Origin of the sequence: Algibacillus agarilyticus (assembly GCF_003286125.1) — a bacterium.
Taxonomy (GTDB): domain Bacteria; phylum Pseudomonadota; class Gammaproteobacteria; order Enterobacterales; family Alteromonadaceae; genus Algibacillus; species Algibacillus agarilyticus.
On the sequence record NZ_QMED01000030.1, the window covers coordinates 1 to 57,671 of the forward strand.

Below are 57,671 nucleotides of genomic sequence, written 5' to 3' on the forward strand. Positions count from 1 at the left end.
ATCGATTTCCACTTTGGTTGGAACAGTGAAAGGAAAAACAGCCTTACAAGTATTTAGGCAGTTTCAATACTTAAAGCAAAGGCCATATTGGGGAAATCATTTTTGGGCGCAGGGTTACTGTGTAGATACAGTAGGGGTAGATGCTGAAATGATAAGAAAATATGTTAAGTATCAAGAAAAAGTAGAAAAAAGCTTAGAACTCAAGTTTTAGTATATAACGAGCGGTAACAATGGCTAACTCGAGAGTTAGCCTCAACATGTAAAGCCCTTCTAGGGCTAAATCAAAACCACGTCCTTTGGGCGTGGATATTTACTCAATCGTGTTGCATTCAATCACGAACTTATTAGGGTGGCTAGCAACGGGATTTGGGGTAATGGATTTTGTTAAATACAAAAAAACTAATGCATTAAGTAACTTATATACATGGAGGTTTGAAGTCATGATTTTGATAATATTTTCATTTTTTACAATTTATTTTTTAAAGTGCCTAACCATACATCACAATAAATAATTTTTTGCCACTACGTAGAACAAAATTATACTAAAACGCTCTTTAGCCAAAAGCTAATTATATTTCGATTGTTTTCAATAAGTTTTAAGTGGGGAGAAATCGAGTGACTGTCCCGCATGATTCTTCCGCAATAGGTCCAATAATGCCTATTATGTAAATGACTCGTTTTTAAACGCTATTTGTGAATGACAGATAAAAATATTAGTATTATACGTGATGTCAATCGGAGGTTGTGTTGTGCCAATTAGTCCAATTAATGAAAACGCTTGGGATGATATTATACAAATTCAGAACGCAGCCTATACCGATATAGAGCCTGAAGATGTAAACGTTCTTAAAAGTAAATGGTATTCATCGCCACAAACCTGTGCTGTATTTACCAACCATAACGGTAAAGTATTAGCTTATTTATTAGCGCATCCATGGGCGAGTAAAACACCACCAACATTAAATCAAACAATTCCGATAACTAACTGCTCCACTTTATTTATTCATGACTTAGCATTAGCGCTTGAAGAAAGAGGAAAAAACAGAGGTAAAGAATTAGTGCACTACCTCATTGATAATGCCAAGGCTCAACATTATGAAAAAATATTATTAGTAGCGGTTCAAAACTCAACCGGCTTTTGGGCTAAGTTTGGTTTTTTAGCTGTGCCCAGTGATAAAATTTGTTCAAGTTATGGTGAAAACGCGCAATTAATGATGTTAAGGTTAGCAACATAAGGCGTTTACGCGAAAAAAATAATGGGTTTAGGTTTACGCCACACAACAATTGTTGTCCACATAACGCAGTGTCATATGCAATGCGGGTTTGAGAGTTTTATTCAAAAGATAGTATGAAAGATTTAATGTTAGTTAGAGAAGCAGACGAGCGTGATCGCCAATTTATTTTTGAGCTATCACCAAACTTAGCTGAAGTTGCAAAACTAGAATGGCACGCTGATGATGTTGTTCAAAAAATGCAAGACGATTATATTTCTGAAATGCTTGCGGTAACACTCACACCCAACGCTACCTTTATTGCCGAACGCAATAATGTGCGGCTCGGGTTTATTCATGTACGTACCCAAAAAGATGATATTTCAGGTGAAACGTGTGGCACCATCCCGCTACTTGCCGTTACGCCTAAATCACAAGGTTTAGGTGTTGGTAAAATTTTAATTGGTTACGCTGAAAACTGGGCTAAAGATTTAGGATGTAGGTTATTGCATTTGGAAGTTTTTTCTAATAATAAAAACGCAAAAGGCTTCTATCAAAATTTGGGTTTTCAGCCTGAAATACTTCACATGATAAAACAACTATAGCGTAATTTGCAGATAACAAGATGTTGTTGACGTGGGGGCCTAGAACTAAAACTAGTGGCTGTCCTTGATATTTTATGTTTCGTCCTAAAAGCTTTTCTACCTTTTGCTCCACTATTTTATCATCTAATGATAGAGCCTTATATTCATCAATAAGCTTTGTTAAGCCTGAATTTTTTTCACCACGAAAATATTCAATATTACGCTCTATTTTCTTTAAGATCTTAATGAGGCTGACATCATTAAGCAGATAAAAAATCTTCTTTGTCAGTAAATGGTTTTTTCTCTTGCGGGAAGTTCACAAAGTAACGTAAACCACGCTTACCTTCACCTGACGGGTAAAGCAGGATAATTGAGTGACTGTCCCGCATGATTCGCATCCATCGTTAACTTGCTGATTATTATATCAATTAAACTGTTTAATAATTAGACGGATTGATCATAAGTAATTGGTGTTTAGACCAAAAAGTGATCAGATTTTTCACACAGCCTGAGCCTGAAGCGGACAAAAATGGAGAGTGATTTTTACTTTCGTTTAAGGCGGCAAAGATACGAAAGCGGACGTTCCCCACAGATATAAATATGTATTGTGTGACTATAAATATTACCAATTAATCAAATTAAATAACTGGAAAAAAGCCTCAAGTATCGGTTGTTCAACTCATTGGATAGGCATGACCCCAAAGCGCCATTATCCAAATAAGGCAAGAATAATTTTCTAAAAGACAAGTGATAAAATCAATAGTTTGTTTGAACAAAGAGCTTATAAAAATTGCCCAATAATTTATATTTTGAACTAAACTAAGACAATACCCTCAGTGAAACAAGTGGATGCTATAGCACTTTGCTTTATATCAAATACGGATGAAAAATGTACTTGAATAAATTAAGCTTACTTCTCAATAAATATTTCAAGTTAGAAAACCAAACAGATATAAAACAACAAAAAGAAAAAATAGATAACCTTGCCATAGCTAAAGAGCAAGCTGAAGCCGCTAAGTTTGCCTTAGACCAACACTCACTGGTATCAATAACTGACTTAAACGGTAATATTCTCTATGTGAACGATAAGTTTGTCGAAATCAGTGGTTATCAAGAAAACGAACTTCTTGGTAAAAAGCACAACGTACTTAATTCGGGCAATCAGCCTAAGCCATACTGGCAGAGCATGCACCAAACGGTACTAGCAGGTAAAGTTTGGCATGATGAAGTGCGTAATCGAGCCAAAGATGGCAGTTACTATTGGGTTGATACAACGATAGTCCCTAATTACGACAGCAACAAAAAAATCAAAGGCTTTACGTCCATCCGCACGGACATCACACAACAAAAAGAAAATATAGATAACCTTGCCATAGCTAAAGAGCAAGCTGAAGCCGCTAAGTTTGCTTTAGACCAACACTCACTGGTATCAATAACTGACTTAGACGGTAATATTCTCTATGTGAACGATAAGTTTGTCGAAATCAGTGGTTATCAAGAAAACGAACTTCTTGGTAAAAAGCACAACATACTTAATTCGGGCAANTTGATACAACGATAGTCCCTAATTACGACAGCAACAAAAAAATCAAAGGCTTTACGTCCATCCGCACGGACATCACTCAACAAAAAGAAAATATAGATAACCTTGCCATAGCTAAAGAGCAAGCTGAAGCCGCCACAGAAGCTAAAACGCAATTTTTAGCGACGATGAGCCATGAAATCAGAACACCAATGAATGGTGTGATAGGCATGACGAACCTGCTACTTGATACGCCGTTAAATAAAGAACAGCACAATTTTGCCAAAACGGTTAAATATAGCGCGGAATCTCTGTTGACTATCATTAATGATATTCTTGATTTTTCAAAAATTGAAGCGGGTATGTTAGATCTTGAGCTTCTTGAATTTGATTTAGAGTTGTTGCTGCATGACATTGGCAGCTGTATTGCTTTTCAAGCTCATAATAAAAATCTTGAACTGATATGCCCTGCTAACCTTATACCGAATCAGTCATTTACTGCTGATGCTGGACGTCTTCGACAAATACTCAATAACTTAATTGGTAATGCAATTAAATTTACCGAAGAAGGAGAAGTATCCGTATATTGTAATATTCAAGAACAGACAGAGCAGCATACAAAACTCCTATTTGAAATTAAAGATACTGGAATTGGCATCACTGATGAGCAACAAAACAAACTTTTTCAACGTTTCAGTCAAGCTGATGGCTCTACTACACGTAAATACGGAGGTACTGGGTTAGGACTTTCTATCTGTAAACAGTTAGTTGAATTGATGGACGGTGAAATAGGTATCAATAGTGTTGAAGGTAAAGGTTCAACATTTTGGTTTACGGTAACTATGACACACACTACCCCCCCTACAACCAATAAAACATTTGATAGTTTAAAACATCAGAAAATACTTGTTGTAGATGATAATTTGACAAACAGAGATCTGCTAGGGAAACTGCTCACTAAATGGCAAGTTGAGCATACGTTAGTTGAGAGTGGTCATAAAGCGCTAGAAGAATTAACCAAAGAAAGCTCAAAAGGCTCCCCTTACCATATCGCTATTTTAGATATGCAGATGCCTCAAATGGATGGTTTTCAGTTAGGCACTGAGATAAAAAAAGATAGTAAACTGTCTAAAGATACTCGTTTGATGATGTTAACGTCACAAGGACAACGAGGAGATACAGATAGATTAAAGGCCGTTGGATTTAATGGATACCTGAATAAACCGGTCGATCAAACAATTCTGTACAATTCATTGATGACAATATCAGGCATTGGCTCATCAGAAAAAGAGTTGGTGACGTCAAACAGCTCACGAGAACTTCCGCAATTTGCAGCAAGAGTACTGGTGGTCGAAGATAATGCAATTAATCAAATAGTAGCTCAAAGCCTATTGAAGCAATTTGGTTTGCAAATTGATATCGCTGCTAATGGTGAAGAAGCGTTAAATTCTTTGGAAAACTTGCCATTTGATTTAGTTTTTATGGATTGCCAAATGCCAGTGATGGATGGTTATGAAGCGACTCAAAAAGTTAGGGACTCTAAATCAAAGGTACTTAATCGAGAGGTACCGATAATCGCCATGACTGCGAATTCAATGGAAGGAGATAGAGATAAGTGTCTAGCGGTTGGCATGGACGACTTTATCTCTAAGCCAATAAACCCTAATAAGGTGCAAGAAACATTAATGCGCTGGCTACCCAAGTAAAATTCTAGAGTACAGAAGCTAATATTTTTGAATCGAAATGTTCATATCTACTAACAGGGTTACGTAGTTATTAGATAAAATCAATGTTCTTAATATCTATTTTGTGCCTGAACTGTTGATTTCAAGAAAGCTTAATGACAACTTCACGCGTTGAGATCAGCTGAGTTAACCACTTGTATTATTCTCTGGCGCTCAAAATCCGTTAATCGATTGGCCGGTGTCTTAATCGCATCGATTCGACCATCTTGTGTCTGATTTGGCTGTGACCAACGCTGTAACGTTTTTGCACTAAACCCCAGTAATTCACAGGCTTTGGCCTGTCTAGCGCCAGCCGCTTGCGCTTCGGTAACCAATGCCTGCAACTGTTTACACTCGTCAGACAGTGTTAATCGTCCTCTCTGGAACCCCAAATCGCATCCGCTTTTTTTTTAAGAGCCCATAAAGCCGCTGTTTCTGCTAACGCTTTGTCTTTACGATTGAGTTCTTTTTGCAGCTGCTTAATTTCGTTTTTAAGGCACTTTGTTTCCTGCGTCTTTGTTGTGTGAGTTGTTGTCACCGCTACTTGGGTAATATCCTGTTTCCATTGTTGAACATGGTGCGGGTAAATGCCTTGTGCTCGGCAATATTGGTTAATCCCTTCATCACCTAATGCTGCACAGGCAATAATGGCATTTAATCGAGCTTCAGGGCTCCAGTCTTGAGGCCGCTTTTCATTTTTCATATCATTACCGCTAGGTAGTGCATCTAATTGATTATCTTTAGCCAGTTTAATCCATTTTTGTAATGTGGAGTAGCCAACATTAAGTGCAATGGCCATCTCTTTCAAATTAACATGACCACGCTGATTTAATGCTTTTTGAACTGCTTGGATCTTAAATTCTTGGATAAATTTGTAACTCACTGATGTTCACCTCTACTAGAAAGTTACTATCGAGGGCAAGGTTTATTTGTACCGGTCCTATTTATGCTAGTTTTTAGTCTATTAGCATTACTCATTTTTAAAGTTAAAACGTAGAGCCCAAAAAATTCGCGCTTTTGCCAATGATGACCACATTAATGAGGCATCACTTTAGATGACCATCATCGATATGGATACTGTTCCCGCTCACTATTTGATTCTCTTAGGCTTTACATTGTTATACCGCTCCGAGTTCAAATCACTTACCGATGGTTTAACTCATTTCATTTTTATCTCAATTTATATCTTTGGTTTTTACGTTTAATAAAGTCATCCATTCGCTAATGGATTTATTATGAAATAGGTGCTTTAATGGATGAGGTGATTATGACAATAAGTGATCGTGGTGCATTTAGTACCATAAATATCAATTTATAGTGTCTATAACAAATCGAGTGGCTGTCCTTGATATTTTATTGATATTTTATTCGCCCGCCGCATATTTTAATTGCGGCTCTTTCTTCGTTTTTAACGTCTTTCAATTTGTTGATTCGTTGTAAATCTTCTTCATTTTCAACTATCTAAATCGTATTTTAAGCCACTTAAACATAACAAATAGTGTTGTGTGTAGGCCAAACACCGATAAATTTATGTAAAAAGTGTTTGACTTTAAATCTCAAACTACTACATTTGTAGTTATTTGATTACTACAAATGTAGAAGTGGTTTGATTCTAATGCGTGAATAGGGTTTGGGTTGATAGCGCTTTCGACAAAGTTCTCACGATAAAGCGATCTCGATAAAAGCAATGTTAACGGCAATAGGGTTGTACGCATTAATATGCAAGCTTACATAGCGCAAAGCTTGCCAAGGATAATGAATGAAATTAAGTGAATTTGAATTAGATGTTATGCAGATTTTTTGGGAGCAAGGGCCATGTTCGGCCTCTGCAGCCCATAAAGTGATCAGTGAATCAAAAAAAACAGCCTATACCACGGTGAAAACTATCGTTGATCGGCTCGAAGAAAAAGGTGCCATTAAGCGTGTTGGCAATGAAGGCCGATCTATTGTTTATAGTGCAGCGGTTAAACAAGAAGCCATGAGTCAAAGCGTGCTTCCTGATTTTTTAAAGCGTTTTTTTGGTGGTAATTCCCGTAATTTAGTTGCCCATTTAATTGATGACGAAAAGCTAAGTGAAGATGATATTGAATATTTGCAACATTACTTAGCGAACAAAAAATCAAAGAAATAAGGAGCTCGATATGGATTATTGGCTGACTAACTTGTCGATAAGCACTATTGTTTGGCTAACCCTAAAATATACTAAAGATGCGCCTTTGCGACTGCATTTATGCTTAATTAGTTTAGCGTTAATCTGTTGGTTATTACCTTGGCAAATGATCCAATGGCAAAGCAATATTATCGCGCCGATGGTATTTGAGCATTTAGACTATTTGTCATTTATGACCGACTGGCAACAAAATGCACAATCGAGCAATCACGCTGTTACTTCGTTACAAACGGATCCACCGATTGACCCAAACAGTCAATTTAGTTTATTGAACTTTTCACTAACAACAATACTCAGTTGGGTGCTTGCATCATTATGTGCGGCGGGTGCTGTTAGGTTAGTTATTGACATATTGCAGCACTTTAAGCAAATAAATGGTTGGCACCAGCAAGCACTGCCCTACCAAAAAGTAATCGATCTACATGCGCTATCGCCGGTTTCTTCTTTAGGTCGATATGTTCAAGTTAAAGCCTTACCTAATGGCGCACCCGGTATGACTACAGGCTTTATTGCCCCTGTTATTTGGGTCAATGTGTCATATATAAATGATGACAAATTAGACGCTATTTTGCGCCATGAACTACATCATATCCGTCATTTTGATGTGTTGTGGAAATGGGGGCTTAATATCATTAGTCGACTATTTTGGTGGAATCCCATTATTACCTATTGGGCTCTACAAGCCGATCAACACATCGAATTGATTTGTGATCAAGCCTGCTACCAACAAATGGGAGACGATTACGGCCAAGCGTTAGCCGCCATTATGTTAGCGCAGCAACAGGAACCAAGTGCCAAATTCGTGGGTAGTAATATGATGCCGGCGATGACACACCAAACTGCCTTCAATATTAGAAGGTTACAAAAACTTAAAAAGGAAAATGTGATGAAAATGAGAACTATCCTTGCCGCTATGGCCAGTATACTTGTCAGTTCGTTAGCGGTTGCTCAGCTTAATACGTCGACTGTAGCATCAAGCGCACAGATGAGTGGTAAGTGGGAATCAAGACCGGCTAATATTCAAATATATACGGATAATGCAGCCTATAATCAGCAAATTGACGAGTTAGTCGCATTAAGTAAACATGCTAAAAGTGAAGATTTTTCACGGTTAAACCAAACCTATATTGCGGTAACTAATTGGTTTGAAACACGCGACAAGCTTGATAAATATTTTGAAAAACGCATGTGGAGTTCAGTACTGACACTACAAAATTATTTGCTGGATACAATGGAGCGTCATGAAGACCGGTTAGCTTTGCTACAAGCTACTTTTCCCAATGAAGCTAAAATGCCATTGTTTTTCCGCCATCATTTAAGTACTGCTTATATGAAAACAGGTCAACCGGCAGCCGCGATGCACGTTTGGTCTTACATCGATTTTGAAAAACACACCACTAAGCCGGGTACCAAAATATTAGTTGGGCAGATTTTTTTAGCTAACGAAGACTATCAAAATGCCATCATGATATCGGATAAGTATTTAGAATGGGTTGAGCGTACCAACAAACCCGCAGCTAAACGTTTAGCTTTAGTTAATAAGTATCAAGCGTTACGTCGTTTAGGTGAAAACGATTTAGCCGATAATATAGCTGAACAATTCGCAAAACAGTTTGGTATTAAAATTCCAGAACAACCGTTACATATACCAAAACAGTGGGCTCCGGTTTTAGGTTATATCTAAGCCGCCACGCATTTAATAATAACCATACTCACAACGATTAAATAACTTTTTAGTCCCGTTTATTTTTGTATGCCCATTCTAGGGTAGGGCTTCGGCTTGCCCAAAATACAGTGCAAAATAAACGGAGGCTTTATTTAATCATTATCGTTTTTAGTTAGCCTAAAACCCTTGGTTAAATTTGTTATACTTTATCGTTAGTATTTTCTTGATACATTTTCGTTTTGTCGTCCGCCTCGCTCGGCTTTTGGCAACCCACGTTTATTTGAAGTTAAATACAATCTCGGTTAATGTTGGTCAAAATTTAAATAACACGAGTCAATCTACTCACTCGTGAAACGCAAGGATACAGCATGTTGCTAATCGGCACTCTTTTACTATTGCTCATTGGTCTTATCCACTCCTACTTAGGTGAAAAATACCTCTTAATCCGTTTGTTTCGGCGTGATAATTTACCCAAATTATGGGGTAGCGATTGGTTCACTAAGCGTGTTTTAAGGTTTGCTTGGCACTTAACCACATTAGCGTGGTGGGGATTTGCCGCTATTCTGTATATATTGGCAGATCCTAGCGAAGATAGGCGAAGTGAAATACTTTTAATTATCACCGCTGTTTTTGCTTTAAGTGGGGTAACTTCGTTGTTGTTTTCGCACGGTAAGCATCTGTCATGGTTGTGTTTTTTTTTAATCGCGGCAATAAGTTTTTATGGTGCCGCATACCGTTAACTTAACCTATTTTACCGCCTCTTTGTGTGAGGCTTATATGCTTTAAGGATATCAAGCATGGTTTCAGAAATGGCATTTCCATCAGAAACAAAAATTAATGGTAAAGAGTCAGACTCGTATTTTCGAGACTCTTTTAAAGTTGAAGTTAATAAAGCGAACTTAGATGCTAAACAGGTTTATCACAGTATCTTTGGGTTTTTACCTAAACCCGTTCAATGGGCGCTAATATTTCGAAATTCGATTGTTAAGCACTTTGGTTTGTCAGTCGCTAACACTGAAATGAGTTTACCCTTGGCCGATATTCAGGCTGGCAAACAAGCGGGGTTTCTTATTATAGAGTCAGTCGATGACAGCGAGGTAATATGCGGGGCTTATGAACCTAATATGGACATGTGGTTATCGGTTTTAAAGTTGTCAGAGCATGAGTTTGCAATTTCAACATTAGTCAATTTAAAAACTAAAACGGGTAAAGTCTATATGGGGTTTATAAAACCATTCCATAAACTCGTGGCCAAATACAGCATTAAACAAGCACTTAAAGCGGGTCGTATATAACGATAAGTATGTCGTCAATACAATAAAAATTATTAACAGCCAGCTGCAAACCCTGCAGAGCAGGCGAAAATAAACCCTTGATTTTATTTGGAATTACATCATTTTATCGATGACTGTCCCGCATGAACACACGCATGAATATAGGTATATCAAAGATTTAACGCTTATTTTTTCCAACATTATTTGTGTAAAAGCCTGTGCTTGAGTAAAGTTTATTTAAACGTTTACTGGCTTTATTCATTTCTACTTAAATATTTGCATGATCAACAACGTTTAGAGTAATGAATTCGAGGCGGATGGGTATTAATTTAAAAGGTGGGTTATGTCTGGTTTACTACTGCTTTATACAAACCCCAAACAATTTTTTTCCGATCAGGTTGCCGTACAAAAAACGTTATCCCTTTTTATCGTGAGTTGGGCATATGGTATTTTTCATACACTAGATCGACTCGATCGTCATTTACTAAAAGAAAGCTTAAATAGACCTTGGCCGGGCTGGGAGCTGGTATCGCCCTTAGTCGACGGTAGCTGGTTAAATTTTTGGGCTTTTTTGATTATTGTCGGCTTGATGGCTGGCGGAGTCGCTTATTATTTAGGGGGATGGTGGTATAAAATTCGTTTGGGTTGGGCTGGTGCAAAAAATATTGATAAACATCAAGCGAGGCATATTCATATTTATGTTCAATTTGTTATGTCATTTCCGAGTTTGATTTTTTTAGTTGCGCAAACATTTATTTACCCTGATTATCGCACTGCATGGCAAGCTGATATTATATGGTTGATGTTATTAACTGTTTTTCCTTTTTGGTCATGTGCTACAAGTTATTATGCCGCTACTCATATCATGCATTTAAAGCCGAAGCTGGCATTTTATTGGTTTGTATTGTTGCCAGCTTGTATTTATATTATGAGTTACTACAGCTATTGGTATGTCATTGAAGCCATTATTGCTAAGTCGGGTTAATTAATTTATCAGGGTTAAAAACGGCAAGTGCTGGTCGTTTGGCAATATTATCTATATATCGTTGTAAATGTTTGAATGAAGAGAGCTGGTTGTCGTTAGCTAAAAACGCTAAATTTTGCCATGCAAATATATCAAGCAACGAGAATTTATCTTGATACCAATAATCTTTATCAGCTAAATGTTGTTCCATTACGGGTAATTTGTTTTTTAGTTTACTTTCTAATTTATTACGTATTGATAGGTCATCACCAAACATTTTTAATCCAATTAGCCCTCCGCATATTTGATCGAAGCTACTTGAAAAATAAAACAGCCACTGATTATATTCTTTGTCTTGCATATCGATTAATTCAGGTGCAAATTGCTGACTTAAATAATTACATATTGCCCCCGCTTCAAACATGGTTTCACCATTTTCAAATTCTACAGTGGGTATTAAGCTATACGGGTTTAACTCGTTAAAAGGCGCTTTTAAGTGTTCACCTCTCGTTGCATCTAATTGAATTACTTTATAGTTTATAACCTCTTTTTTTTGATTAATTTCGTTGATTAACCAGCGAACTTTTAAAGAACGATCAAAATGAAATAAATGATAGATTTTCATGATAACTCCATTAATATTAAATAAGTAACCGATCGGTGTAAAATAGAGTAATACGATTATTTATTTGCTTCAATAATTATTTACCAATTGGTGTAAAATAAATTAAACTAAGTCGTTTTTATTTATTGTTTGCAGGTTGTACTTATTATGGCGCGAAAAAAAGCGTATCAAAGACATGAAATTCTAGAAAAAATAAGTCATGTGTTTTTAACTAAAGGATACGAATCAACCAGTCTTGCCGATTTAATGGCAGAAACCGGGCTAAACAAAAAAAGTTTATATAATGAATTTGGTCATAAAGAGGCGTTATTTTTAGTGGTGTTACAAGATTACATCGAAAAAGAATCGGCCAGTTTACAGCCCATTTTATTAGCTAAGCCTGGCGGGATTAGCAATATCAAACGATTTTTTTTACATTTAGCAGATAAATTTTTAGAGACAGGGTGCTTATTAACGTTAAGTTTAAATGAAGCCAGTTGCATTTCGGATGATGCGCTTGATTTAATTAACCAGACCTTGTTGTCACTCGAAAGTGGATTTAAGCATAACTTGCAAGCAGAAAGAGTATTTAGCGATGAGCAGGTTCGTTTTTTTGCCCGTAATATATTGGCTTTAATGCAAGGCATTACAAGTTTAACTCGATCTGAAAAACTACGAGAAGGCAATATTGACGCGGCGTTAAATTTTTTAGATTGGCTGTTGGTTAGCACAGTAAAGGCGTCAGATGAGAAGGGTAGATCAAAAAGGTTAGATGAAAAGGAAATCACGTAGTTTTAAATACAAGCTTAAGTCATTAACACCTCAGAATATAGAACGCTTAAATATGGATTTAAAAACCTTGTTGGTTGAAGCTTACATTGATTTTAGTGGCGTTATTTACAAACGCTCACGAACTGCGTTAATTTAAAATTAAATAAAATCATAGGTTTAATGATGCCTGTCCTGCACGATTGCTTATTTAGGTTCATTGCCTAGAGCAAAGAATGAGTAATGTTAGAGCTGTATAGCAACAGGAGGGATTTATTAAATTACATATACCAATTGAAGCCATAACTTGGGTAGACAAACCTTTGGGATTGAAATGAAAATAAAATTTTATAGAAAAAATGAAGCATTTGGGGATTTCTCTAATTTTTCTGAACATCCAATAAAACATATGGGAACCCTTTGGCCAACTGTGGAGCATTACTTTCAGGCAAGCAAATTTATAAGTACGGATGATCAGCTAGCTGTACTCTCAGCTCACAATGCGTTTGAAGCAGCAAAAATAGGTAGGCAGAGTACTAGAAAAATAAGAACTAATTGGGATAGCCTTAGGTGCGGAATAATGAAAGAAGCTCTGAAAGCCAAATTTACTCAACATAATGATATCCGAGAGTTGTTGCTTTCTACTGGAGATGCGGAGTTAATTGAGCATACTGATAACGATCATTTTTGGGCTGATGGTGGAGATGGGACTGGTCAAAACATGCTGGGAAAGTTGCTTATGGAAGTCAGAAAAGAGTTATCAGATGAACCCCAAAAATATATGCAGCCACCATGGCTTTATTTTCCTAATGCAAAGTGCTTTGCTCCTGATTGGCGTATGGGGGAGCATGAGTCTTATCTTGATGAGTGGATTCTTTGGTGCGAAAATCAAAACCAGTGTTTTTTGAAAGAATATTTTACTAATAACAAACCGCCAGTGGATTGGTTGAATGTAACCCGTCGGTTCTTTGTCGACTAAATTTAAAGTTTTTCCGGGAACCCATGCAAAACATCATTTGACGAATTAGAACCGGTGTTTTTTTTATTCGGGTTATTTATGAAATTTGAACGCATGCCCTGTCAATTAATTAGACCATTACAAAGCATAGTTAAAGATTATCATGCTGTAAGTGTTATCCGTTCTACATTAAAAGCGAATAGGTGATTTTAGTAAAAGCTAACGGTGCTAACATGAATCAAGTATCAATAAAGCTCGCATATTCGCTAGAGCAATTAAAGTAATTGCAAGTAGCGGCATTATTGCTGTGCAATCAAAAATGCTAGAACGCACCGATAGAAGGTTTAATGATGCCTGTACTGCCGATCATTGATTTGGATCGTTCCATATAGGAAAAGCAAAATCCAATCCCAATTCTTCATACAGGTCGATTATATCGTTAAGTAAATCAAAATTTACATCTGGCGGTACATCTATTGCGCCTAACGAAAACAGTGGAAAGCCCTCATGACTACAACCTAGCGCCAGAATTGACTGCTTAAATCCGGAAATATCTATACTTTTATTATTCATGAACCAAGCAACAGAATGCCCAGATCGCTCAATAATTTCAAACCAAATATATGCTCGTTAACTGGGTCTTTTTCGGCTTTGAAAATATCGTTATAAGCACTATTTTTAATAAAAAATAGAGTGTTTTTTTATTGATAATTATCTCCAGATTTTTCACACCATATTTCTTCAGTACCAACTGGCGGCCATCCACCTTCTATATCTAATGCGAATAATACTTTTTCTATAACTACGCTTTGGTGAGACAACTAACGCTGCAAAATGATTTAAAGATTCATGGTTCATCTTTGTTCATTTAACGTGTTTTTGTGGTTCCCCTGTTGGCCGTTATTTATCATGATATTTTAAATATTAAACAATGCGTTTGTTTTAATATGGGATGAGTATTGTTGGCATGACAAAGGTATATACGTTTATGCGTGTTGATTTAATTTTAACTTGTTTATCATTCATTTTACGGATGTCGAAAATATTCAATACTTAAAATAACGTGAGCGGTATTTTATTTCCAAACTTTAAATCATGAGGAATATAAAATGACGTTACGTGCTAATTATTTTGAACTTGCCCCCGGTGCAATCAACATTTTGATGGAACAAGAAGCTTATTTACGTGAGCAATTTCTTGCATCAAATGACATAACGGTTTCAACTTGGGAGTTGGTTAAACTGAGAGTTTCGCAAATTAACCAGTGTGCGTTTTGTATTGATATGCATAGTAGAGCCGCATTAGACTGCCATATAGCGCAAGAAAAGTTGATAGGGTTAAATGCATGGCGCGATATGGATTGTTACTCAACCCATGAACAAGCCGCGCTTGCATGGGCCGAGATTGTGCTGACTGGTGATCGTATCGAAAATGTGGTTTATCAAAAAGCGGTTGATGCGTTAACTGAAAAGGGGATCGTTGATTTAACCATTGCGGTTAATGCGATTAGCAGTTGGAATAATATTGTTAGGGTGTTTAAACCTAAGGTCGGGAGTTATAAATAAAAATAGTGGTGTAAATAACGTTTTCGATTTTAAATTATTCCGGCCTGTTGGGCCTTTATCTGCGATTGTTCAAGGTATCTGGAGTGCGGCGACATTAGCGTCTCAATCGATTGAACGTTCATTGTATTCAGATGCCGGCAGTGGGATCATATTTAATTTATCGGGTCAGCTTATTTTAGACAATGAGGTTATACCTGAAGGCGTTATTATGCTGCCTGTTAATAAGCAAGTTGCAACGATCACAATACCCGCGGGGGCAAAATTGGCCGGGATCCGTTTTTTGCCCGCGATTGGTTATGGGGTTTTAGGCCAGCATTTTGATAAACCCACATGGTTATCGCCTAAAGACGATAACTTATACAATTTGTATCAACTTTTTCACGTGTTGCGTTCAACTCATTTTGATGATGATTTAATTGACGTTATTCATCAATGGGCTTTAAAGCGCATTGATTTTACTAATGTGATCCCAACCACGCTTGAAAAAGCGTTTGAACACATTGATCAAGAGCTCACTTTAGCTGAATTTAAACAGACCACTGAGTTAAGTCAGCGCCAAATCGAACGCATGTTTAAATTATGGCTTGGTATGACGCCTAAGCATTACCAACGTATTTTACGCATTAAAAAAGCCATTTGTTTTTTGCGTCTTAATCAAGGTGCAAATTTAGTCGAAGTTGCACAAGCATTTGGATTTAGTGATCAAGCTCATATGACCCGAGAGTTTCGGTTGATTGCTTGTATTACGCCAGGTCAAATACAAAAAAGCTAATTAAGTCAATAAGCTATAAATGGTTAGCATCAATATATAATACAGGAAGCCTGATGGATAAAGGAAAATTAGAAAAACTGGATGATTATGTACTCGAAAATTCACTTCGAGAGTCGGCATCTTTACGTGCATTGCGTATTGAAACAGCAAACGACCCTGAATCGATTATGCAAATTCCGCCTATTCAGGGGCAATTTATCGGGTTTATCGTAAATTAATTAACGCTAAAAGAACAATCGAAATTGGTGTTTATACGGGGTACAGCACTTTGTGTGCTGCTGAAGCTATGCCAGACGATAGTTATACCCTAGCTTGTGATGTTAATGAAGAATGGGCACTTAAAGCCCAAAATGCATGGCGAAAAGCGGGGGTTGAACATAAAATCGATTTTAAATTAGCACCGGCAGTCGACACGCTTGAACACGCGTTACAAACGGGGCAGGGAGGGTCTTATGATTTTGTTTTTATTGATGCCGATAAAGAAAACTACGATGCTTATTATGAGTTATCGTTGAAGTTATTAAAACAAGGCGGTGTGATTGCCATTGATAATACATTGTTATTTGGCTCTGTTATTGATTCTTCAGTCTTGAGTGAAAAGCTCAAATCGTTGCTGCCTGAAAAGTGTATTCAAGCCGTTCGTGATCTCAATAAAAAAATACATACTGATTCAAGAGTGGATATGAGTATGTTGCAAATTGCCGATGGACTGACTTTAATTAAAAAGCGCTAGCTGAAACGCTGAGCCCGTTGCGTGTTATTTTTACGAATGAAATTAGAATGGATGTTCCAGTAAATTGTGTCCTGTAAGTGAAGACTTAAAATTTAATAAATCATGGGTTTATGAGTGCCTGTCCCGCATGAGTGCCCGCATGAGTGCCTCCTTTTGAGTGACTTATGTATTACTTTTTTGTAGTCTTACATGCAATGAAACTTTATCTTCCATTATTTTAATTAACATTGGATCCATACGTTCATAATTATCTGGTATTGCTAAACAAACAAACTTCTTATTTTTTAACAAATCTTTAAATTTTTTCATTACTTTGTTTCTATGCGACTTTTCCATCACGAAAACAATATCAGCCCATTCAATAAGATCACCACTAACTGTTGTAGCTGCATCTTTATTTGTTCCGCAGCCAATTGCATCAATACCATCGTACTGTGAAAAAACTTCTTCACCAGTAGGACTTCTTAATCTATTTTCACTACATACGAATAGCAACTTCATGACGAGATCTCGTGATACATAACGAGCTTGTAGTATAACTCGTTCTTATTGTTATTTTTAATTGCGTTAAACAGTATCTGAGTTTGTCAGCTGCTTCAATCTTATTTACCGTATTTTTTGAGGGTATTTATGCTGATTAGCTATTTCAGGTGAGTGTGATGTGGGTAGGTTTATGAGTGCCTGTCCCGCATGAGTGTTTGCGTAAACCACCTTAATGCTTGCGGTCCACCTCAAGGCGTGTTGTTATATGATTAATTTGTAATAAAGCTATTACCTTTTGCTAAGCTAACCATATTAACTTCCCGATTCAAATCTTGAACAGGGCAATCTACGCTTGCTAAAAATCCATTCATTTCTTGGTATGTGTGCCAGATAACATTGCCGTTGCTCGTATTAATTAAAAATGAACTGTCAGATTTATTTGCAAGCCACCCGTATATATATTTATTTTTACAACCTTGAACACCCATTATATTGCCTGTCACTACGGGCAGAAAATAACCGTTAAATACCCAGCCATGTTGACCATATAAACCTTGCAGCCTATATCCATTACCTAAATCGAAACTCTTAAAAGATGATAGATAAAGAGACAATAATAAAAGTATCGGAAAAACTATAAATTTTCGCATATTCAGATAACGCTTATATAGGGCGGGATTTGCGCATTTTGTTGAATAGATGAGCAAAGAACGTGAATTGACCATAAAATCAGCACTATAAATGAGTATAGGGCAATTTGAATGGGAGTCGCTTCACTTTCCTAAATGAAACACCCTCGGCTCTGGCATCCTACTTCGCTTTAACGACTATAACCTTATGGTCGTGTGTGGAGCCGCAAGCAGGGTGTTGTGGGGGCGGAGGGTTAGATACCCTTGGCTACCCGATTAGAGCTACGATTACGTACGCCAGTTGATGTCAATTTTTTTATGTGTTGCTACGCAATCACGCAAATATAAATTAATCAGACTTTGGTATGGAACCCCTGACTCTTCCGCCATGTCTTTAAAGTATGAGATAACATCTTCCCCCAGACGCATAGTCACAGACTTTTTTAATTTGCTTGCGTAAGGGTTTTTACGCGACTTCATTGCTGATAAATCATATTCATCTTTCATAATTAATGCCCTCGCTGATAGTTTTTGCTTTCGTTCTTTGTGGCTTTTCTGGCGGAAATAACTCTAATGGTATTTCCATCGTCACGTTCACAATGACAAATAAGTAATAAATTTGTTTCATTACTCATTCCTAGCATCAAAAAACGATCCTCGGTATCTGAGTTCTCTTGATCAAAGAATTGCACTGCAAATTCATCAAAAAATACGGACTTAGCTTCATCAAAGGAAATCCCGTGCTTTTTAATATTTGTTGCAGCTTTGGCTGCATTCCATTCGAATTTAATCATATGTACATTGTATGTACGCGAGAGGCAAATGTCAAAGTAGCTCTAACACTTAATAGTGCGCATTTTCTTGAATATAGTCTTCTCGCTCAGGTTTTATGGTTCATTGTCAGCGCTTACTCGCCCCAATCACATAGTAGAGCATATGCTCATAGGGTCTCGAAGCTTGACGGCTTCCCCTAAAACCCGATCGCTTTGACTATAGGTGAGCAAAGAACGGGATTTGACCATAACCCCAGTGCCACAAATGAGTATCGGGCAATTAGAATGGATGTCCCAGTAAATTGCTATTGATCCTATTCGGTTTTGGCGTGCTAGCGAACTTTTGAATACTTCTGCAGCTTCAATCGCACCATTTTTAATGCCCATTTAACTTAGTCACACTTAAAAAACAATTGCTTTCAAATTAATAAATTTATTATCGATAAATAAACATAAAGATCATACCTTTATTAATATGTTATATTTATTTAATGGTAGCTGTCAACTATGTTAAATGTGGGTGATAGGCAGTTAGAAATTTATTCTCGTAAGGTAAATTATGCATAAAGTAAAAATGAATACTTGGCTTTTGGCTATTAGCTCGATGGCGGTAGTGGGCTGTGCTGCAGTGTCTGACAATTCTTCTCAGCCGCCGGTTGCAAAGAGCTCGTCAATGTTTGTAAAAACCGATGGCGTGATCCCTTTTGATGATAAGTATCGTCGTAAATGGGGCGCGGCTGTTGTGTCTGATGTAGACCAAAATGGTTGGGAAGATGTAATAACAACTCAACATGGTACAAATGCGTTAATTTATTGGAACGAAGGCGGTACATTTTCTGAGCCTGTTGTTTTAATTAAAGGTGATACTCATGGGCTCGGTGTGTCGGATTATAACGGCGATGGCAAAGTTGACATCGTTGTTGCACAAGGGGGCGGTGATGGCGGTAACCCAAGACAACCAGCTTATTTTACGGTGAGCAAAGACCGGACCATAGAACGCTTAGGCACCTTTAACCACTTTAGACCGGGTCGTGGTCGTTCTATCAAATTTATTGATGCTAATAGTGATGCGGCACTGGATTTACTGGTAACGGGCTATGCGCCTAAAAAGGCTAAAAAGCTGACCACTAACCAATTATATGGCAATGTAGGAGGCGAGTTTCATGATCCCATTACTTTGTCTATTCCGCATGATGCTTTATCAATGAAAGCTTTTACGACCGATGTTAATAATGATGGAAAAATTGATGTTATTGCACATAGTGGCAGAGACTTAACGTTATCAGTGAGTAATGGCGATGGGACTTTCACAGACTCAACCGAAGCAGTATTTGGCGAATTAGCGCAACTTAAATTTGTTAATAGCATCACAGAAGTTGATTACGATAATGACGGTGATTTTGATCTGTTTTTAAATCGTAGTCCTTTCCAATTTGAAGAAGAAGCCTACTACAACTCAGAGACCCGAGACTTCGCCTTTTTTGCCTTTCGCGATAAGTTCATGTTTGATAACTTAACGATTGAAGGTGACAACTTAGTTATTGAGAATATTCAAGAAACGTGGGCGACTTACGATATTCAACTCGGCCAAGCTCGTAAGGTTATTGAAGCAACAAGAACTGAAAATTACACCGATGGCAAATTAATTATCAAACCGGAAGAAGCTAAAGGCTGGCCTGAAGGTGAAGAACTTAAAGGTATGCACATTGGTTACTTAGGCAATGGTGAATGGCGAGTAGGTGGCTATGTTAAATCAAGACTGAGTGCGGTTATTAAAAATGTAACTTCACAACCAAAAGAACTTAAGCGTAAACCTTTACCCCCTAAGTTATTAGAAAACCAAAACGGTAAATTTGTTGATGTGACTAAATCATTAGGCATTAATATTACTGAACAAACAACTAATGCAGCTGCGGGCGATTTTAACAACGATGGTTTTGTTGATTTAGCGATCACTCCTTACGGTAACATGGCGCATAATGTGGCACATATGGTGTTTATGAATAAAGGTGGAAAGCGCTTTGAACAGCATATTGATGCGGGTTTAGATTCAGAAGAAGTGGGTGCAACCGGTGTGGGCATAACAACTATTGATTATGACCAAGATGGCCGATTGGATTTGGTATTTGGTAACGAGCGAGGCCGTTGGTATTTGGCTAAAAACCAGTTACCGGCAAGTAAACTGGGTCAATACATTGTCATAACCGTAGCGGCTTCACCAAAAAGTAACGCGCAACCTATTGGCGCCCGCGTTGATATTTCTGCATGCGGCTTTAAACAAAGCCAATTAGTGGGGGCAAGTGGTGAAAGCTTCCATCATATGCTGAAAACCCGCTTACATTTTGGTTTAGGTGATTGTGACGTGATTGACAACATAAACGTGACTTGGTCAAACGGCGAAACTAAAACGTTAACAAACGTTAAAGTGGGTCAAACCGTTGCATTGTAAATTTGATTGTGATGGATAATTAACTTGTTGGGTTACTGATGTTATATGTTGAGACTGACTAAATTACACTGCTCAACTTGAATCCGCCATATTAACTATTTGACAAATAAAAGCCCCGCTAGGCATAAGCCAGCGGGGCTTTTTAATCGTCCTTTTTATCCGCCGATATTTTTCAATGTGGCGTAACGATTGTGGCGTAACGATGACTGTCTTGTACGATAGTTATTACAATTCTTGAATAAAAGACCTAAAAAATGCATAGTACTGGCCAAAATAAAAACATTAACAAGATATACATAAAAGGAACTTACTATGCGGAATTTAATTGTTGGTTTGGTCACCCTAGTGACGGCTGTGTTTACTGGAAATAGTTATGCTAATAACCAATCGGAGTTAGCTAAACATTTATATACAGCTAACGCGCCTAAACCTGCACAACGAGTGGCTCCTCAATACCCTCGTGCCGCGGCAAAACAAAGAAGAGAAGGCTGGGCAATACTCAATTTTGTTATTGATGAACAGGGGGAGGTTTCTAATATATTAGTAGGCGAAAACTCTGGTAGTGAAGATATAACCAAAGCCGCGGTACAAGCAGTGCAAAAGTGGCAATATACGCCAGCGATGGAAGATGGCAAGCCTGTGCAGCAGTGTGCAAATAGTGTGTTTTTAAGTTTTAAGATGGGCGACAAGCGCACAAAGGGCTTACCAGCAAAATTCAGAAGGCTTTATAAAAATGCCTTGCAAGCTAAGTCTGATGAAGATTATGAAGAGCTTGAAAATTTGCTAGAAAAAATGAAAAGTAATAAATATCAACATCTTAGTGAAAACTCTTACTATCATTTGCTAGCGGCCGACTATGCAAAGCTTAAAGGTGATAAACATAGTCAAGTGCAACACCTACAATCTGTCATGCATTCACTTGAACTCCTTGTGAATGAAAAACAAAAACTGTCAGTGCTTTATCAGGTTTTTGATCTCCAAATACAACTTAAAAGATACAATACTGCTTATAAAACGTATAAAAAATTAATAAAATTACCTGCAGCAAAGCCGTACCTTGATGAACTTAAGACAACCATAGAAAAAATTGATGGCATAGTGGCTAGCAATCAGAGTTTTACCTATCACGGAAATATTAAAGATAAGCGTTATTGGCAGCTTAACATGTCCCGTAAAGAGTTTAGCTTAACTGATGTTAACGGAGAGTTGTCTAAGCTAGAATTACGCTGTGCGAACAAGCATCATGTTTACACAATAAAAGATAGATCAACTTGGAAAATTCCCGCGGGTTGGGATCAATGTCGACTATTTGTCTTTGGAGAGCCTAATGCTAGCTTCAACGTTACAGAACATCCATTTTCTGAGCATAGCGACACTTAGGCAAACTTTAAACCTAAAGAGCATGCTGGCGTTTATAATTAAAAAAGTAAACGCATTCAATGGCATGTGAAAACGATGCAACGATTTAAACATCGGGTTCGACAGTTAACTAACCGAAACTGGGGTGTATCGATGCACGATTAAATAAACAAGCTTAACCAATATCTTCGAGGCGGGATCAATTACTTTGGCATAGCAAATTGCTACCAACGGTGTGTTTATTAAGACCACTGGATAAGGCGCGGAGTTAGCATGTGGTTCTTGTAAATATTAAGGGCGGCAGTGGCGCAAGCCACGAACGAAAGTGAGGAATTTGATTAAGCGAGGTCTAAATGTACAAGCAGCAGTCGCTTGTGGGATAACAAGCAAAGGCCATTTGGCGTAGCTCGAAAACCGTAAGCGCTTAATCAACCGACGTACTTACCTGCTCAATTCGCGCGCATTTTTATACTTACTGTATTTTTAACAAATACGCTAACACATTGCTATTTATATAGTTTATTTACAAATAAAAAATTATCAAAGATAAAAATGCTCGATTTGCGTATTTTCTTGAATAGGTGTGCAAAGAATGGGAGTTGACCATAAACCCTGTGCCATAAATAAATATTTTGTTTAAAAACACCATCTGTATTTTTAAACATCATCACGAATATAGGCTGAGTGTCTTGATTGATAACAACCTGTTCATATAGTGGCGAGCCGAAATTGGGGTGCACGTATGCCATATGCGTTGATCAAAACTAACCCTGTACTTACCCATAAAACTACCGCAATATTGAAGTTCGTTATCATTTTTTCAATGTTTACTGTTACAAAATATGAATACCTCAGCAGATTTAAACACCATTGCTATTTTTAGCCCTAATGGTGGTGGCAAGCAAATGTTTAGTCAACGTTTAATTGACCAACACCAGCAACAAAACAAAAAAATTGGCTTAGTGTCTTTTGAAAGCCAACAACAAACATACGAACACGAACTCAAAATTGATTTGTCCGACATTACCAACGAGGTTGACCCTGGTACATTAGCCAAAGATTTTTTACCGGCTGACCAGCTCGGCCATCCGTTGATTAAATCAATGCACTTAACTCACAAATTAAATACCGGCTATCGCAGTTTAAGCTCAGGTGAAAGTCGAAAATTGTTATTACTCAAAGCCATATTTTCGGGTTGCGAAGCTATTATTTGTGATAACCCGTTTGATAGTTTAGATAGCGACTCTTGCCTTGCTTTATCGGTGGCGCTTGAACAGGTTCATAATAGTGGCGTGCACGTTATTTTAATGTTGAGTAACCTGATTGATTTGCCTACTTGGATCCCACAGCTCGCTTGGTTAAATAAACAACAGCTCGCCTTGGTTGGTGCCAATAATTCGAATAATGTGCGCATAATTCATAATAATTTTGCTGCGTTAGTTAAGCAACAAGGCGAATGGCCGCAAAACCATAAAAGGTTAGCGGATTATCCACATTCTGAAATGGCTAAATTAGTTAATTGCCAGGTTATTTATAATGACAAAGCCATTTTTTCATCACAAAACCTGAGCATTAAACCCCTGCAACACACGTTAATTACCGGTGCAAATGGCAGCGGAAAATCGACGTTGCTGCAGCTTATTACTGGCGATTGCCCGCAATGTTTTAGCAATCAGGTTACGGTATTGGGTTACCGTAGAGGCAGTGGTGAAACAATATGGGATATTAAAAAGCACATTGGGCTAGTAAGTGCCGATTTGCATAGAAGCTACCGCGTTAATTGCAATGTATTAACGGTTGTTATTTCAGGTTTGTTTGATTCTATTGGCGTATACAAACCGGTTGAAAATAACCATATATCGTTAGCCAAACAATGGTTAAATAAAGTGGGCTTGGTGGATAAAAGCCAAACTTTATTTAATCAACTTAGTTATGGTGAACAAAGGTTGGTGCTTATTGCACGTGCTTTAATTAAAGTGCCTTTAATGTTAGTACTAGATGAACCCACGCTGGGTTTAGATGAGAGTAATCGTCACCGCATATTGCAGTTTTTACAAAGCATAGAGCAACAGGCTTATTCTACCATTCTGATGGTTAGTCATCGACAAGATGAGCATTTGGCATTGTTTAAGCAAAAAATACAGTTAGCTTAGCCTGTGTTGATTTTATGGATGTTTGTATACTATTAGTTTAAAGGCGTTAGTTCCTTGCTTTTTAACTTAATTATTAACCCGATGAGTTTTGATTTATGAACTTGGTTCCATTCGCACAGCTTGAGGCAACAGGTGCGCTTGTTGATGTTTCTGAGGTGCTTAACGGCAAAAAATGTGGGTGTATTTGCCCAAGCTGTAAACGACCTTTAGTGGCAAAGCAGGGGGAAGTATACGAATGGCACTTTTCTCACGATGGCAAATTTGATAAAGAGATTGAGCAGGTTGAATGTGATTATTCATGGCATTCTGCAATCAAGCTTATGCTCAAGCAATTAATTGTTGAAGGTCAAGATCTTGCGTCTCCAGAATACAATCTTTTTATACCTGAAATCGGCGAGTCTCGCTGCGTCACGACCGCAAAAATGCTGAAATATGTGAGTGCTGATATCACGGTGGCTGGCTTAGATGCCGTTATTGATGTTGAAGGCGTATTATTAGGGATCTTTTTTGCTCACAAAGGGCGATCGCTTGGTGATTATTCAAATAGCATAAAGGGCTTAATTGAAATCAATTTAGACAAACTGCAGCTTGAATCAAAAAATAACAACACTGTTAACAGCACCAAAACACAATTAAAAACGCTGCTTTGTGAGCCGAATGTCGCTAAAACATGGTTATTTCATGTAAGAGAAGCCAGTGTATTAAATAACATTAAACTTGAGCTACAAAAGAAAGAAGCCGAAATAAAACGTCAATGCGAGCAAGCGCGTTTAAAAGAAATTGAACAGGAGCAAGAGCGACAACGGCTTAATGAATCTGCCAGACAAAAATTTAAACAAAACGCACAGCGCAGAAAACAAGGTGCGCTGATGCACGATTCATTAAAATTTAAAAATGACAAAGACAACGTTAAATCATCACAAAAAAGACAATATTATTGTGTCGCTTGCCAACATACCTATCAAGGCACTGAAATAGGTATAAACCCTTGCCCTAAATGCAGTAGCCATTTTTATCGTTCTGAAGTTTAACCCTGATTAAGCATGAAAATAGAGAAGGTTATAGTCAAAGCGATCGGGTTTTAGGGGCAGGTTTCTAGTTCCAGACGAAACCGAAGTACTTACATCCATGTAAGCAAAGCAGTCAAGCTTCGAGACCCCATGAGCATATGTTCTACTATGTGATTGGGGCGAGTAAGCGCTGACAATGAACCATAAAACCTGAGCGAGAAGACTATATCTATCAATATATAAATTGGTTTGTGTAACCAGGTAGCGATATTCAGGCCTGTAAAGCGGCGAGGCGTGAGCCTCACCTTATAATTTGAGGGTGTTTTCTATTTTGGTGATGGGTTATACACTAACGTGTACTCACCACTGTAATATAATTTTTGTTCTTTATTTGGCAGGGTAACGAGTGCCGTTGAGTTATAGGGAATTTCAAAACGCCATGTGACTTGGTTGCCAGTTCGTTTCCAGTTACTTTTAATGGTGCCGTAACCTGTTGTGTAGGTCACATCGGCAAATTGTAGGTCTTTGGCAAACACGGGCTGTAAAGCAAAATGTTGGAACCCAGGGTTATCACCGATAGGACGAATACCCCCTAAGCCTTCGTAAAACCAGCCATCGTAACCACTGTGGAACGGATGATTTAATGAACGACCAGGTTCTTGTATGCCTATTTTTTCCATTTTGATTAAGCCCTTGCGCTCCCATAGCGTAGTGGCATTTAGCGTATCAAGTTGGTAGGCATAGCCAGGATAACCTTCCGCTTTAAAAATATTAAAAGCGGTATCACCATACCCAAAATCACTTAATGCGCGGTATAAATAAGTTTGGCCAAGTGCACCTGATGATCCGTGTCCTTTCCATTTATCGGTAACATCTTTATTGAGCGCATCTGCAATCGATTGACGTAAATGTTTTGGAGCCAGATCAAGTTGCAGCGCTAAAGCGTCTGCTGTTTGACTGCCGTAATCGCCGGTTTCTTCCGAATAAAATTCTTTATGCAGTTGTTTTTTGATGCTGTCGAATAAATTAGCAAAGTATTGTGCTTCTTTAGGTTTATCAAGTAAGGTCGATATTTTTGACATCAAATTTGCCGCATGTGCGTAAAAGCCTGAGCTCGTGATCGTCGGCGAAGTATATTGTGGGTTACACCGTTTACGACTATCACCGGGTTTAAGCACTGGGTCACACCAGTCGCCATAACCAATACGCAATAAACCATTTTCCATTCTTTTTTCTCCGGCATACATGTATTCAAGCATGCTTTCATATTGATCAGCTAAGGTTTGTAAATCGTCATGATGACGATAATGTTCCCACGCAACCATAATTTCAGCTGCGGCCCAATCAAAATTGCCACCGTGTGAACGTTTACCTGGAACAATCGCCGGTGCAACATGACTAGACGTTTGGAAGTCGCCTAAGAATTTTTGCCAAAAATTGTTCATGTTGTAGTTGTAGTTACCGGTTATTAAAGCGGCATGTGCATCACCTGTCCAACCTGCTCGTTCACGAATAGGGCAATCCATCGGTACCGCCATTAAGTTACCTTCGTAGCTCCATAAAGCCATATCATGTACACGGTTAACTAATGGATCAGAACTGTTAAATGTGCCGGCTATTTCAACATCACTCCGCACTAAATGTGCAGTCATGGCATCTAACGGGGGCTCTTCGGTTAAACCTTTCACTTCAACATACCTAAAGCCATGCCAAGTAAATTTTGGGGTCCACGTTTCAGCATCATTACCTGACGCTACATAGCTGTCTACTTGTTTTAACATTGGAGCGCCGCCACCCGATTTTTGGCTGATCATGCCATCTTTATGTGCCCATTCGGCATAACGAAACAGAACTGATTCGCCTTTTTTTAAGCCTAATTTTTTGATGTTGATGGTGGGAATGCCCGTAAAGTTTTGACCAAAGTCATATACCCAAACATTTTTAAGCGGATTAAATATTTTTGTTGGGGTGACTTCTTTTACAGCGCGGATCGCAGGCAATAACTGTGGCTCTAAGGTTTTGGTTGGCCAGTGGGTTAGTGCTTCAACAGGTGTCCAGTTGTTTAATTTCGCGGCATTATTATGCCAATTAGCCACTTCAAAAGCCGCATTATAGTGTTCACCCGAAAATACACCTTCTTTTAAAATAGGAGATGGGTGACTTAACCACTGCTCGTTTGACGTGACAACTTGGGTTGTACCGTCATTATAGGTTAATTCAAGTTGTGCGATGAATTTAGGTTGGCCATAAGATAAATTGCTCGCTTTTCGCTTGTGAGCGGCTTTGGCGTCGGGATTACCCCATTTACTAAAAGCAATATCTTCGCTGTACCAGCTGCTGCCAAGGTGAACGGCTATCGTATTCGATCCTGAATTAACTAATGGATTAACGTTATCGGTATTATATAAAATGCGTTCCTCATAATCGGTTTGACCGGGATCCATGATGCGATCGTCAACTTTGTTACCGTTTAAAAATATTTCGTAATAACCGGCAGCCGTGCTGTGTAATTTGGCTTTAATCAGGGTTTTATTGTTCGGAACCGTAAACTGATGACGGAAATAACTTGCTGTCGGCTCTTGTTTGAGTTTTTCTAAGATACCTTCTTGCGTTTTTCTTTTATTTTTCTTGAGTTTGTCAGTGTTTTGTTCTTGTATATTAGCGGCATGGGTCATCCAAGCGAGTGCTGGTTTATCTATTTCAGCAATAACCGGATCTTTCACTTGGATCCATTTTGCTTGCCAGTCTGATTGAGTGGTTAAGCCCATTTCCCAGCTTTGGATATCACTCCAATCGCTTTTGTTATTATCGGCAGACCAAACGCGTACACGCCAAAAGGCTGTTTCATTGCTCTTTAATGTTTTACCTTGGTAAGCAATGTTAAGTGATTTTTGTGAGCTTACTTGGCCACTATCCCATAAATCGGCTTTATTATTGGTTAATAACGCTTTAAGGCTCGCGACTTGAATTTGGTATTTTGTTTGGGTAACAACGTTCGCATGCCAAGAGAGTTTGGCTTGTTGATTATGCACATTTAAAGGTGCATGACGACCTTCAACTAATAAGTTACTGGGTTTAACAGGCATATTTTGTGACGGTAACGGTTTACTTTGAATGTCTGCTGAGGTGACTTGAGTATAGTCTTTAATAATAAAGGAACTACATGAGGCTACAAACAAGAGTGCAACCAATATAAGCGTGTTTTTCATAACTGCCCTTGATATTTTTAAAAATTAAAACGTGCGCATAATGCACGCCGTTTAGTTGTTATACCCAAGTCATTAATACAAATGCATGTTTTACGCTAGGGCGTGTTTACCTTTGTCGTATCGATTTTGTTCAATTCCAAAGCGTTTTGATCGCGGCATTGGCTTGATGGCATAGTGGTTCTACGTCAAAAGCCAATAACAAAGAGCAAAACGTTTTGGATTGAACCCAAAGGGCAGCGCATTTGCCCTATTTCTACTACGTTATCGCTTTTTTATGTAGAATAACGACACCGCAATCGCTCTGCCTTGTATAAATCGTGCAAATACGGCTGCAAAAGCATACACAAAAGATAAACACGCCCTAGTAATTCATGTGGTTTATGGGCTTCTGTGGTAATAAATTTTGATGTAGCTTGGGTATATCATCAGAACTGCCCATCATAAGATAAGACACCATCGAGAAAAATTGATACCCCCTAAAAGGCGATCAAATCGATAATTTTATAAAAAGTGGATGTGCCCCCATCGTTTATATTCAAGTTACTTGAGAGTTAACCCTCAAGTAACTTGGTATTAACTTAAAGTTTAATCAATGAATCACTGTTTAAGTCTTTAATGCTTTTTGCTCCGGTTAATGTCATGGCCACTCGCATTTCTTTTTCGTATAAATCGAGTAAGTTTTCGACACCGGCTTGGCCTTGTGCTGCTAATGCATAAACAAATGAACGGCCTAGTAAGGTTAAATCTGCGCCTAAAGCCAACATTTTTACGACATCTAAACCAGAACGTATACCTGAATCAACCATAATTTTTAAGTCACCTTTTACAGCATCTGCTATGCCGGGTAGGGCTTTAACGGTTGATAAAACACCATCTAATTGACGACCACCATGGTTTGAAACCACAATACCATCGGCTCCAAAACTCACTGCATCTCTGGCATCTTGCACATCTAAAATACCTTTGATAACCATCGGGCCATCCCAAAAATCTCTGATCCATTCAAGATCTTTCCAAGAGATAGACGGGTCAAAATTTTCACCTAACCACCCTATATAATCTTCGAGTTTTGTTGGTTCACCGCGGTAAGTTGAAATATTACCTAAATCATGTGGTTTACCAAATACCCCTACATCAAATGCCCATTGTGGATGAAGCATTGATTGAAATACACGTCTTGCTGCTGCGTTAGGGCCGCTCATGCCAGAATGCATATCGCGATAGCGTGCGCCGGGTACGGGCATATCAACCGTGAAAACCAGCGTTGTTACACCGGCCGCTTTTGCGCGTTCTAATACGTTTTTCATGAAGCCGCGGTCTTTTAATACATAGAGCTGAAACCACATAGGACGATCTAATTTAGGTGCCACTTCTTCTATTGGACAAACTGATACCGTTGACATGGTAAAGGGTATACCTTTGTTCTCGGCTGCTTTAGCGGCTTGAACTTCTCCACGGCGAGCATACATACCGGTTAAACCAACAGGTGCAAGCGCGATCGGCAAATCTAATTTTTCGCCGAAGATCTCTGTATTTAAACTCAGATCCGACATATTGTTTAACACGCGTTGTCGCAAAGCGACTTCTGCTATGTCAGTTGTATTGTGTCTTAGCGTATTTTCACCATATGAACCACCATCGATATAATGAAATAAAAAAGGAGGGAGTTTGGCTTTGGCTGCTTTTCGGTAATCAGTTGATGCAGAGATGATCATATTTACTGTCCTACAGGTATCTAAACAAGATAAGGTGATTAAATGTATATAGCAATCGTCGTTAATGGTTGATCTCTTATTAACCGTGATTGGTATTAGTGCAAATAACCTTCATTTTTAACAGCTAATTAAATAATAAAATTCAAAATAGGTCATTTAATGTGTAAGTATGACTGCTGTTAAGTGATTTTTAAAGTTTTGCTAATTTAAAGCTTTATTTTTATTAGATAAACAGAAATAATGAAAAACATTGTTTCCAAAATTGACATAATCAATGCAAGCTAACGATTTAATCTTATTTTCTCAAGTTATTGAACTGGGTAGCTTTAGTAAAGTTGCTGAAACCAATCATTTAACTAACTCGGTCGTTAGTAAGCGAATTGCCCGTTTAGAGCAAGATTTGGGGGTGCAATTACTTTATCGTACTACACGCAAACTGACCTTAACGGAAGCGGGTCGAGCGCTGGCGCAACGAGCTAAAGTGGTTAACCAAGCCACGCTAGAAGCCATTGAAGCGGTGTCGGGTTTTGGCGAAAATATAACCGGACATATTAAAATATCAGTACCGACGATATCGGGTGATTTATTATTGGCGGATGCAGTTGCAGAGTTTTGTCAATTACATACCGGATTAACCATTGATATGTCGCTTGATAACCGATTTGTTGATTTGATTGAGGGCGGATATGATTTAGTGATCCGTTCAGGGCACCTTGATGATTCTAGTTTAATTGCCCGTCATATTATTGATTCAGAGTGGGTTGTTTGCGCTTCACCTGCGTATATTCGTCAATATGGTTTGCCCGCCCAACCACAAAACCTAGCAGAACGAAACTGTTTGCAATATGTATATCAAACAACTGGGGCAAGAGACTGGGAATTTAAGTCGAACAAGGGCAGCTATTTTGTCAAAGTATCGGGTGGTTTTTCGAGTAATAACGCAGCAGCATTACGAAAAGCGGCATTAGGCGGCTATGGTATTGCTTATTTACCACGTTGTTTGGTTTATCATGATATGCAAGACGGTCAGCTTGTCGATTTGTTTCCATCGCAAGTCGGAAAAAACTTAGGTGTTTACGCCGTTTATCCTTTTACCAAACAATTACCAAACAAAATAAAATTATTAATCGAGCATATTAAAGCGTATTACCTTGCACGTTCTCAATATTTTGTCTCGTCTTAAGCACTTAATGCAAGTGCAACTATTTTATTTATTATGCACTTAAATGCATTTTTTACTTTTACTGTCTTGTTTAAACCCTTCATAACCTGACTATTTTATCGATACAGTTCGTTTTTGCTCATCACTCACATTTACTTAGTCAAATATAATCATATTAAATCTTTTAATTTACGCGAGGATGTTATAATCTTGTTAAAACAAGACGTTTGTACTTATATTTCGGTTATTTAGTGCGGTGAACGATTAAAAATTATTTATACATAATTTGTTTTACTTCTTCGTTTTTTAGCTAACCTTATATAGACCTAGCTTCTTCAAAATACGGGTCCAGAGCGCTTGACCGGTTTTATTTGAAGGCTATACGTATTTTTGTGTTTGACCGATAGTTATTTTTAAAGATAAATGAACATGTTATCGCGCGTATTACTCAAGGATGAAAGTATGTCGTTTTTACCTTAATCGAGGCCATTTTATGCGCTTAAATTTTAAATCTACAGTGATCCTATCTGTAACCGTGCCTATTGTCATTGTAGTCATGACCTTAGTGTTGTTGGCTTACCAAAAATTCACTGAAGTTGCTGAAAATGAATTAATTCAGTATGAGCAAGATATCAAGCAAGCTAAACGTGAACATTTAAAAAGTTTGGTTACCTTAACGGTTAATACGCTAGCACAAAAAATCGAATCAGAGGGGTTGGAAGCTGCGATTAGTTTTTCTAATTCACTAAGATACGATGAAGTTAATTATTTCTTTATCTCAAATTTAGATGGGATTGTGGTCGCCAATGGGCGTAACCCTGCGGCAAGGGGCAAAGATTTAAGTAAAAACCCCAGTATTATTCGTCAGATCGATGTCGTTACCAATAAAGATGGCTATTTAACTTATGCGGCAGGTAAGCCAGGACACGACACTGGTGAGTTTGAAAAAATGGCTTTTTTAAAAATGATCCCCAATAGCGATTTATACGTGGGCACGGGTTTTTACATTGATGATATAGGTAAAGTTTTAATCAAAAGAAAAGAGGCGAGTGAGCAAGCGTTAAGCAATTTTATTCGGAACTTGATTATTTTTTCAGTGATTTTATTAAGTATTATGATTGGCCTGGCTTTTGTGTTTGTTAATCGACTTAATAATGTGATTGGGGGCGAGCCCAAAAAAATTGAGCGTGTGGTTAAAGAGATTGCTTCGGGTGATTTAACGATCATAAATCCGAACTCAAATGAAGTGGGTATTTTGGGGGCGGTAGCCGAAATGGTCGTTAAATTGAAAGATATTTTAGCGGGTATTAATAGGGCGTCTGATACGCTTACTGAGTCTTCTAATGTGATGAAGTCACGTGCTAATGAAGTAAAATCGGATTCACAAATTCAAATGGAGCAATTAGAGCAAACTGCTACGGCCATGAATGAAATGACGTTTACCGCGAGTGAAGTGGCGCGTAATGCAATGAGCGCTGCGGATTCGACTCAACAAGCCACGAAACATGCGGTAGAAGGTAAACAAATTGTATCGAGCATGAACGACAGTATTAAAACCTTGGTTGATGTGATGCAACAAGTTCAAAAATCAATTGCCGACCTTGAGGTCAAAACGTTAGGTATTGGAAGCATTTTAGATGCGATTAGAAGTATTTCAGAACAAACTAATTTATTGGCTTTAAATGCGGCAATAGAAGCTGCGCGAGCAGGTGAAACAGGGCGTGGCTTTGCGGTTGTTGCCGATGAAGTACGTGAATTAGCGAACCGCACACAAGAAAGTACAAACGAAATTAAAGATATGATCACTGATTTACAAAACGAAGCTAAACGCTCGGTTGTATTAATGGGTGAAAACATGAAAAGCGCACAAGATACATCGGTTAAATCACATGATGCCAATAGTGCGTTAGAATTTATTCATACGTCTATTACAGATATTGAGAACATTAACACACAAATCGCAACTGCAGCCGAAGAGCAAACACAAGTCGCAAGTGAAATAAATGAGAGCATTATGTCAATCAGAGATTTAGCGCATAAAACCTCTGAAAGTTCAGGCGAAACATACGATAAAGCCTGTGAATTAGCCACTATTTCAGATGACTTAAGCAGCGCTGTTCACACTTTTAAACTACAATAATTGTTGAGCATGTTAAGTTTAGCGTCAATTCAGTTAAGGTTGTTTGCCTTACCTATTTAGGTAAGGCAAATTAATCTACCTTTGTTGTTAAACCCTCACTGAATCTTTAAATGACTTGGCGATGCTCAATTTAATCAAAATCTTTTTGTGTATAAGGCGTTGTTTGTTTTTGGGTTGCTTGCCTTATTTGACTAAAAAATTCCGGCTTTATTTCACTGGCGGTATCAGCGTTATTACCCCAACTATTACGTAAATAGGTTGCGATAGCGGCAAGGTCTTTATCGGTTATTGTTAGATTATTTGCTAACCCCGGCATAACCATCGATGTTTGCCAGTTGTGACGTTTTACGGTGATAGGCCCCGCTAAACCATGCAAGAGTACCTTAGCTAATATTTCTGGCTCGTTTATAACCCATTCACTGCCCCAAAAAGTAGGTCCCATGCCTTTAATGCCATCACCATCAACACCATGGCAGCCAAAGCAGGTGCCAGCGCCGTTATAAAGTTGCTTACCTAAATCATATAAAGATTGACCTTGTGCTGATAACTGGGCTCTGTTAGTTCTCTCCGCTGGTTTTTTGCCTAAATTATTAATGATATACATCATTTTTTTATCAGGGTATTGGCCTAATAACGTTTTTAACTCATTAGAGCGCAAGCCTGCTCCACTCATAACAGCTTCACGCACAAAAGGTTTATCAATAAAGGTATCGAGCACTTTTTCAGACGCTTGCATGGCGATCGGCGATTGAATATCGCCAGCATTTAAAGCGACTTGCAAGGCTACCCGGTAATCACTATCGGCCAAGGCTAATAGTTGCTGCGCAAAAGCGGTGTGATCTGTTTTGGCTAGTTTGTTTGATACCGCAATAGCGGCGACTTTTACTTGTGTACTGCCTTGTTCAAGTAAGGGTTTTAAGGTGGTGTAAGTAACCGCGTCAATGGCATGCAATGTCCAGAGCGCATTAATGATCACGCGTTCATCATTATGGTTAATGACAAGCGCTTGAATTGCTTTTATTGCATTTTGGTCTCGTTCATTGATACTAGCTTGTGCAATTAAGCGGCGAGCCGTGTCGCGCCACCAACCATTTGTATGACTTAAATACGGTACTAATTCTGTTGGCGATAAATTGGCCATTTTAGGTTGCACACCTAATGCATTATCAGCCCAGCGTAAACGGTATATTCGGCCCATTGTATTGTTGCCTTCATCTAAATTACGGGCTTTTATTTGATTTTGTAAATAAGTCGTCAAAAACTCTTTATGTTGTAAAATTCCGTGATACATATCAACGATATAGAGCGAACCATCTGGTGCGGTGTATAGATTTACGGGGCGAAAGCGCTCATCAGTAGAGGCTAATATCTCTGATTGTTGATAAACATTTTTGCCGCTTAATTTACCTTCTTGCTCAATTATGTGGCGAGCACTGATCAAATTAGCTGCCGGTTCGGGTGTTATAGCCATGCCATAAAATGCTTCGGGAAAATTGTCACCTCGGTATATCACACTGCCACTAGCGGCAGTAAAACGTTTTAATTTACCGCGCTCATCGCCATGTTCATGCAACATGCCGTTCATGTAACCGCGATTGATACCGGTATTCATGCGTAAAGAATAGATGTCGCCATTACCAATAAAATCAGCGCCCATTTTTGGCCAATAAGTTGGATTTTTAAGTAATGAGCCAGGCAGTAGATATTCGCCTTGTGCAGGGGAGCTATTGCCATTGTGGTATAAACGCCCGTAATCATCCATCGTGAGGCCCCATTGGCCACGGTAATCGCTAGTGGCGCGAACCAGTTTCCAATATTGGTTACGATATATTTCTTTTGCCCCAAAAGGGATGGGCTTATCAAGCGCTATTGTTTGATACTTTTTATTACTTTTAGCGTTGTAGTACCAATTATCGATGCCATAAAGCATGGTGTTGGTTTTATGCTCTAAATTGCCGCCTTTAGCGTAAGTTGGGTCAACAACCTCGCGCACACCCGGTATTAAATTACCGTCTTTTTCAATTATCTCTGTAAAATAAAGTTGGGTATGGTCAGCGTATAAAATACCATTTTTAACGAGTGTTACCGTGCGAGGTAATATAATGTCGTTTAAAAATACGGTTCTTTTATCAACTTTACCATCTCCGTTTTGGTCTTCGAGTATGGCGATATTACCTTCAGGTGCTTGTTCACCAGTGCCTAGCGTGTCGGGCATATAACGTGTCATTTCGCATACCCACATCCGACCATTAGCATCAAATGTTAGTGTAATAGGGTTAAAAACATAGGGTTCTGAAACAATGTTTTCAACTTTAAAGCCGTCTTGCACTTTAATCGATTGAAGCGCTAGATCAACATTTAGTATAGGCGAGGGAGGCACTTCATTTTTAGGGATCCTATCATCCATAACATGACCTTTACGATCCCCTTTATTGACATGCTGATGTTCTTTTTCATTTATATGCATACCATCTGTTCGAGGATGTTCGGGCTCTGCTCTTGGGGGCGCAGTGACAATCACAGTAACATCATCATGCTTCTGCGAATGAGGAGAAAATACACAACCTGTTCCTGCCATAACAGAAATTATCGTTATTATTTTTATTGTTTTGAGTACATTCATATTATCGAGTCTTGTGTGGTCGTTAGTTTATAAAGGCTTTATCACTAATTAAATGGCCTCTACCTAAATTTTCAGCTTACATATAGTCTTTTCGCTCAGGTTTTATGGTTCATTGTCAGCGCTTACTCGCCCCAATCACATAGTAGAGCATATGCTCATGGGGTCTCGAAGCTTGACGGCTTCCCCTAAAACCCGATCGCTTTGACTATTGTAACATGTGTTTTATTTGTTGTTTACTTGTAAATATTCTGATTTATATCCAACTTGTATTCTGTTGGCGTGATGATAGATGCAATATTGTACAAATAATCAACATTTAATAACGTTGTTATAGTGCAATATTAATTACACGTTTTGATTTATTTGTTTGCTATTTTGTTTAGTCATGACGCGGCTTCAGTAATATTTATCAGATCTATTAGCTTGTGCACGCAACTAAAGATTAATTTTTAAAAGCGTAATTACAAAATAGGTATAAAGGCTATATTTAATAAACTGACTTTATTTTATTGTTATCTATACTTTTATTTACGAATTGTTTTTTTCGAAACAATATAAAACCTATTTTGCTCAATGTGGATTTAATAAAGTTTATCGCTATTTAAACCTTTTATTAACAATTGGCTTAATTAATATCACTTTAAAATAATCAATCATAATTAGTCAAAAGTTTGCTGTGCTAATCATTACCTGTTAATATTATATTTAAATATGTAACCTGAAGGTTCAATTATATTCAGGTTGTAAATTTTTTGTATCAGAGTTAAAAGCTACATTTAAGTAATAATTTTAGGTGAAACACTTTATTACTCACTGGCTTTTATTACTCATTTATTGATTAAAATTATTCTCCAAGGTGAAGTAACTTGGGGTTAAGTTAAGTAATAGTTGAGAGCGCGAATGTTGAATCTTAAGAAAAAAATGCTAGGCAAAAGTCGTAAATTAATAAGTGTTTTGGGATGCTTATCATTAGGTTTTTCGGCGTTAACTTACGCAGCAGAAAAACCGAATATCATTTTTATATTAACGGATGACTTAGGGTTTAACCAAGTTGGAGCATACGGTAAAACGCCAATTAAAACCCCAAATCTAGATAAAATGGCTAACAACGGTATTCGATTTGATCAGGCTTATGCCGGTAATACGGTTTGTTCACCTTCACGTGTTTCTTTATTTACGGGCCGAGATGGTCGGTATATGAGTAATAATTCAAATACAGTTGAATTAACGCATCTCGATGTAACCATGGCACATGTTTTAAAATATGCTGATTATGATACTGCGTTATTTGGTAAGTATTCAATCGGTTCGCAAATGGGCGTAACCGATCCCTTAGCAATGGGTTTTGATACTTGGTATGGCATGTATTCTATATTAGAAGGCCATAGACAATACCCACAAATTATGTGGCGTGATGGTAAAAAAATTCGCATTGTTGAAAATGAAGGCGGGCGTCAAGGCGCTTACGCACAAGAATTATTCACTGAAGAAGCGATTAGCTATATAAAGCAAGAGCGTGAAAATCCGTTCTTCATGATGTTAACTTTCTCGTCGCCTCATGCAGAGTTAGCTGTACCTAAAAAATACAGTGACCAATATGAATTACCTGAAACGCCTTACACGGGTATGTCTACTGGTAAACCGAGTGATAAATATGCGGCCTATTACCCTGCTGCAGTCGAAAAGCCTAACGCTACTTTAGCCGGTATGGTAACGGCATTAGATGACTATGTTGGCCAAATTATTCAAGAATTAGATAAAAAAGGCATTTTGGATAATACATTAATTGTATTTACTTCAGATAATGGCCCACATGATGAAGGTGGTGCTGATCCTGAATTTTTTGAAGCGTCTTCACCTTATAAAGGTCAAAAACGTGATCTATATGACGGTGGCATTCATGTACCGATGATTATGCAATGGCCTGCAAAAATTAAGAAAGGCAGAGTCGATAATACCCCGTGGTTATTTGCTGATGTATTACCTACAGTAGCGGATATTGCTGGTGTTGACTTAAATGTTGTACCAAGAGTTCGGACTAATGGTGTTTCAATTAATGGCTTATTGAATGACCAACCGAAAAAAATGGCGGAGCGCACCCTATACTGGGAATTTGCTAAGCAAGTAGGTGATCCTAATTCTGGCGTTATCGGAGATGTATATCAAGCTGCTCGAAAAGGTAAATGGAAAGCCGTCCGTTACACGGTTGAAGGTGAGTTGGAACTTTACGATATTATTAAAGACCCAAGTGAATCAAATAACTTAGCTGGTAAATATAAATCATTAGCAAACGAATTTTATACGTTGTTTGAAGAGTATAAAGATTAGGATTTAATTCGGTAGGGAATATCAAGTTTATCATTTTTCATATTTTGGCGTTATTAATGAATTAATGCGTCAATCTAACCTTCTGATATTTATATAAATATTAAATTAATTTAGGATTATTTTTATGTATAAAATTACAAAAAAATTAGCACTTGTACCTTTAGCGGTTAGTTTAGCATTAGTTGGATGTGGCCAAGAAACCAGTCAATCTACAAAATCTGCAACACCCACTGTTGAAGCTAAAGCAAGCAGTGCTAAAGCGATCAACAAATCGGCTTTTGATATCGCGACGAGAACCGCACAATGGCAAATCGAGCAATTAGGCAATTTGAGTTATATACCAGAGTCTCACAGAGCTAAATCTGAAAATGCTAAATTTTGGATCCAAGCGGTATTCTATATTGGTTTAACTAAATGGGTTGAAACCTCTAAAGATCAAAACTTTTTAGAGTTTATGGCGAAAATCGCTAAAAATGAAAATTATGAATTATTGTTAGAGCGTCCTTACCATGCTGATGACCATACTATTGGCCAAACCTATTTATGGTTAACTGAACAAACCGGCAATAAAGACGCTTATAAGCCGACCCAAGCCGTATTCGATATGATTTTAGCCAATAAGCCTAACGTCGGTTTAGAAATGCTAGATTCAACGGCATCTGGTCACGGTAAAGTTCATTTAGAAGGTAACTGCCAAACGCGTTGGTGTTGGGCTGATGCCTTGTTTATGGCTCCAAGAACCTGGTTAAAAATGAGTAATGTGACAGGCGATCCAAAATATTTTGACTACGCGGACAAAGAATTTTGGGCAAGTGCTGATTACCTTTTCTCGGATGAATATGGTTTATTCTTCCGCGATAGCCGTTATTTCGATATGAAAAGTGACAATGGCGCACCGGTATTCTGGGGTCGAGGAAACGGATGGGTATTTGCTGCACTTCCGCTTATTATTGATGATTTACCAGAAGGTCATCCATCTCGCGATCGTTACATCGAGTTATACAAGAAAAATGCAGAAGGTTTAATGAAGCTTCAAAGCGCAAATGGTTATTGGCCTGCTTCGTTAATGGATCCAAACAAGGTTAAAACACCTGAGGTGAGTGGTACTGGTTTTATTACTTACGGTTTAGCTTGGGGTGTAAACAACGGTATTTTAACCGACCAAAACTCAAAAGATATTGTTGAAAAAGGTTGGGCGGCAATTGAAAAAGCGATTTCACCAAATGGTCGTGTTAATTGGGTACAACAAGTCGGTAAATCACCTGACCCTGTTAAAGAGTCTGACTCTCAATTATACGGTGTAGGCGCTGTATTATTAGCTGCAGCTGAAATGGCTAAGTGGCAATAAGGTAAGCTGGCTGTGTTAACAGCCTTTAATTGATACACCTAAATTAAGGTTAAAGTAATTATGTTGCTTTAACCTTTTTTATTGATTTTTGAAACACGCAACGGTCAAATTATAGACTGCATAGAATACTTAAACTATGCTTAAACAAGCAAAGGAAAGAGAATAGTAGGTGAGAATAATTTGATGTTAACCCCTCGATTGATGCTAAGACGATTTCACTACAATGTCTCTATTTCAGTGCTACGCGCTGTCATGTTTTTAGTCTTTTCTACTTTTTTATTCAACCCATTTGCATTTGCCGCAATCGATATCGTTAAGCTTAATAGTGGTCATTCTGACAAAGATATTCGCTATCTGTATAATTTAGAGGTTATGCAAAAAGCACTAGAAGCAACACGACTGACACACGGCGATTATAAAATTATCATTACGGATGGCTCAATTCCCAATAAACGATTGTTGCAAAATCTTGAGAGCGGGATGCAAATAAATGCGGCGATGAGTATGGCTAATCAAGATTGGGAAAACCGATTAATATCGATTAAAACACCCGTTAGACAAGGTATTTTTAATTACCGATTGTTATTAGTGAACAAGTTTTCGGTCAACATTTTTAAACATGTTAAGACAATAGAAGATTTAAAAAGATTAAAAGTTGGGATCAGAGATGGCTGGACTACATCAAGAATAATGAAAAAACTGGGTTATAAAGTCACTGATACGTTTACTTACGAATCACTTTTTTCGATGTTAGACAAAGGACGTTTTGATTATGTGCCGCGTGGTGTACACGAAATATATGATGAATTCGAAATTCGGCGTGATACGTTAAAAAATCTTGTCATAGAACCCAATATTGCGCTTTACATGCCAATGCCTAATTATATTTATGTGTCACCCACTGTTCCACACATAGCCAAACGGCTCGAGGTTGGACTGCAGTTAATTATTGAAAATGGTAGTTTAAACCAAACGCTTGAAACGTATTTTGGAGAAGACATTGTTAAAGCGGATATTAAAAATCGCCTTATTTTAGATGTAGGTAATCCATTTTTAGCTGAAGATTATAACCCTGTTACACCTGAATTATGGCAAGGCCTGATTTCTAATCACAATTAATCCCATTAAACTAGAACCATCAAACTAGAACCATCAAACTAGAACCATCAAACTAGAACCATCAAATTAAAGCCATCAAATTAAAGCCATCAAATTAAAGCCATCAAATTAAAGCCATCAAATTAAAACCATCAAATTAGAGTGATCAATTTAGCACCAGTATTAATCCTGTATCTTGAAGTGACTTGGGTTTAAAAGCTTGAGTTAGCAGCGTTGTGAGCAGGTGTTACAAATATGTAGGTAGGAGATATAGACTAAAACCAAAACATACACTTTTTAACTCAGTCTATGTTTTGGCTTTTTTTATCATGCACCGATGCTTATCGGTGATAATTTAATATATTATTTTTGCAGTATTTTACGTGATGTAACAGGATACCAATCCACTAACTTTTGCGATAATTTTGCAACGATTGCCGGGTTGCTTGCCGCTAGGTTATTTTTTTCATGCTCATCTTCTAATAGGTTGTATAACCTAGGACCGCTTAATACATCTTTATGGTACTTTTGATAACTTACATTTTTACCATCGTAACTTAAAATTAATTTCCATTGGCCTTCGATCACCCAGCGGTATAATAAAGTTGATTCAGGGTTATTTAAATCATCCATATCATGAGCAAAGCCTTCACCAAATATAGCATCGCGAGCAATAGGTGAATCGTTTTTCATATCGTCAAATAAATTTTTACCCGGTAAATCGACAGGTATTTCTACACCGGCTGCCCCTAAAATAGTTGGCACAATATCAATACTACTGACAACTTCAGAACGCATTTTGGCTTTTAATTGGCTGGGTAAAGAGAACATAATAGGTGTTCTTACACCACTTTCGCCAGGGCTTTGTTTTGAGCGAGGTAAAAAACGTCCGGTTTGTGTTGGATTAGATACCCAACCATTATCAGAAACATAAACAATAAGGGTATTCTCTTTTAAACCCCGTTTTTCAAGATGGTCGAATAACTCACCGTTGGTTTCATCAAACCATTCAATCATGGCGTAATATTTTGCAATAGAAATAGGTAAGCCTCGGTTTTCATATTTTTTTAACAGACGCGGTGGCGGATTATGCGGAGCATGAGGCATGTAAGGTGCATACCAAACTAAAAAAGGTTTATTAGCGGCGCTGGTTTTATCAATAAAATCGGTAACAGTGCTTAAGCCTTCACGACCTATTTTTAAACCATCATCACCATGACGTCCACCCGGTTGAGGAAAACCGCGTGTCATGCCTTCATCAAAACCGCCACGCTCAAAGTTACCTTCCCACCATTTACCGGTTTGTAACGATACATAACCTTTATCTTTTAATAACATGGGTAATGTTTGTACATTGTCAATTTTTGCAATGATCTCTGCACGTTGTTGCTCATATAGCTTGCCACCTTTACCACCGGGTAATTTGCGTGACGGATCGTTACCTGTGATACCGTGTTCAGATGCGTAATAACCGGTTGCGATTGTCGCAAGTGAAGGGCGACACAATGAGGTAGGCACATAACCACGTTTAAAAGTAACACCTTCATTGGCTAATTTATCTAATGAAGGTGTTTGTACAACTTGATGGCCCATGAAGCTGTAATCATTCCAAGCATGATCATCTGACAAAATAAGCAAGATATTTGGTGGCGTTTCGGCGCTGTTTTCTGTTATTGCAGTTTCAACTTTAGTCGTTGTGATCGGCTGGCTTGTACAAGCAGATGTTAAAATCATAATTGTTGAACATGCGGCGATGGGTAAAGTTTTAAAACGTTTGAGTAACGTTTTAACGGTGTTTAATTTGAGGTTACGCATTGATTTAGTCCTAAATTGATACTGTTAGCATGACTTATTTTTGTTAATCAACTTTATTTAATCCACTAAAATGAATGAATAAGTTAAATAAAAGTGAATAATGTGAGTATATTTGTTTAATTAAAATAGTCAATCATTTTTAGTCTTATTAAATCTTATGTGGTCATTGTTGTGTGTGAAGTCATTTTATCTGGTTAATGTTTATTAAAAATAGGTAGCACTATTGATACCAATGAGAAGTTTTATGGCTATCATATGACGCCGTATAACCCGCTTATACCCAAATAAGCAGCTTTAATTAATACTTCAACTAAATATTTTGCTTCATAAATTTAAAACTCGTTGTCAAAAATGATGCATTAAACACGCATTGTGACTTAGATTTTATCGCAAAAACTTATTTTAACACGCCGTTATATTACATAACCTAATAAAAAAAACTCAATAGTAACAATGATGTATCTCATATGTGACTATATTGTTAATAAAAATGGTTGCATTGTGGTTTTATATGACCGATATTGGTCACATAAATTAGCGGTCAGGAATATAGTCAAAGCGATCGGGTTTTAGGGGAAGCCGTCAAGCTTCGAGACCCCATGAGCATATGCTCTATTATGTGATTGGAGCGAGTAAGCGCTGACAATGAACCATAAAACCTGAGCGAGAAGACTATAACAAACCGTCGCCGCTAAATTTGAAAGAATGGATTACCTGAGTCGTTTATGGAGGACACCCGTGCTAACAATTAATTAATGAGAATAATAAAAGATGATAAAAACATTCACTAAATTATTAGGTACATGTGCCACTTTAAGTTTAATTACGATGTCTGGCGTTTCACACGCTGCAGATTGTTCAAGCAACCCTGTCAATCCAAACGGCAATACCAGTCAGTTACAAAATGCCTTGCAACAAGCGACTAACACCGGTAAGGCGCTTCGTCTTACCGGTACTTACTACATCAGCTCAGATACTAAAGTGTACTTAAAAAAAGATTTAGTGGTTGATGCGACTGGCGCTAAGTTTATTGCGACTTCAAATTTAGACGGTGACATGTTTAGCTTTGACGCGCATACAACTAAATCCAACGAATGTAATAGTGCAAATACGCTAGCTAACTTCACTTGGAAAGGTGGCGACTTTAATATGGCCAATGCAAAAGTTTCTAAAGTTGTGCCTATCACGTCTAAAACGCCAGCGGGTCGCGAAGGTACAGCCTCTACTGCTGATGCATTGTCTATTCGTGGCGCAAATAACAGTAATAATACAAATAAAGTGAACGTTCTATTAATTGAGAATATTACCTTTACCGGTACAAAAAACAGTAATGACCCTTATTATTTAGCGGGTGGTGATAGTGGTATCTTAATGACAGGCACCTTAAAAGCGACCATCCGTAACAACAAGTTTTATGGCGTTAGAGATGCTGCGGTTTATTTATCTGCAGGCGGTGACAGAGGCCAATACGGTGATCACTTTACAATAAGCAATAACCATGTAGAGCGCGCTTATGATGCCTTCACTAGCAAGCGCGGCGCCGACAATATTAAAATGAATAATAATACGATGGATGATGTGATTGTCGGTTTGAGCATTAAAAGAGTCTACGACGGTTGGACTGCAACAAATGTAAAAATATTGAATAATACAATCACTAATGCGGTTCGACCTATTAGTGTAGAGCGAGCTAATAACGTAACGATAACCGGTAATCACATCAGCGGATTGGGGGCTGTAGTTGGCGGTTCAACTCGAGCCACTAATATTTATGGTCAACAATATGAAGGTATCGCGTTAAACGGGGTACAAGGCACTAACCTTGTCTCGGGTAATACCATTAAAGGCATTACTGGGGTGGCAAGCCGAGAATCTGAAACTACAACTTGGGGGATAGTGACTCGAGAAGAAGACGGCCGTGAAACCACGGGTGATACCATCACGAACAATACATTTTCTAAGTTAGATAAATGGGTAAAACGTTTGTAAATACGGTATCACCTGTTTTGGCTAAAGATGAGCTAAAACATTAATTCAAACGGCGATTTCAAAGGTCGATCTAGTCCGCGTTATTTTAAAATGCAAAAAGTATTTCAACCTAACGTGGGCTATAAACTATGGAGTATAAACACGCCCTAGGATTGTGATTACGTTTTATATTAGGCATTGTTAATGTTAGATAATTTTGATCGGTTTTCATTTCTGTTGGGCGGTGTATCGGGCCTTTGCTTTTTGTTATTACTATATGTTTTTTTGATTCCTGACTCGGTTAATATTCAATCAACTGAACCGTTATATAACGCTATTAATATAGAGAGTACACCTGAAAACACAATTGCGAATGAGCGACTGTTAGATGAAAACACAAACAATGAATTAACATCATCAACTTCAGAAGACGAAAACCAAATCGGTCAACAAACAATCGATTGGCAACAAGCCTTAAATCCTAATCTATCGATTGAAGCTTCGTTTGCATTGTCTGAACTTTCATCTTACCAAGCAGCAAAAGAGATCAATCAAAATACAGAGTTGTATAATAACATCATTACGGCCATTCAATTGATGCCACAATCAGAGCAACGCGCTTTTTTACGCCGCACTATTCAAGCGTTAAACCCGGCATTACGCTTACAAGCGAGCCATTCTTTATTAGCGTCTAATCGAGTTATCGATAAAAAAGAGGCCATTTCATTGATCATGAGCTTAGATAATAAATCTGAGCAGCAGACACTAACGCAGCATATATTACAAACCGAAACTCAACCAGAATTGCTCAAGTATATGTTGGCTCATATCAATGCAGATAATGATCAAGAAATTATCATACAAAATGTAGATACTTTAAAAGGTTTTGCAGAATTAAGTCATGATGTACAGGTTAAAGGTTTGGCGATTAAAGCCATGATGCAAGCTGCGCCTAATGATGAGCAAGTGTTTGAATATGTAATCGATTTGGTTAATTCAGCCGAATCGGCCAGCAGTGGCCAAGGTTTGAATATTTTGCATCAGCAACTGAATGATTATCAAGTTGAGCTATCGGCCGAGCAAATTGAACGGCTACAAACGCAATTATCTTGGATAGCTGATGATACAAATCAACTCATTGATAACCGAATTCAAGCGTTGTTAAATTTAAAAGTGCTTAAAACGCGATATTAATCCACAGGGGCATATCGAGATTGCCCAGAGTACTGACTTTTCAACATACTTAGATTGCGCCCTAGAATCATCAAACAATAGGGACTTCTGTGTTCGTTTAATTACCTATTCATTTTTTATTTGTTACGATAATTATTATTGTCATTATGACTTATTGTTGTTTTTAAATCCTATTCTGTTGATTCATATGCGGCTAATATCTGAAATTTCCACGCTTTTTTCATTTAAAGAGAGGTTAGTGATTAACACGATATATGAAAAAATCACATGGTTTAAAATGAGGGGGTTGTTAACTTAACATATCATTAACAAAGGGCTGAGCCTGAATTTTGTCATTTTTATCGCTATCAATTCTTATTAATGTCGCTCGACATGTTTAAATCAAATGACCGTTTAACACGATCAATTCTGCTTGCTCTTTAGGCTTGGCTACTTGCCTTAAAATATTCAATGCATCTTAAAATCAGGAAAATTAGCCAACTTGACACTTGTAATGGTCAAATGTACAACTAGAAGTGTGAGCAAGGTTAACAGTTTAATTATCGTTTATTAGATAAAGCTATTGATAGCCAAGGTTACAAAAATGGGTGGCAAGATGGCTTATATTTAGTCAGCTAACCGGCAGACTAATCTAAAAGTTTGTCGAAGGTTTATTCATACAACATTAATAATAATGAGCAACCTTTATACCCAGTGATTTGGGAGTAGTTAGTTATATGTATGTATATATTCTCAGCATACACGGCTTGCATTAACACCGTTTTCTAATAATAAAATCTACATTTGGAAAAAGCATGATAAAAAATAAAACAACAATTCAACAGGTTAGTTATAAGTGTGCCGCATCATTGGCTTTAGCTGCTACGGTGTGTATGTCATTAAATATGGCTCATGCGGGTGAAACGTTTCAAAACTCTGAAGCGCGATACCCAAATACAGAGCAAGGGTATTTTACTAGCCATTATGAGCTAAACAATGACCCAAATACCTACTTATACACCACCAGTTATACGGCTAGTTATATCCATATGACGGGTAGTTCACAAAATGTAGTATCGGGACGTGGTTGGCAAACCGGTCACCAATGGCGCAAAGTGAATTTCAGTATTAATAATTATAACCCAGATGATAATGGGCAAAAGTCGGTATTTGCTTTGTACGGCTGGACCAAAAGTAATAACACAAATTATGATGGTATGGCAGAGTACTACATCATGGATAAATATAACGGCTGGTACCCTGAGCATCAAAATGATGATGGTCGTGATAATGGTGCTCGATGGTTAGGCTCTAAAAATGTCGATAACGCCCGCTATGATTATTATGTATCAACCCGAACTAACAAGCCTCATGCTTATGGCGCAGGCGGCACAACGTTTAAACAATACTGGGCGGTGAGAGATTACAATAATCAACGTGATAGTGGCGAAATTAATGTAGGCCAACATTTTCAAATGTGGAAAAACCCACAAGAATACAAGCACGAAGCTTATCCGTATATTGGTAACTGGCATTATCAAATATTTGGCATTGAGCTTATTGGTGGTGGCGGATCTGTAAACCTAAATGCGTGGTCGACTAACTAATTTAGCATAAAAAAATCCGATGATATTCGTCATCGGATTTTTATTAACTCACTTAAATTAAGCAGACTTTAATTGATTAAAAAACACGATACGCACTTTTAGTTTTGCTTGGCGCGCTTAGCTTTTCGTGTTTGTAGGTTAACGAATCTCCGTTACCTATATAAAGTTCACTGGCTTTACCCGCAGCATTAACGGTGATCACCGCAAAATGACCTTTAAAGTAGATGCCACGCGTTTTATCTTCATATACATCATTGATATTTTCTTGTGTCAGAACATACTGAGTGATTTTATGACCTTTAAGGTTTAACGTCACTTTTACTCCTTTAAATTGGTCACCAGCCATTAATCGTTCAGTTGATTCAATAACATAACCTTCGTTGCCCGTTGTCGATTCATACACCACTGCAAAAGGGTTTCTCCATGCATCACCTTGTTTACGCAGCGCTAAGGTCGGGATAGGTTTTTTATTATACGGTTTTGCTGCACCGTAAGCTTTTGGGGCGGTTGCTTGCGTTACTTCTATTGCCAAACCTGCAGGCATAATCGCGCGCATGCTTATGGGTTGATCCGTTAACTTAGCGGCAGTAAAAGTCGCTTCAAACGGTTGGTCAGATTTGGCATGAGTTTTAACATTTTCAAAAAAATGCCAACCGGGATGACGGTATTTTCGTTGTAATGTCCAAGGTAATTCTGCTGATGCTTTATAGCGTTCTGGATCACTTTTCATTTTTACGGCTTGATTGTTTGAACTAATCACCAATTTTTCGCCAATATTATGATAAAGGTAATCATGATATTGCGCAGCGTAATCACTTTTTGCTCTGAAAATATCAAGGTAGTAACCTTGTGTATCACTCACCTTTATTAACGCCATCGTTCTTTGATGTTTTGCCGGTGCGACAAGATTAAATTCATCATAAAAAGCAGAGGTGGTAAATGAATGGTTAGGTGAAACACCGGGCTCGCCATAATTAGGTTCTAACGCAATCGCTTCAACTTTATTGATACCTAGGTTTATCCAACCGCCTTTTGAAGCCGAAGCGCCATTACTAATGACGGTGTTATGGGCTGCAAATATACGATGATAATTTTCGTGTAGGTCTGTGCGGTATTTACTTTTACCGCCATCAACACCTAATACGTAGCCTTGTCCATATAACTCCATGTCCATACCCGATGCATGACCATGAATATAAGAGCCACCAGCAACAAAGGCCATTAAACTATTTTTAACTGGATCTACCGAGCTAATATTGCGTTGTATATTCATACCGGCAAATTCTAATCGTTTAGTGCGTGGGCGAGGGGGCGCTACATCAACATCTGCATTGCTATTTATTTTGTTACTAAACCAAAGCAATTGAGTGGGTGTGTAATAAGGTGCCGCTTTATAAGAGCGTTTATGTAAATGACCTCGATCGTAAACGCCTTTTTTCAAACTAGATGATAAGTAATTGCCAAATTGCGAAATTTGTTCTTGGTTATTATTTAACTGGGCCAACAAAAATGACATTTCTAATGCTGAATATTCTATTTCATATTCTCTGTGACCATCGCCAATAAATGGGTATTCTTCATTAGGGTATTTTAAATTGTAATAAGACATAAAGGCAGCAGGAATATTTGGGTGTTTACTGCCCAGTTTTAAGCTTGAGTCGTATCTGTCTAACAAGGTCATTAAATAAATAGAGAATGAAGCCACATGGCGAGAATACCCCATCGATTCAGGCCAAATATCGCCTTCATTTTCAAAGCTCTCGGCTATTTTCTTTAAAGAGGCTTGATGTTTAGTATTTACATGCGTGTAGAAAGGCAGATTTTTTGTGATATCAGCAGCGCTGTCGAGCGCCAAAATATTATGTACTAAACTTGATGATTCAAGTACCGGCCAGTTTGAATCTAATAAGCCTTTATTCAGTGCTAACCAAATATACGTTTTAAACGTAGTTTGTGCATCGTCAAAATTAAATTGAGTCAGTTTAGCTGAGGCAAGATCGTAAACTTGGCCACCTGATTTAAGGTAGTTATAAACGAAATCATAAATGACAGGAAGTTGAGCGCCTATTACACGTGCTTCGTAAAGGTGATCGGTCGGAAACATCCAGCTCGAATTCATCGGCCCTTTGCGTTGAACTTCCATGCTTTTTAATGCATTAATAACGGTATAAAGTCTATCTGCGCCACAGGCTGCGTAGCGATTTTCTTGTGTTAAGTAATATAACACACCACAATCTACGCCATCTTGTAATGCTTTAACAACCTCTATTCTTTGTGCATTGGTGCCGCCACCTTTAACTCTAAATTTAGGGAGTGTCGGGGGTCGTGTTTTATCTTTAAACCAAATTAAGGGCAACGATTCAAGGTGAGTCCGACGTGTTTGTTGATCATCCACGGCTAAAGAATCGACTCTGTTTTTCATTTCATTAAATAATGATTGAGCCCAAGGTTCTGTTTTTATTTTGTCTAGTATTTGCTGACGTTCAGTATTTTTAACCCAAATAGAAGGGCGCTCAATTTCTGAAGCCTGAAGAGTGAAGGGGGCTAGTATAATAATAGATAACAATATCATGTGTTTGCGGAGCCAATTAGTTTTTTGTTTTGTCCGGCATGGCTTGTTAATTGGTTTATACATTTGAAACCTCTGACTGTATTTAAAGAACATAAAGCTAATGTGTTATCATTTTAGTTCAATATCGGTCAAAATGATAACAGTATTAATACAACAATTAGTAATAGCAACAATGACTGACCCACGTTTATCTATTACTAAAGCGGTTATGTTTAACTTGATTTCAGGTTAGGTTATAAAATCAACTTTGACCGCTATTCAGTTCAATTCAGTTTTACAGTTTTCAACCTACACTTAACGTAATAACAACTGTGCATTTGATTTTTTATGGCCTTATATAAATTGCTTTGTCGATGTCCTTGATGAGTAATAATTTGTTTAAAATATGTTAATATTGATATATAGTGATTTGTATTGATTGTTTATGCTTGTTCGGTGTGTGTTGCCGAGATTGAATGACAAATAAGGTTAATGAATAAATGATTTCAAGACGTAATTTTCTTTTAGGTTCAGCGGGTGTTGCGGCTTTAAGTGGTTGCTCGCAATTTGCTTGGCTCGATGCTTTAAAGCAAGAATACCCAAATGTACTCATGCTTATTGTTGATGATTTAAATGATTGGGTAGGGGCGATGAAAGGGCACCCTAATGCTAAAACGCCTAATATTGACCGTTTAGCGAGTAATGGCACGCTATTTATGAATGCCCATGCTTCTGCTCCTTTATGTGGCCCTTCACGTGCCAGTATTATGACAGGGTTAGCCCCTACTACCACCGGGATTTACGGCCATATAAAAGATAAAGATATTAGAGAGGCACACGAAAAAACAAAACATGTGACCTTTTTAAGTGAATATTTTAGAGAGCACGGTTATTACACATCGGCGGTTGGCAAAGTATTTCATCAACGTGTGGTTGATGGTAGCTTCGATGAATACGGCGGGCGTGTTAAAGGTTTTGGTCCTTACCCAGAAAAAAATATGGTTTGGGATGATCCTCGTACCAATACGGATTGGGGGGCTTTTCCTGAAAAAGATGAGCAAATGCCAGATTATGATTCAGCAGAGTGGGTAGTAGACCAGCTTTCGCGTGATCATGACAAACCTTTCTTTACGGTGTGTGGTTTTATTCGACCTCATGCTCCGTGGCATGTACCACAAAAGTGGTTTGATATGCACCCAACTGAAGACATCGTTTTACCGCCTTATTTACGAAATGATCTAGATGATGTGCCAGATATGGCTAAGCAAGTTGCTGATCACCCGATGATGCCTACCACCGAATGGGCAATCAAAAATGGTGAATATCGTAAAATTGTGCAAGGGTATTTAGCGAGTGTATCCTTTGTTGATTCGTGCATTGGTAAAGTCATGGATGCACTAGAAAATAGCCAATATGCAGATAATACGGCCGTTGTGTTGTGGGGCGACCATGGCTATTCAATTGGCGAAAAAGAAAAATTTGCAAAAATGTCGTTGTGGGAACGCGCAACCCGTACCCCACTAATTATCAAGCCACCCAAGTCAAAAGGTCAGCAGGTGAGTAATAGGCCCGTGACGCTGTTAGATTTATACCCAACATTACTAAAAATGTGCGGTTTACCGGCTAATCCAAATGTTGAAGGTAATGATCTAACCCCATTACTAAATGATCCTAATGCTGAGTGGGACAAAGTGGCTGTGACAACTTATGGTGCTGATAACCATGCGATTAAAACCGATCGTTATCGCTACATACACTATGAAGATGGTTCTGAAGAGTTATATGACCATAAGTTTGATCGAGATGAATGGCGTAATTTAGCGGCAGATCCGGCATATAACGATATTAAACAGAAGTTAAAAGCCCATGTGCCTAAAAATAATGCGCCTTGGTCTAAAAAAACGTATTACAACGGCAACCAATATTTTTTACAAAAAACGGAAGAAGCTGGCGCGAAAGGGCGGATGTAAATTGTTTTTTATTTGATAGTACAAAAATGCGAGATGGTATTAATCACATCTCGCATTCTTTTATACTTGCTCAACCCACTTAGGTTTACTTTAATTTTTTACAACGATTGACTAAATAAAATCAAGTAAAATTATTCTGCTTTAGTCGGTGCTTCAACAATAATCACTTGCACACCTTTGCTTTCAAACGATCGCAGTACTTCTCTGTCGGCATTTGAATCGGTTATTAATATATCAACCTCATTCAAAGGGCAGAATATAAAATTACTACGTTTGCCAATCTTGGTGCTATCAGCGAGTACCACTAATTTTTCAGATTGTTTTTTTAGTTTCTGTTCAGAACGAATCAACAACGGGTCATTTTCCATAACACCAAAATCACAGATACCCGGTGTGCCCATAAACATATATTCGCTGTGATAGTTTTCAATACCATCGTTGTCGTATGAACTTAAAATAATGCCTTGCTCACGATAGATTTCACCACCAGCTAAAGAGACTTGATTGTTAGTCGTCTCTGTAATTTGACCGGCTAAAACAAACGAGTTAGTTAAAATATTGAGTTGCTTGTCGGCTAAAAACTCACCCATCATAAACGTTGAGCTACCGCCATTAATAGCAATAAAAGAGCCATCTGAACATAATTCAACAGCACGTTGTGCAATTAAACGTTTTACATCTGCTCCCTTTTCTTTATCCGCAAAAAAGACCGAACTGGCTATGTGTTTTTTCTTAACGCCGCCATCAATGGCTTCTGCTCCGCCGCGTATCTTTATTATTTCACCACGTGTTGCCATTTTTCGTATGTCACGACGAATGGTGGCTTCAGACGAATTTAACTTTTCAGTTAAATAAGGCACGCTGGCATACCGTATTTGGTCAAGTATATCTATTATCAATTGCTGACGGTGTTTTTCTAACATAATTCAATATTTCCTTAGTGAGCGGGCATTACTAAATATAATTTTATAGTCATATTCTATCGATTTAATCATATATATACAATTAAGATTATTTTCATTCGTATTTGATTTTTATGTTAAGTTTAAGTTGTTGTATATAAAGGTTTTTATGGTATTTCAAATATAGTAAAACCAAATAGATATAGTCAGATTACCCTGCAATAAACCAATATAAATCATTTTGCTACGGTATGCTGTTTATTATTAAAGCTTAAAACCTATACTTAAACTGCAAGGTGAATGAAAAAAGATTTAAATCGAGCCGAATGTAATCAAGCTTGATTGCGCTTATATTAGCGCCTGTTCACCTTTCAAGTATAACTAAGCTGAAGGCCATTTGAGTTTATGGCAAGGCAGAAGAAGTAACGCCATTAGAGCGACTGACAGCAGCTAGAGTGATCGAAGCTCGAGAATAAATGGATATAGCCTTTCGGGAAAAACCTTAAAGCTCTCACTCAGCGTTGCTCGTCATTCATTTAAGCCATTTTTAACAGATTCCGTTCTTTTATAACCTTGTCGATTTTCAATAATACCAATTCATATAAATAAGTGATATCTCAGAATGCATCCAGCGGTTTTTGAACAAGGCGTCGGTGTACAGGAATGGTTGTTCCCTTTCAAATACCGATAACGCAGGTCAAAAGCCGCTGGGGCATTCCTTTCAGGCGAGTTTTAAATGCGCTTACTCTGTGTTGCTCGACCTCAAAAGAGCACCACTATTCTTTCATTCAAACGCCTTGATTATGCGCATTTAAACGCTCGCTGAGTGGGCACTTATTATTACGGATTGGTATAAATTGATCTTAACAACAGGGTGAGGTGCACAAGCTCACGGCTACTTACAAAGATTGAAAGTAGGTGAACTATCGCATTTTGAAGGACATGAATTTACAGACAAATTTATAGAATTTAAATCAAAAAATCCGTGTTAGTATTTTCAGTACCAACACGGATTTTTAAATGTTACTTGCGTATGTATTATTTATTTAGGACAAGATCAAACGGGCGTTAATTCTGGTTGAATACTTTCAGTTTTAGCCTGGCCAGCTAAACATATTTGCTCAAATGATTCGGCTTTAAGTGAGGCACTACCCACCAAAAAACCATCAATGTCTGGTTGAGCAATTAGCTCGTCTGCATTGCTTGCATTCACACTGCCACCGTACAAAATTTTAAGACCACTAAACGCAGCGGCATCTAAACCGTTTAAATAATTACGAATAATTAAATGAATTTCTTGTGCTTGTGCTGCGGTTGCTGTTTGTCCGGTACCGATAGCCCAGATAGGTTCGTAAGCGATAACTACCGATTTAAAATATTCTAAGCCAACAATATCAATAATGTATTTGATTTGGCTAAGTATGACGGCTTCAGTTTCGTTGTCTGCTCTTTGTGTTAATGTTTCACCAATACAAAATACTGGTGTTTGTTTAGCATTAACGATTTGTATGATTTTTTTCGCGATCTCTTTATCGTTTTCATTGTAAATGCTTCGGCGTTCAGAATGACCAACCAATACATACTGACAATCAAACTCAGCGAGCATATCAATGGATATTTCACCTGTATAGGCACCTGATATTGCTGAACATACATTTTGAGCGCCCAGCTTAATTTGACTGGTTTCAATAATATCTTGCACTTGAGATAAATAGACAGAAGGTGGACAAATAACAATATCAGTATTGTTAGAAATCTGTGTTGAACCCATCAATTTAGTCAATAAATTATAATTAGCGGTGATGTCACCGTTCATCTTCCAATTGGCAATAACTAATTTTTGTTGCATAACTAACCTAATATTAATGTGTGATAAATACATATATGACCATAGGTGGTTAAAATACGTCATATGTGGTCATGTGTCACTTTTTTGTTAAATATTCTGAAAATTAGTAATCCTGATATGCAATTTCATTTTACCTTTTTATGATGAATATTGTTCAATAACGAAGAGAAATAAACTGGGTCAGTAACTATGGTTTTGTCGGGTTCTTGGTGTATATCATTAAGGGGTTATAGTATGACTTGATTGTGACTTATAGTCTTCTCGCTCAGGTTTTAGGGACCAGTTTCTAGTGCCAGACGAAACCGAAGTACTTACACCCATGTCAGCAAAGCCTATATTAAAGCTAAAGGGTTAAGAAAAGTGTTGATGTTAAAGGCTTGCGTTCAAAACGTTTGTGTAAAAACAAACAAAATAATCAATACGCCGACTTTAATTGAAAGTGCAACATTTTTGAAAGAGAAAGCGATCAAAAATAAAAGCGATCAAGAATAGTGGCTGTAATATACCCAAGTTACTTCTCCGTGCGAATTCAGCATCTTGAAGTCACTTGAGTATATAGTGACTATTTATTTGCCTGATCAAACTTTTAGTCGATCATTCTATGTGTTTAATCTAAATGAAAAACATTAGCTAGATCTGTTACTACGGGTGAATTATCAGCATTAGTTTCCATAATATCGCCCATAAACGCCCACCACTTCTTCACTATTGGGTCTAATGGCAAGGTGTCCATACCATGATCAGTTGTGCGTTTTAACACGGCAAAAAGTTTATTTGAACTGCTTTCAAAAAAAATAGAATAATCAGACACGCCTGCTTGTTTTAATGCGGTTACAAGTTCTGGCCAAATTTCATCATGACGCTTTTTATATTCAACTTCATGACCAGGTAATAAGGTCATTACGAAGGCTATTTTTTCCATGGGGTTATCCTCAATATACAAGTTGCACCAGCCAAAAAGCTGAGCCAGTAAATAAATATTATTGATTTATTATGTACCTTGTTGATTGTTACTGCAATATAATACTGTCAGTATAAAAAATATGAGTCAGTTAGAACATCAATATGATTTATCCAATTCCTCTCCTTTTGCATTGATAAACATAAAAGCCTATTTTAAACACAAATCAAAGTTAGATCTTACATTCAAAGATATTTGTTGTTTTTCAGTTAGATAGAAAAATAATCATGTATAAAACAACGCGATATAATTGAAAAAACACTGACTAGCACTCAGTTAACTTACTTATCTGTACACTTTAAATGTTACAAAAATGAGTCATAAATAAATCCTTTATGTTTATTATTTATAATGATTTGACTTAATATGATTAATAATGCTTGAAAAATTAGTGTTTGCATGTACTATTAACTTATTGAAGTTTATATACCCCCTTAAATAGATTAAGTACGGAGCATAAAAGCAAATGCCGATCAAAAAAAATGAATTTCGCCATGTTGATTACAACTGGGATGATGCTGTTGCGGATACGTTATCGCCAATCGAAAGTTTAGTTTATCGTTCTAATGTTTTAGGTGCAGACCAACGCATTACGAATACGGGCGGCGGTAACACGTCAGCCAAGCTTATCGAGAAGGACCCATTAACGGGTGAAGACGTTGAAGTATTATGGGTAAAAGGCTCTGGCGGTGATTTACGCACATCAAAAGTCGAGAATTTCTCATCATTATATCAAGGTAAATTAAACGCCTTAGATGCGACTTACCAAGCGCGTGATGACAAAGGTTATAAGCAAGCAGGCGAAGATGCGATGATTGGCATGTATAAGCACTGTAACTTTTGCTTAAACCCACGTGCTTCGTCAATTGATACCCCATTACATTCAATGATTGCTGAAAAGCACGTTGACCATTTACACCCTAATGCGGTTATTGCAATCGCGTCATGTAAAGACCAAGAAGCCTTAACCGAAGTGGTTTGGGGCGGCAAGATGGCTTACGTACCGTGGATGCGTCCGGGTTGGGAAGCGGCTAAGGTGTGTGAAGACGCCTATGCAGCGAAGCCAGACAGTATTGGTATTTTATTAGGTCAGCACGGCCATACCAACTGGGAATCAGAAAGTAAAAGTTGTTACGAAACCTCGTTATGGGTGATTGAAACGGCAGCTCGCTATATTGAAGAGCACGACAAAGGCGATATGACCTTTGGTGGTGCAAAAGTTGAAAGTTTACCAGAAGACGCGCGTACTGAATTATTAGCTAAATTTTTACCGGTAGCCCGTGGTATTTTATCAAATAAAGTTAAATTTATTGGTACGGTGCAATCAGATGAAAATGCATTACGTTTTGTTAACAGCGTTGATGCACCGCGTTTAGCGAAGTTAGGCACGTCATGTCCTGACCATTTCTTACGCACTAAAATCCAACCGCTTTACATTGATTTCGACCCGAAAAACGACAGCTTTGACACCTTAGTTGAAAAGCTTAATGCGGGTATCGAGCAATATCGTGTTGAATATGCTGAATATTACAACAACTGTAAGCGTGATGATTCACCGGCTATGCGTGACCCAAGCCCAACGGTTATCTTAATCCCAGGTGTGGGTATTATTGGTTGGGGTAAAAACAAATCAGAATCACGTGTAACCACTGAATTTTATAACTGTGCGATAGAAGTGATGCGTGGTGCAGAAGCGATTAGCGAATACACGGCGTTACCACAGCAAGAAGCGTTTGATATTGAATATTGGGCGCTTGAAGAAGCTAAATTACAGCGTATGCCAAAAGAAGCGCCATTAGCGCGTGACGTGGTTGTGGTTGTCGGTGCAGGTGATGGTATCGGTAAAGAAACCGCATTCCGTGTTGCCAAAGAAGGCGCACA

The 57,671-nt window shown here is 37.9% G+C and carries 47 protein-coding genes (1 of these 47 running past the window's edge); 30 read left to right on the forward strand and 17 right to left on the reverse strand.

Annotated features, from left to right (window positions below; translation table 11 throughout):
* The 3 genes from DPX34_RS17680 to DPX34_RS17690 all read left to right on the forward strand — a co-directional run.
* Window positions 1-211, forward strand: a 211-nt coding sequence (locus DPX34_RS17680) for a transposase (RefSeq protein ID WP_198673746.1), incomplete at its 5' end; no start/stop codon positions are given.
* 538 nt (window positions 212-749) lie between these two features.
* Window positions 750-1,235 carry a GNAT family N-acetyltransferase gene (locus DPX34_RS17685; protein ID WP_157964781.1) on the forward strand — a complete coding sequence of 162 codons (486 nt, stop codon included), beginning with the start codon at window positions 750-752 and terminating at the stop codon, window positions 1,233-1,235.
* A 113-nt stretch (window positions 1,236-1,348) separates the two neighbouring features.
* Window positions 1,349-1,816 carry a GNAT family N-acetyltransferase gene (locus DPX34_RS17690; RefSeq protein WP_157964782.1) on the forward strand — a complete coding sequence of 156 codons (468 nt, stop codon included), beginning with the start codon at window positions 1,349-1,351 and terminating at the stop codon, window positions 1,814-1,816.
* Window positions 1,817-2,055: 239 nt separating this feature from the next.
* On the opposite strand, the gene DPX34_RS22330 is transcribed toward DPX34_RS17690, so the two are convergent.
* The gene (locus tag DPX34_RS22330; RefSeq protein WP_269815536.1) at window positions 2,056-2,184 is read right to left on the reverse strand and encodes a hypothetical protein; all 129 of its coding nucleotides are present in this window, start codon (window positions 2,182-2,184) and stop codon (window positions 2,056-2,058) included.
* Window positions 2,185-2,684: 500 nt separating this feature from the next.
* Here DPX34_RS22330 and DPX34_RS17700 point away from each other — a divergent pair, with 500 nt between their 5' ends.
* Together DPX34_RS17700 and DPX34_RS17705 are read left to right on the forward strand one after the other, a co-directional pair.
* Complete coding sequence (locus DPX34_RS17700) at window positions 2,685-3,356, forward strand: PAS domain-containing protein (protein ID WP_111979776.1); 672 nt, start codon at window positions 2,685-2,687, stop codon at window positions 3,354-3,356.
* Between the two features lie 92 nt (window positions 3,357-3,448).
* Window positions 3,449-5,023, forward strand: a complete 1,575-nt coding sequence (locus DPX34_RS17705) for a response regulator (RefSeq protein WP_269815537.1) — start codon at window positions 3,449-3,451, stop codon at window positions 5,021-5,023.
* 143 nt (window positions 5,024-5,166) lie between these two features.
* Here the strand turns inward: DPX34_RS17705 and DPX34_RS17710 are convergent, their stop codons facing one another.
* Together DPX34_RS17710 and DPX34_RS17715 are read right to left on the reverse strand one after the other, a co-directional pair.
* On the reverse strand, window positions 5,167-5,433 hold the full coding sequence (locus DPX34_RS17710) for a MerR family transcriptional regulator (protein ID WP_157964783.1): 267 nt from the start codon (window positions 5,431-5,433) through the stop codon (window positions 5,167-5,169).
* On the reverse strand, window positions 5,409-5,924 hold the full coding sequence (locus DPX34_RS17715) for a transposase (protein WP_111979779.1): 516 nt from the start codon (window positions 5,922-5,924) through the stop codon (window positions 5,409-5,411). Before DPX34_RS17715 ends, DPX34_RS17710 begins: the two co-directional genes overlap by 25 nt.
* 876 nt (window positions 5,925-6,800) lie before the next feature.
* On the opposite strand from DPX34_RS17715, the gene DPX34_RS17720 reads away from it, so the two are divergent.
* The 5 genes from DPX34_RS17720 to DPX34_RS17740 all read left to right on the forward strand — a co-directional run bounded on the left by DPX34_RS17720 (window position 6,801) and on the right by DPX34_RS17740 (window position 11,136).
* Complete coding sequence (locus tag DPX34_RS17720) at window positions 6,801-7,172, forward strand: BlaI/MecI/CopY family transcriptional regulator (RefSeq protein ID WP_111979780.1); 372 nt, start codon at window positions 6,801-6,803, stop codon at window positions 7,170-7,172.
* A 10-nt stretch (window positions 7,173-7,182) separates the two neighbouring features.
* Entirely contained in the window at window positions 7,183-8,895 is a 1,713-nt protein-coding gene (locus DPX34_RS17725; RefSeq protein ID WP_111979781.1) for a M56 family metallopeptidase, read from the forward strand.
* A 350-nt stretch (window positions 8,896-9,245) separates the two neighbouring features.
* A complete protein-coding gene (locus DPX34_RS17730; protein WP_111979782.1) occupies window positions 9,246-9,617 on the forward strand; it encodes a hypothetical protein in 372 nt (123 codons plus the stop codon).
* A gap of 57 nt (window positions 9,618-9,674) precedes the next feature.
* Entirely contained in the window at window positions 9,675-10,172 is a 498-nt protein-coding gene (locus DPX34_RS17735; RefSeq protein ID WP_111979783.1) for a DUF2867 domain-containing protein, read from the forward strand.
* Window positions 10,173-10,494: 322 nt separating this feature from the next.
* Complete coding sequence (locus DPX34_RS17740) at window positions 10,495-11,136, forward strand: hypothetical protein (RefSeq protein ID WP_111979784.1); 642 nt, start codon at window positions 10,495-10,497, stop codon at window positions 11,134-11,136.
* On the opposite strand, the gene DPX34_RS17745 is transcribed toward DPX34_RS17740, so the two are convergent.
* On the reverse strand, window positions 11,123-11,740 hold the full coding sequence (locus DPX34_RS17745; protein ID WP_111979785.1) for a glutathione S-transferase family protein: 618 nt from the start codon (window positions 11,738-11,740) through the stop codon (window positions 11,123-11,125). The genes DPX34_RS17740 and DPX34_RS17745 overlap by 14 nt on opposite strands.
* A 147-nt stretch (window positions 11,741-11,887) precedes the next feature.
* On the opposite strand from DPX34_RS17745, the gene DPX34_RS17750 reads away from it, so the two are divergent.
* Both DPX34_RS17750 and ybiA read left to right on the forward strand, forming a co-directional pair.
* A complete protein-coding gene (locus DPX34_RS17750) occupies window positions 11,888-12,511 on the forward strand; it encodes a TetR/AcrR family transcriptional regulator (RefSeq protein ID WP_111979786.1) in 624 nt (207 codons plus the stop codon).
* A gap of 310 nt (window positions 12,512-12,821) precedes the next feature.
* Window positions 12,822-13,466 (forward strand): riboflavin biosynthesis intermediates N-glycosidase, encoded by a 645-nt coding sequence (gene ybiA / locus DPX34_RS17755; protein ID WP_111979787.1) that lies wholly within the window; start codon window positions 12,822-12,824, stop codon window positions 13,464-13,466.
* 345 nt (window positions 13,467-13,811) lie between these two features.
* On the opposite strand, the gene DPX34_RS17760 is transcribed toward ybiA, so the two are convergent.
* Complete coding sequence (locus DPX34_RS17760; protein WP_332872836.1) at window positions 13,812-14,066, reverse strand: DUF4265 domain-containing protein; 255 nt, start codon at window positions 14,064-14,066, stop codon at window positions 13,812-13,814.
* A 488-nt stretch (window positions 14,067-14,554) separates the two neighbouring features.
* Here DPX34_RS17760 and DPX34_RS17765 point away from each other — a divergent pair, with 488 nt between their 5' ends.
* From DPX34_RS17765 to DPX34_RS17775, 4 genes are read left to right on the forward strand one after another with little or no spacing between them, the layout of a single operon-like run.
* A complete protein-coding gene (locus tag DPX34_RS17765) occupies window positions 14,555-15,010 on the forward strand; it encodes a carboxymuconolactone decarboxylase family protein (protein WP_111979789.1) in 456 nt (151 codons plus the stop codon).
* Window positions 14,970-15,782 (forward strand): helix-turn-helix domain-containing protein, encoded by an 813-nt coding sequence (locus DPX34_RS17770; protein ID WP_232824789.1) that lies wholly within the window; start codon window positions 14,970-14,972, stop codon window positions 15,780-15,782. Before DPX34_RS17765 ends, DPX34_RS17770 begins: the two co-directional genes overlap by 41 nt.
* Window positions 15,783-15,835: 53 nt before the next feature.
* Window positions 15,836-16,000, forward strand: a complete 165-nt coding sequence (locus DPX34_RS21935; RefSeq protein WP_198673747.1) for a hypothetical protein — start codon at window positions 15,836-15,838, stop codon at window positions 15,998-16,000.
* 23 nt (window positions 16,001-16,023) lie between these two features.
* Window positions 16,024-16,515 (forward strand): O-methyltransferase, encoded by a 492-nt coding sequence (locus DPX34_RS17775; RefSeq protein WP_232824795.1) that lies wholly within the window; start codon window positions 16,024-16,026, stop codon window positions 16,513-16,515.
* A gap of 162 nt (window positions 16,516-16,677) precedes the next feature.
* Here DPX34_RS17775 and DPX34_RS17780 read toward each other — a convergent pair whose 3' ends face one another.
* The 4 genes from DPX34_RS17780 to DPX34_RS17795 all read right to left on the reverse strand — a co-directional run bounded on the left by DPX34_RS17780 (window position 16,678) and on the right by DPX34_RS17795 (window position 18,421).
* A complete protein-coding gene (locus DPX34_RS17780; RefSeq protein WP_111979791.1) occupies window positions 16,678-17,016 on the reverse strand; it encodes a low molecular weight protein tyrosine phosphatase family protein in 339 nt (112 codons plus the stop codon).
* Between the two features lie 251 nt (window positions 17,017-17,267).
* Complete coding sequence (locus DPX34_RS17785; RefSeq protein WP_111979792.1) at window positions 17,268-17,648, reverse strand: hypothetical protein; 381 nt, start codon at window positions 17,646-17,648, stop codon at window positions 17,268-17,270.
* A 267-nt stretch (window positions 17,649-17,915) separates the two neighbouring features.
* A complete protein-coding gene (locus DPX34_RS17790; RefSeq protein WP_111979793.1) occupies window positions 17,916-18,134 on the reverse strand; it encodes a CopG family antitoxin in 219 nt (72 codons plus the stop codon).
* A 2-nt stretch (window positions 18,135-18,136) separates the two neighbouring features.
* Window positions 18,137-18,421, reverse strand: coding sequence for a BrnT family toxin (locus DPX34_RS17795; protein WP_111979794.1), 285 nt, complete (start codon window positions 18,419-18,421; stop codon window positions 18,137-18,139).
* Window positions 18,422-18,959: 538 nt separating this feature from the next.
* On the opposite strand from DPX34_RS17795, the gene DPX34_RS17800 reads away from it, so the two are divergent.
* The 4 genes from DPX34_RS17800 to DPX34_RS17825 all read left to right on the forward strand — a co-directional run bounded on the left by DPX34_RS17800 (window position 18,960) and on the right by DPX34_RS17825 (window position 25,392).
* Complete coding sequence (locus tag DPX34_RS17800) at window positions 18,960-20,849, forward strand: CRTAC1 family protein (RefSeq protein ID WP_198673748.1); 1,890 nt, start codon at window positions 18,960-18,962, stop codon at window positions 20,847-20,849.
* 312 nt (window positions 20,850-21,161) lie between these two features.
* Complete coding sequence (locus tag DPX34_RS17805) at window positions 21,162-22,229, forward strand: energy transducer TonB (protein WP_111979795.1); 1,068 nt, start codon at window positions 21,162-21,164, stop codon at window positions 22,227-22,229.
* A gap of 821 nt (window positions 22,230-23,050) precedes the next feature.
* Window positions 23,051-24,361 (forward strand): ATP-binding cassette domain-containing protein, encoded by a 1,311-nt coding sequence (locus DPX34_RS17820; protein WP_111979797.1) that lies wholly within the window; start codon window positions 23,051-23,053, stop codon window positions 24,359-24,361.
* A 95-nt stretch (window positions 24,362-24,456) separates the two neighbouring features.
* Window positions 24,457-25,392, forward strand: a complete 936-nt coding sequence (locus DPX34_RS17825; protein WP_111979798.1) for a competence protein CoiA family protein — start codon at window positions 24,457-24,459, stop codon at window positions 25,390-25,392.
* A gap of 305 nt (window positions 25,393-25,697) precedes the next feature.
* Here DPX34_RS17825 and DPX34_RS17830 read toward each other — a convergent pair whose 3' ends face one another.
* Window positions 25,698-28,580, reverse strand: coding sequence for a family 78 glycoside hydrolase catalytic domain (locus tag DPX34_RS17830; protein WP_232824790.1), 2,883 nt, complete (start codon window positions 28,578-28,580; stop codon window positions 25,698-25,700).
* A gap of 578 nt (window positions 28,581-29,158) precedes the next feature.
* Window positions 29,159-30,295, reverse strand: a complete 1,137-nt coding sequence (gene lldD, locus DPX34_RS17835; RefSeq protein ID WP_111979799.1) for an FMN-dependent L-lactate dehydrogenase LldD — start codon at window positions 30,293-30,295, stop codon at window positions 29,159-29,161.
* A gap of 274 nt (window positions 30,296-30,569) precedes the next feature.
* Between lldD and DPX34_RS17840 the strand changes: the two genes are divergently transcribed.
* Both DPX34_RS17840 and DPX34_RS17845 read left to right on the forward strand, forming a co-directional pair.
* Window positions 30,570-31,478 (forward strand): LysR family transcriptional regulator, encoded by a 909-nt coding sequence (locus tag DPX34_RS17840; protein ID WP_111979800.1) that lies wholly within the window; start codon window positions 30,570-30,572, stop codon window positions 31,476-31,478.
* A 472-nt stretch (window positions 31,479-31,950) separates the two neighbouring features.
* The gene (locus tag DPX34_RS17845; protein ID WP_198673749.1) at window positions 31,951-33,597 is read left to right on the forward strand and encodes a methyl-accepting chemotaxis protein; all 1,647 of its coding nucleotides are present in this window, start codon (window positions 31,951-31,953) and stop codon (window positions 33,595-33,597) included.
* 130 nt (window positions 33,598-33,727) lie between these two features.
* Here the strand turns inward: DPX34_RS17845 and DPX34_RS17850 are convergent, their stop codons facing one another.
* A complete protein-coding gene (locus DPX34_RS17850; RefSeq protein ID WP_232824791.1) occupies window positions 33,728-36,220 on the reverse strand; it encodes a PVC-type heme-binding CxxCH protein in 2,493 nt (830 codons plus the stop codon).
* A 900-nt stretch (window positions 36,221-37,120) separates the two neighbouring features.
* Between DPX34_RS17850 and DPX34_RS17855 the strand changes: the two genes are divergently transcribed.
* The 3 genes from DPX34_RS17855 (at window position 37,121) to DPX34_RS17865 (ending at window position 41,015) form a co-directional block, all read left to right on the forward strand.
* Complete coding sequence (locus DPX34_RS17855) at window positions 37,121-38,548, forward strand: sulfatase-like hydrolase/transferase (RefSeq protein ID WP_232824792.1); 1,428 nt, start codon at window positions 37,121-37,123, stop codon at window positions 38,546-38,548.
* 124 nt (window positions 38,549-38,672) lie between these two features.
* Complete coding sequence (locus DPX34_RS17860; RefSeq protein ID WP_111979803.1) at window positions 38,673-39,896, forward strand: glycoside hydrolase family 88/105 protein; 1,224 nt, start codon at window positions 38,673-38,675, stop codon at window positions 39,894-39,896.
* A gap of 183 nt (window positions 39,897-40,079) precedes the next feature.
* A complete protein-coding gene (locus DPX34_RS17865) occupies window positions 40,080-41,015 on the forward strand; it encodes a substrate-binding periplasmic protein (protein WP_111979804.1) in 936 nt (311 codons plus the stop codon).
* A 342-nt stretch (window positions 41,016-41,357) separates the two neighbouring features.
* Here DPX34_RS17865 and DPX34_RS17870 read toward each other — a convergent pair whose 3' ends face one another.
* A complete protein-coding gene (locus DPX34_RS17870; RefSeq protein ID WP_232824793.1) occupies window positions 41,358-42,809 on the reverse strand; it encodes a sulfatase family protein in 1,452 nt (483 codons plus the stop codon).
* A 771-nt stretch (window positions 42,810-43,580) separates the two neighbouring features.
* Here DPX34_RS17870 and DPX34_RS17875 point away from each other — a divergent pair.
* From DPX34_RS17875 to DPX34_RS17885, 3 genes are all read left to right on the forward strand, one after another.
* Entirely contained in the window at window positions 43,581-44,798 is a 1,218-nt protein-coding gene (locus DPX34_RS17875; RefSeq protein ID WP_111979805.1) for a right-handed parallel beta-helix repeat-containing protein, read from the forward strand.
* 183 nt (window positions 44,799-44,981) lie between these two features.
* Window positions 44,982-45,971, forward strand: coding sequence for a hypothetical protein (locus DPX34_RS17880; protein ID WP_111979806.1), 990 nt, complete (start codon window positions 44,982-44,984; stop codon window positions 45,969-45,971).
* A 794-nt stretch (window positions 45,972-46,765) separates the two neighbouring features.
* Window positions 46,766-47,557 carry a glycoside hydrolase family 11 protein gene (locus DPX34_RS17885; RefSeq protein ID WP_111979807.1) on the forward strand — a complete coding sequence of 264 codons (792 nt, stop codon included), beginning with the start codon at window positions 46,766-46,768 and terminating at the stop codon, window positions 47,555-47,557.
* Between the two features lie 76 nt (window positions 47,558-47,633).
* On the opposite strand, the gene DPX34_RS17890 is transcribed toward DPX34_RS17885, so the two are convergent.
* On the reverse strand, window positions 47,634-50,129 hold the full coding sequence (locus tag DPX34_RS17890) for an endo-acting ulvan lysase-like protein (RefSeq protein ID WP_232824794.1): 2,496 nt from the start codon (window positions 50,127-50,129) through the stop codon (window positions 47,634-47,636).
* 479 nt (window positions 50,130-50,608) lie between these two features.
* Here DPX34_RS17890 and DPX34_RS17895 point away from each other — a divergent pair, with 479 nt between their 5' ends.
* Complete coding sequence (locus tag DPX34_RS17895; RefSeq protein ID WP_198673751.1) at window positions 50,609-52,078, forward strand: sulfatase-like hydrolase/transferase; 1,470 nt, start codon at window positions 50,609-50,611, stop codon at window positions 52,076-52,078.
* Between the two features lie 131 nt (window positions 52,079-52,209).
* Here the strand turns inward: DPX34_RS17895 and DPX34_RS17900 are convergent, their stop codons facing one another.
* The 3 genes from DPX34_RS17900 to rhaM all read right to left on the reverse strand — a co-directional run bounded on the left by DPX34_RS17900 (window position 52,210) and on the right by rhaM (window position 55,751).
* Window positions 52,210-53,001 (reverse strand): DeoR/GlpR family DNA-binding transcription regulator, encoded by a 792-nt coding sequence (locus tag DPX34_RS17900; protein ID WP_111979809.1) that lies wholly within the window; start codon window positions 52,999-53,001, stop codon window positions 52,210-52,212.
* A 1,036-nt stretch (window positions 53,002-54,037) separates the two neighbouring features.
* Complete coding sequence (gene tpiA / locus DPX34_RS17905; protein WP_111979810.1) at window positions 54,038-54,829, reverse strand: triose-phosphate isomerase; 792 nt, start codon at window positions 54,827-54,829, stop codon at window positions 54,038-54,040.
* Window positions 54,830-55,436: 607 nt separating this feature from the next.
* Complete coding sequence (rhaM, locus tag DPX34_RS17910; protein ID WP_111979811.1) at window positions 55,437-55,751, reverse strand: L-rhamnose mutarotase; 315 nt, start codon at window positions 55,749-55,751, stop codon at window positions 55,437-55,439.
* A 505-nt stretch (window positions 55,752-56,256) separates the two neighbouring features.
* Here rhaM and DPX34_RS17915 point away from each other — a divergent pair.
* Window positions 56,257-57,671, forward strand: the 5' portion of a protein-coding gene (locus DPX34_RS17915) for a bifunctional rhamnulose-1-phosphate aldolase/short-chain dehydrogenase (RefSeq protein WP_111979575.1). It continues 778 nt past the right edge of the window; only the first 1,415 of its 2,193 coding nucleotides appear in the window; it begins with the start codon at window positions 56,257-56,259; the stop codon falls past the right edge of the window.

Coding starts and splice junctions, on each gene's coding strand:
- DPX34_RS17725 (WP_111979781.1), top strand. CDS start 7,183: ATGGATTATTGGCTGACTAACTTGTCGATAAGCACTATTGTTTGGCTA.
- DPX34_RS17800 (WP_198673748.1), top strand. CDS start 18,960: ATGCATAAAGTAAAAATGAATACTTGGCTTTTGGCTATTAGCTCGATG.
- DPX34_RS17870 (WP_232824793.1), bottom strand. CDS start 42,809: ATGCGTAACCTCAAATTAAACACCGTTAAAACGTTACTCAAACGTTTT.
- DPX34_RS17825 (WP_111979798.1), top strand. CDS start 24,457: ATGAACTTGGTTCCATTCGCACAGCTTGAGGCAACAGGTGCGCTTGTT.
- DPX34_RS17900 (WP_111979809.1), bottom strand. CDS start 53,001: ATGTTAGAAAAACACCGTCAGCAATTGATAATAGATATACTTGACCAA.
- DPX34_RS17750 (WP_111979786.1), top strand. CDS start 11,888: ATGGCGCGAAAAAAAGCGTATCAAAGACATGAAATTCTAGAAAAAATA.
- DPX34_RS17855 (WP_232824792.1), top strand. CDS start 37,121: ATGTTGAATCTTAAGAAAAAAATGCTAGGCAAAAGTCGTAAATTAATA.
- DPX34_RS17720 (WP_111979780.1), top strand. CDS start 6,801: ATGAAATTAAGTGAATTTGAATTAGATGTTATGCAGATTTTTTGGGAG.
- DPX34_RS17735 (WP_111979783.1), top strand. CDS start 9,675: ATGGTTTCAGAAATGGCATTTCCATCAGAAACAAAAATTAATGGTAAA.
- DPX34_RS17840 (WP_111979800.1), top strand. CDS start 30,570: ATGCAAGCTAACGATTTAATCTTATTTTCTCAAGTTATTGAACTGGGT.
- DPX34_RS17745 (WP_111979785.1), bottom strand. CDS start 11,740: ATGAAAATCTATCATTTATTTCATTTTGATCGTTCTTTAAAAGTTCGC.
- DPX34_RS17780 (WP_111979791.1), bottom strand. CDS start 17,016: ATGAAGTTGCTATTCGTATGTAGTGAAAATAGATTAAGAAGTCCTACT.
- DPX34_RS22330 (WP_269815536.1), bottom strand. CDS start 2,184: ATGCGGGACAGTCACTCAATTATCCTGCTTTACCCGTCAGGTGAAGGT.
- DPX34_RS17785 (WP_111979792.1), bottom strand. CDS start 17,648: ATGCGAAAATTTATAGTTTTTCCGATACTTTTATTATTGTCTCTTTAT.
- lldD (WP_111979799.1), bottom strand. CDS start 30,295: ATGATCATCTCTGCATCAACTGATTACCGAAAAGCAGCCAAAGCCAAA.
- DPX34_RS17795 (WP_111979794.1), bottom strand. CDS start 18,421: ATGATTAAATTCGAATGGAATGCAGCCAAAGCTGCAACAAATATTAAA.
- DPX34_RS17865 (WP_111979804.1), top strand. CDS start 40,080: ATGTTAACCCCTCGATTGATGCTAAGACGATTTCACTACAATGTCTCT.
- DPX34_RS17805 (WP_111979795.1), top strand. CDS start 21,162: ATGCGGAATTTAATTGTTGGTTTGGTCACCCTAGTGACGGCTGTGTTT.
- DPX34_RS17845 (WP_198673749.1), top strand. CDS start 31,951: ATGCGCTTAAATTTTAAATCTACAGTGATCCTATCTGTAACCGTGCCT.
- DPX34_RS17880 (WP_111979806.1), top strand. CDS start 44,982: ATGTTAGATAATTTTGATCGGTTTTCATTTCTGTTGGGCGGTGTATCG.
- DPX34_RS17875 (WP_111979805.1), top strand. CDS start 43,581: ATGATAAAAACATTCACTAAATTATTAGGTACATGTGCCACTTTAAGT.
- DPX34_RS17690 (WP_157964782.1), top strand. CDS start 1,349: ATGAAAGATTTAATGTTAGTTAGAGAAGCAGACGAGCGTGATCGCCAA.
- tpiA (WP_111979810.1), bottom strand. CDS start 54,829: ATGCAACAAAAATTAGTTATTGCCAATTGGAAGATGAACGGTGACATC.
- DPX34_RS17885 (WP_111979807.1), top strand. CDS start 46,766: ATGATAAAAAATAAAACAACAATTCAACAGGTTAGTTATAAGTGTGCC.
- ybiA (WP_111979787.1), top strand. CDS start 12,822: ATGAAAATAAAATTTTATAGAAAAAATGAAGCATTTGGGGATTTCTCT.
- DPX34_RS17740 (WP_111979784.1), top strand. CDS start 10,495: ATGTCTGGTTTACTACTGCTTTATACAAACCCCAAACAATTTTTTTCC.
- rhaM (WP_111979811.1), bottom strand. CDS start 55,751: ATGGAAAAAATAGCCTTCGTAATGACCTTATTACCTGGTCATGAAGTT.
- DPX34_RS17860 (WP_111979803.1), top strand. CDS start 38,673: ATGTATAAAATTACAAAAAAATTAGCACTTGTACCTTTAGCGGTTAGT.
- DPX34_RS21935 (WP_198673747.1), top strand. CDS start 15,836: ATGGATAAAGGAAAATTAGAAAAACTGGATGATTATGTACTCGAAAAT.
- DPX34_RS17895 (WP_198673751.1), top strand. CDS start 50,609: ATGATTTCAAGACGTAATTTTCTTTTAGGTTCAGCGGGTGTTGCGGCT.
- DPX34_RS17765 (WP_111979789.1), top strand. CDS start 14,555: ATGACGTTACGTGCTAATTATTTTGAACTTGCCCCCGGTGCAATCAAC.
- DPX34_RS17730 (WP_111979782.1), top strand. CDS start 9,246: ATGTTGCTAATCGGCACTCTTTTACTATTGCTCATTGGTCTTATCCAC.
- DPX34_RS17790 (WP_111979793.1), bottom strand. CDS start 18,134: ATGAAAGATGAATATGATTTATCAGCAATGAAGTCGCGTAAAAACCCT.
- DPX34_RS17890 (WP_232824794.1), bottom strand. CDS start 50,129: ATGATATTGTTATCTATTATTATACTAGCCCCCTTCACTCTTCAGGCT.
- DPX34_RS17830 (WP_232824790.1), bottom strand. CDS start 28,580: ATGAAAAACACGCTTATATTGGTTGCACTCTTGTTTGTAGCCTCATGT.
- DPX34_RS17850 (WP_232824791.1), bottom strand. CDS start 36,220: ATGAATGTACTCAAAACAATAAAAATAATAACGATAATTTCTGTTATG.
- DPX34_RS17820 (WP_111979797.1), top strand. CDS start 23,051: ATGAATACCTCAGCAGATTTAAACACCATTGCTATTTTTAGCCCTAAT.